Raw genomic sequence first — 57,671 nt, 5'->3', positions numbered from 1 at the left:
TGCCGAAGGCCCCCTCGGTGACGGTACCTTCACGACGACGCCGGGCAAGGTTCTTGTCGTCGGTGGCGGTATCGGCTTGGCACCGCTCATTTTCCTGGCCAAGACACTGCCGGAAAAACCGGTCGTCCTCGTAGCCGGCCGGACGGCAGAAGAAACCTTCTGGGCAGATTTCTTTGCCCCCTATGCAGAACAGGTATACATTGCCACAGATGATGGCTCCCGGGGCATTAAAGGCTATGCCGCCGCTGCCATTCCCCAGATTGCTGCTGCACACCAGCTCGACCGCGTTTCCGTGTGCGGACCGACGATCATGATGCAGACCGTAGCACAAGCGGCCGAGACAGCCGGCATTACTTGCGAAGTATCCATGGAAAAGCGCATGGCCTGCGGTATCGGTGTCTGCCTGGGCTGTACCTTTGCCAGTAAGCTCAGCGGCAAACGCTACAAGGTCTGTGCCGACGGTCCCGTATTTCCCGCCAAGGAGGTTTTTTAAATGAATACAGAACGCATGGCCATTACCTTTGCCGGAATTCCCATGGCGACGCCTGTCATGGGGGCGTCCGGTACCTTTGGCTTTGGCCTGGAATACGAAGATTTCCTGGACCTCCGTCACGTAGGCGCCATTATTTCTAAGGGCATTACGCCCTTGCCGCGTCCGGGCAATCCGGGCGTGCGCGTTGCCGAAACACCGTCAGGCATGCTCAACTGCATTGGCTTGGAAAATCCCGGCCTGGATGTTTTTAAACGGGACATCCTGCCTAAGGCCGGTTTTTGTGGAGCGCCACTGATCGTCAATATTTCGGCCGGTACGGCAGAAGAATATGGCGCTATGGCAGCAGGTCTCGACGTAGATGGCGTGGCGGCCCTGGAAGTCAACATTTCCTGCCCGAACGTCAAAGAAGGGGGCATCGTCTTCGGTACGGATCCCAAAGCGGCCGCTGCCGTTACAGAACAGGTAAAGACGCACACGCATAAACCGGTTATCGTGAAATTATCGCCCAACGTAACGGACATTACGGTCATGGCCAAAGCCGTCGAAGCGGCCGGCGCCGATGCCGTATCCCTGATCAATACGATTACGGGCATGGCCATCGATATCCAGACGTGGCAGCCCCTTTTGGGCAATATTACAGGCGGCCTCTCCGGCCCGGCTGTAAAACCTGTAGCGCTGCGCATGGTCTGGCAGACAGCACAGGCTGTACAGATTCCTATCCTCGGTCTCGGTGGCATCGCAACGTGGCAGGATGCGATCGAATTCATGCTGGCCGGTGCCAGTGCCGTTGCCGTAGGGGCGTACAACTTCGTCAACCCTGCAGCTGTCGTCGACATTGCCCGCGGCATGGATCAGTACTGCGAAGAAAAGGGAATCAAACAGATCAGCGACCTCGTAGGCCAGCTGCGCTGCTAAGAGAAGAAAGGATGAGCTACTTATGAGTATGGAATCAGCAAACCAGGAAGTATGGATTGGCGTCGACGTAGGCACAACGGGCGTACGGGCCATTGCCTATACGGCTGATGGCACGAACGTCTGCTCGGCCGAAGCCTTTTACCCCCTCCTTACGCCCCATCCGGACTGGGCCGAAGAAAACCCTTTACAAATTTATGAATCGGTAGAGCAGGTAATCCGCCAGACGGCAGACCAGCTGCGCTATAAAAATAAAGAATTGTGCGGCGTCGCCTTGAGCACGGTCATGCACAGCTTTGCCGGCCTCAACGCCGACAAGGAACCGCTCATGGACATGCAGACCTGGGCTGACAGCCGCAGCGTGGATATTGTCAAGGAAATGAAAAAGGATCCTGACCTGTGCCGTTCCTTCTACGAACGGACGGGCTGCCCGATCCACGCCAGCTATCCCTTCACGAAGATTATTTGGCTCCATCGCCACCAGCCGGACCTCTTTAAGCAGATGAAATTCGTCGGCTCTATCAAAGACTACATGTTTTACAAAATGACCGACCAGTGGGTCATCGATAAATCGACGGCCAGCACGAGCGGCATGTACAACGAACAGACCCTGGCCTGGGATGAAGATATTTTGGCCTACGCCGGTATTGATATTTCCTATATGCCGCCTGTCGTTTCTACGACGTACAGCCATCCTTTATCGGCATCTGCGGCAGCTGCCATGCACTTGCCTGCAGGCCTGCCTATCGTCATTGGCGCCACCGATGGCGTCCTCGTCAACGTCGGCATCGGTGCCGTCCAGCCGGGCCAGCTCAGCGCTACTATCGGCACGAGCGGTGCTTTTCGCATGCTCACGCGCCAGCCGAAGACCGATCCCAACATGCGTACGTGGTGCTATAACCTGACAGATGATATGTGGGTTGCCGGCGGGGCCATCAACAACGGCGGTATGATCCTGCGCTGGGTTCGTGACAAGATTTGCCATTATGGCGGCAGCAAACTGGAGGACCTGGACATCGATCCGTACGATCTTATGACCATGAAGGCCGAACACATCGATGCCGGCGCGGACGGGCTCATTTGCTTGCCTTGCTTTACAGGCGAACGGGCACCGTACTGGAATTCCGAACTGCGGGGCATGTTCTTTGGTCTCTCGCTCAACCACAGCCGTTCCCATATTATCCGCGCCGTCATGGAAGGTGTCTGCTACAGCTTAAACAGCGTTCTCCTGGCCTTACAGGAATTTGGCGACATCAAGGATATCCGCGTGAGCGGCAGCTTTACGAAATCCCATTTGTGGCTCCAGATCCTGGCAGACGTCTTCAACAAGACCCTGACCTTGCCGGATAACAGTGAAGGTGCGGCCTACGGTGCCGCTGTCCTGGGCTTTATTTCCCAGGGCAAGATGCAGAGCATTGCCGATACGGCAAGCCTGGTCAAAGCGAAGAAACTCTATGCGCCGATTGAAGAAAATGTGGCTACGTACGAACAGCTCTTTGGCATTTTTGCCCGTCTTTACAATAAACTGCAAGATGAATTTGCCGAAATTACGGCATACCAGAAGAAAATATAAGACCGGAAATGGTTGAAAGGGGAAGTATTTATTATGGCTACTCAAGATATCGGTGTCGTTGGCATGGCCGTCATGGGGAGCAATCTGGCTCTCAACATGGCGGACCACGGATTTAAGGTAAGCGTATATAACTATACGCCGGACCTGACGGAAAAATTTGTCAAAGAACGGCCCCATGAAAATATTACGGGCTACTACGATCTGAAGGAATTCGTCAGCTCCCTCAAGCGGCCGCGCAAGATCATGTTCATGATCATGGCCGGCAAGCCGGTAGACAGCATGATCGACCAGCTCATTCCCATTCTCGAAGCGGGGGATATCATCATCGACGGGGGCAACTCGTACTTTGGCGATACGCGCCGCCGCTATGACTATTGCAAAGACCATGGCCTCCATTTTTACGGCATGGGCATTTCCGGTGGCGAAACCGGTGCCCGCCGCGGTCCGTCCATTATGCCTGGCGGCAATGCAGCTACGTACGCTGAAATCCAGCCGATTTACGAAGCCATAGCCGCTAAGGCCGGCGACGGTAAACCGTGCTGCACGTACATTGGCTCCGATGGGGCAGGACATTACGTAAAAATGGTCCACAACGGCATTGAATACGCCGACATGCAGCTCATTGCCGAAACGTATTTGCTCCTCAAATATACAGGCGGCTATACGAACGCTGAAATTTCCCAAATTTTCCATGCATGGAACCAGGGCGAACTGCGCAGCTACCTCATCGGTATTGCTGCGGACATCTTTGCCGAAGACGACCCGGCTGGCGGCCAGGTACTCGACAAGATCGCCGACGCTGCCGGACAGAAGGGGACGGGCCGCTGGACGAGCATCGAAGCGATGCGCCAGGGCGTCGACATTTCCCTCATTACGGCAGCCTGCAACGCCCGCGTTTCGTCGAATGCGGCAGGGCGCAAAAAAGCACAGGCAGTCATTACGGCTCCGGCCGGCCAGGCCCTGCACAATCCTGAATTTGTCGAAGCCGTACGGCAGAGTCTCTATTTGGGCAAGATCGTTGCGTACGCCCAGGGCTTCTCCCTTTATCGCAGTGCGTCCGACACGTACGACTGGCACTTGGATTATGGCAAAATCGCTTCCATCTTCCGGGCCGGCTGCATCATTCAGGCAGAATTCCTCAACAAGATTACCGAAGCCTATGAAGCCGATCCGGCTTTGGAAAACCTCATCTTTGCGCCGTTCTTCCTGGAAAAGATCAACGCCAACCAGGCCAGCCTGCGCCGTATCATCAGCCTGGCCGTCCAGGTAGGTACGCCGATTCCGGCCTTTTCTAACGCCCTGGCATACCTTGATGCGTACCGCAGCGAATGCGTCGGAGCCAACCTCATTCAGGCCCTGCGCGACTACTTCGGTGCCCACACGTTCAAGCGCGTCGATGAAGACGGCACGTTCCATCACAACTGGCACGAACACTACGAAAAATGAGGATACATGCTCCAAAAACTGCTGCCCCTTTGGGTGGCAGTTTTGTTTTTCCTGAGAACAGGGCACTTTACCACACGGGGCCTTTCTGTTATGATAAGAATAGGCACTTTATTTACACATGCCAAAAACTCAAAGAAATTGCAGTGCCTATACATAGGAGGTATGATATGTTTGGTTTTAACCTGCTTGAAATGGTAGCCGGTATTCCCGGTCTCCTCATGGCCCTGGTCATTCACGAATATGCTCACGCCCTCATTGCCGATAAGATGGGGGATAACACGCCGCGGATGATGGGCCGGCTGACCCTGAATCCGGTAGCTCATATTGACCCGCTCGGTCTGATCATGCTCCTCATCGCCCGCTTTGGCTGGGCTAAACCGGTCATGATCAACAGCTCGAATTTCCGCAACTGGCGTACCGGTGAAATTTGCGTTTCCCTGGCTGGCCCGCTGGCCAACTTTATCCTCGCCTTTGCGGCCTTGGCGCTGGAGCTGGTCCTGTACCGCCTGAATGTAGGTACGCAGGGACTTATTCTGGTCCTCAATCTCATCGTTCTCTACAACATTAACTTTGGTATTTTCAACCTCATCCCGCTGCCACCCTTGGACGGCTCCCATTTGCTTACGGTCTTTTTGCCTTACGAATGGTCGTACAAGCTGGCCCAGCTGGAACGGTATACCTTTTTAATCCTCATCGTCCTCATGGCTACGCCTGTATTCAGTTACATCCTCGTACCGCTGGGACGCTTTATCTACGGCCTGTTTTATGTCATCCTCCAGGCCATCATTCTGTAAGGAGGTTCCTTTATATGCAATGGAAACATTATGCAGCTGCGGCTGTGCTGGCCTTGTCTTTAGTGCCGGCTGCAGCCGGAGCCTTTGATTACAATATGTCTGTTGATGAAGTCAGCGAGCATCCCTTGACAGCCTATAATACGGTCTACCTGGCCATGCCGAAAGCCGATTTTGCCCGCAACTTTGCTGTCTTGCCGGACTGGACATTCTACGCCAGCGATGGCACGTCGGAAAAGGCCGAACGGACGACGACGGACGGGAAGGCGACGATCATCGAAGGCCTGTCCATCACGACGGCCAACGGTACGCCTCAGGGAAAGACCATTGCCTTTGAAAACTATTTCAAGAGCAACGACCGCAAAATAGCCCGCAAAATGTACGACCGCCTGGCTGCGACGATTTACTCCAATATGGAAGATTTCCCCTATAGCCAGAGTGATGACGAAATCACATGGGTCCAGAACGACGTGACTATCGTTACCAGCTTTAATGGCCGGAAAGATGCAGATGGATACTACACCGTTACCTTGCGGCGCTATAATAATCATGTCTTAAAAGCATAGGTTGTCGTCCTATCAGTTGACATTATGCCAGGTTTTGCTATAATGTAGATAGTCAATATTTTACCTTTTGACTTTTGATTATGTTTTTGGAATAGAGGAGAGGTTGTATGAATCGTTTAAAAACCGTTTTCTTGATGACCTTGTTGGCAGTCTTGATGATGCTTATCGGCCGGGCCTTTGGCGGTACGCGTGGCATGACCATGATGCTTATTTTAGCAATTGGCATGAACTTCTTCTCGTACTGGTTCAGTGACTCCATGGTCTTGCGGGCCTACCATTGCCAGCCTGTAGGACCTGAACACAGGCTCTATCATATCGTAGCCGATTTGGCCAAACGGGCTGACCTGCCTATGCCGCGGGTCTATATCATGCCGACGGAAGTGCCTAACGCCTTTGCTACAGGCCGCAGTCCGTCCCATGCAGCCGTTTGTGCGACAGAAGGGATCCTGGATATGCTCGACGAAGATGAAATCCGCGGTGTCTTAGCACATGAAATGTCCCATGTGTTGCACCGGGATATTCTCATCAGCACCATCGTAGCGACCTTTGCCAGCGTCATTGCCTGGATTGCCAATATTGCCCAGTGGTCGGCTATCTTTGGCCGCGGCGATGATGACGACAACGGCGGTATCGTCGGCCTGTTGGTGACGATCATCGTAGCTCCTTTGGCGGCGACGATTATCCAGATGGGTGTCAGCCGTACGCGGGAATACATGGCCGATGAAGAAGGGGGCCGCATGATCGATGATCCCCTGGCACTGGCCCGGGCTCTTGCCAAAATTGACAACTACGCCCATTACCGCGTCTTACCGGGCGCGACGAAAACCAACGCGCACATGTGCATCATCAATCCCTTTGCAGGAATCAGCTCCGGCCTCATGAACCTCTTCAGCACTCACCCGCCTACAGAAAAGCGGATCGAACGGTTACAGGAACTGGATCGTGAACTGCACGGGTAACAGGAAACACAAAAGCACGCTCATCGTGGAAGTATTTTCCGGGATGAACGTGCTTTTCTTTGTCCTTAGTCTTTTTTGACGGCCATGCCTTTTTCTTTTAGGATTGCTGTTATTTCCTGGCTCGACGGCAGGTCGTCTGTACCGCCGTGAATTTCCGTGTAGAGAATCGGCGAGTCGAAGGTGTTACCTGCTAGCAGTTCTGCTTTGGCTACAGGACCGGTCGGATTGATGACGACCTTGTATTCGTAGTTATCGCTGAGAAAATCGCGTACGCCTTCTTGGACCGTGCGGATATCGTCTGCCGTAGCTGCCGGGAAGGTGATGCGGAAGTTCAGAGTTTCCAGATCACTCAGGGACGTGAGCCGTTCTGTCACGGCAGCTGCCGTCGGGGCCGTAGCGAAATGAATAGCAATGAGGGGAATGAGGCCGGTGTCGTTGCACTGTTCGGCCAGGTCGGCGAGGGTGTCCGGATCGGTGTGTTCATCCATTTCGATGATGTCTGCCAGGCCGCTGCGGATACAGAAGGTGAGAATGTCGCGGTAGTCCCGTTCGGTCTGGTAATATTCGGGCAAATCCTTTATATGGCACGTGAAGATAAAGGGTTCTTCCTTCGTGACCTGAGCGATCATGAGCAGGGCATTCCAGAGCTGGGATAAATTGGGCATGCCGTTGAATTTGCCGGCGTTAAATTCGATCAGGTCGTGTGGTTCTTCCATGATCTGCTGGCAGCGGTAACAAATATCGCCTACGGTTTCACCTTCGCAGGGGACGCAGACGAGGGGCTTTTTTCTATTGAGACGGATATTGGCTAAATTAGACATAAAAACTGTACCTCCAATCAGATGCTTGCGTAGGAGGCAGGTCGTAACGATGCGGCCTGCCTTGCGTATCAGTTATAGTCTATCACAATATGGACGACTGTGCATTCTTTTTTGCCGCCTCGGGCAAAGACAGAAAAACAAAAAATTCTCTTTTCTTATAATACTATTATATATACTGTCTTAGTAGTGCCGGGAAGTATAAAAAAATACGCAGCATCACCTGTGGTGACACTGCGTATATGTGGTGCGCCTAGAAGGATTCGAACCTTCGCACCCGGTTCCGGAGACCGGTGCTCTATCCCCTGAGCTATAGGCGCATATCAATAACGTACTCAAATATATTAGCACATATGAAAAATAAATTCAAGGTGTTTTATAGATCTCTTGTGAAATAATTCTTAAAATCAGGCACTTCCTATAGTAGATACAGTGGCAATGCAGTCCCATATATGCTATTATATAAAATAGACTCAATATGTTTAGATTGAAAGTTGGAGTTGAATATATATGGAACGCATTTATTTGGATCATGCTGCAGCGACGCCTATTGACCGGCGCGTCTTAGATGCCATGATGCCTTATTTGACAACGGCCTTTGGAAACCCGTCGAGCCTGCACTATTTTGGGCAAGAGGCCCGGGCGGCAGTCCAGCGCGCACGCCAGCAGGTAGCTCATTGCCTGGGCGTGGCAGCAGCCGATATAGTCTTTACCAGTGGCGGTACAGAAGGGGATAACCTGGCCATTCGCGGCTATTTGCGGGCTAATTTCCCTCAAGGGGGCCATCTCATTACGACCGCTGTGGAGCACCAGGCCGTCTTACATACCTTTGAAGCTATGGCCCGGCAGGGCTACAGCCTGACTGTGCTGCCAGTCGATGCAGCGGGCCGCGTCCGGATTGACGATGTAGCCGCTGCGATTCGCGACGACACGGTGCTCATTTCCTGCATGTATGCCAATAACGAAACGGGTACGATCCAGCCCATCCGGGCCATTGGCGAACTGGCAGCGGCCAAGGGCATTGCCTTTCACGTCGATGCCGTCCAGGCCTTTGGCTATGTACCCATTCAGCCCTTGGCTGAACACATTGATCTGCTTACCTTATGTAGCCACAAGATTTACGGTCCGAAAGGGATCGGTGCCTTATATATCCGCCATGGCCTGCAGCTTACGTCAGAGGCTTACGGCGGGCCGCAGGAGCATCGGCTGCGGGCGGGCACGGAAAATGTCGCCGCTATTGTCGGCTTCGGTGAAGCCGTAGCTCTTTTGGAAGCAGAACGGCCGCAGCGCATAGCCGCAGCAGCACAGCTGAAGCAACGCTTTTACGACGGCCTCATCAAAGGTGATGCCCGCTTTCGCCTGAACGGGACCTTAGAGGGTTCCTTGCCTAATATTATCGACTTTAGCGTCGACGGCATGGAAAGCCCCATCGTCCTCATTGCCCTCGATATGCAGGGCATTGCCGTTTCTGCCGGCTCGGCCTGCGAAGCCGGCGCCGTCGAACCGTCGCACGTCCTGCGGGCCATGGGCGTCGACGAAAAGTGGCTGCGCAGCAGCATCCGCGTGTCCTTTGGCACAGAAAATACGCCGGACCAGATCGATACGGTCGTCCAGGCGCTGCAACAGATTCTTGACCCCGTTACAAAAAGGAGATAAACCATGACTAAACGCATTGCCGTTGCCATGAGTGGCGGTGTAGACAGCTCCGTCACGGCAGCGCTGCTTAAAGAACAGGGCTACGACGTGATCGGCATTACCCTGCGCCTGTGGGAAGAAGATCCTTCCTGCCCGGCCGTCGAAAACGTCCATTCGTGCTGTTCCCTTTCGGCCGTCGACGATGCCAAAGCCGTCGCTTCGGTCATCGGCATACCCCATTATACACTGGATTTCCGTCAGCCCTTCCGCAAGGATGTCATCGACTACTTCGTTCAGTCCTATACGCTGGGCCGGACGCCGAATCCCTGCATTGCCTGCAATAAGCACATCAAATTCGGCCTCCTTTGGCAGCAGGCCCAGCAGTTTGGCGCTGACAGCCTGGCTACAGGCCATTACGCACGCATTGTTTTCAACGAAGAAAAAGGACTCTACGAGCTCCTGCGCGGCACAGACCGGCGCAAGGACCAGTCGTACGTGCTCTATGAATTGACGCAGGACCTCTTGCCTCACATCATGCTGCCCATGGCGGCTCTGGAAAAATCAGAAACGCGGGAATTGGCCAAGAAATTCGGCCTGCCCGTTTTCAATAAGCCGGAAAGCCAGGATATTTGCTTCATCCCCGATAACGACTACAAGGGCTTCCTGAAAAAACGGGTGCCCCAGACCTTTAAGCCTGGCGATTTCGTCGATCTGCAAGGTCACGTCGTAGGCCGTCATGAAGGCATTCCCTGCTATACCATCGGCCAGCGCCGCGGCCTCCACTTGGGCGGTCCCGGCGGCCCCTATTATGTCGTCGCCCTCGACGTGCCGCACAACCGGGTCATCGTCGGCGGGGAACAGGACCTCTTCCGTACGGAAGTGAAAGCCGACGACGTATCGTGGGTCGAAGGGGCTCCGCAAGGACCCTTTGAAGCACTGGGCAAGATTCGCTATGCCGCGCCGGAAGCGCCGTGCACGGTTTACCCGGAAAAAGGCGGCCTGCGCGTAGAATTTGCAAAGCCCCAGCGGGCTGTAACGGCCGGACAGGCCCTCGTATTGTATGACCGCGAAACAGGCGAACGCGTCCTGGGTGGCGGTGTTATCATCTGATTGTTGTAGAGGAGTAAGGTAAACGTGGCAACTAAATATATTCGTAATTTTTCCATTATCGCTCATATTGACCATGGTAAATCGACATTGGCCGACCGCCTGCTGGAAAAGACCGGCACCGTTTCGAAACGGGAAATGGAAGACCAGCTGCTCGACACGATGGATCTCGAACGGGAACGGGGTATTACCATTAAGGCTCAGTCGGCGCGTCTGGTTTATGACGCCAAAGACGGCCATCAGTATATCCTCAACCTTATCGACACACCGGGGCACGTCGATTTTAACTATGAAGTATCGCGCAGCCTCGCCGCCTGTGACGGCGCACTGCTTATCGTCGATGCCACGCAGGGCGTAGAAGCCCAGACGCTGGCCAACGTTTATTTGGCCCTCGAGCACGACCTGGAAATCATTCCCATCATCAACAAAATCGACCTGCCCAGCGCCGACCCCGAACGGGTACGCAAGGAAATCGAAGACGTCATAGGTCTCGACGCCAGTGACGCCATCGAAGTCAGCGCCAAGACGGGCTACGGCATTGAAGAAGTTCTCGAAGCCATCGTGCAGCGCATTCCGGCACCGGAAGACGCAGCCGACAAGCCCTTGCGGGCCCTCATTTTTGATTCCCATTTCGATTCCTACAAAGGGGCCATTGCCAACATCCGCATCATGGAAGGGAGCCTCAAAACAGGTGACCGCATCCGCATGATGGCGACGGGCATGGAATTTGAAGTGACGGAAACAGGCGTCTTTATTCCGCAGATGCGGCCTACAGGCAGCCTCGAATGCGGCAGTGTCGGTTACTTCGCGGCGAGCATGAAAAACGTGCGCGACTGCCGTGTCGGTGATACAGTGACCTTGGCCGAAAATCCTGCGTCTGCTCCCTTGCCGGGCTACCGCAAGGCTACGCCTATGGTCTACTGCGGCCTTTATCCGGTGGAAACAAACGAATATGATAACCTCCGCGATGCCCTGGAAAAGCTGCACCTCAATGATGCGGCGCTCCTCTTTGAACCGGAAACGTCGACGGCCCTGGGCTTTGGCTTCCGCTGTGGCTTCTTAGGCCTCCTGCACATGGACGTCGTCAAGGAACGCCTGGAACGGGAATACAACCTGAGCCTCATTACGACGGCGCCGTCCGTTATTTACCACGTCTACTGCACAGACGGTACGATGGTGGAAGTAGACAACCCGTCTCTCATGCCGGATATGACCAAGGTCGATCACATTGAAGAACCCTTCGTCAAGACGACTATCATCATCCCTAAGGACATGGTCGGCACGGTTATGGAAATTTCCCAGAACCGCCGCGGCCAGTATCTGACCATGGACTATCTCGATGAAACGCGTGTGTCCCTGATCTACGACCTGCCCTTGTGCGAAATCCTCTACGATTACTTCGATGTCCTCAAATCGTCGACCCGCGGTTATGCATCCCTGGACTACGAGCTCAACGGTTATCAGACGTCGCCTATGGTGAAGATGGATATCCTCATTAACGGCGAAGTCGTCGATGCCCTGAGCGTCATCGTTCATAAAGAATTTGCTGCCCGCCGTGGCCGGGCCCTCGTCGAAAAGCTGCGCAGCCTTATTCCGCGCCAGCTTTTCCAAATCCCAATCCAGGCGGCTATTGGCAATAAGATCATTGCCCGTGAAAACGTAGCAGCCCTGCGCAAGGACGTCCTGGCCAAGTGCTACGGTGGCGATATTTCCCGTAAACGTAAACTTCTGGAAAAACAGAAGGAAGGAAAGAAGCGCATGAAGCAGGTAGGCAGTGTAGAAATCCCGCAGGAAGCATTCATGGCTGTTCTTCAGGTAGATGATAAATAATGACAGGATTATACATCCACATTCCTTTCTGCCGGCAGAAATGCCGCTACTGTGATTTTCCTTCGTACGGCGGTGTAGATAATTACATCGCGCCGTACGTCAAAGCCTTGTGCCGGGAAATTGCTGACAGCGACCGGGATCATCCCGGCAGTGCCGGCACGGCGCTCGATACGGTCTACTTCGGTGGCGGAACGCCGTCGCTCCTCAGCCTCTCTCAGGTAGAAGAGATCCTGACGGCCGTGCGGCACTATTTTGCCGTCACCGGCGGGGCAGAAATCACGTTCGAAGCCAATCCGGACAGCCTGACGGCAGCCTATGCCAAAGGCTTGGCCGGGCTCGGTATCAACCGTCTGAGTATCGGCATCCAGTCCTTTCAGCCGGGCCTCCTGAGGACCCTGGGCCGTATCCACACGGCAGATGAAGGGAAGGCAGCTATTTGGGCAGCAAAAAACGCAGGTATTGATAACCTTTCGGCGGACCTCATGTACGGCCTGCCGGGACAGAACCTGCGCGACGTCGACGCTGACCTAAAAGAGCTTCTGGCCCTGCCCCTTACGCACGCTTCCATTTACAGTCTCATCCTGGAAGAAGGCACGCCTTTTTATCATGATGTGACGACGGGGACGCTGGAGCTGCCGCCTGATGACTGCGTCGAAACTATGGGCCAGGCCGTACACGCGGCCATGGAAGTTGCCGGTTTCGAACACTATGAAATTTCCAGCTATGCCCGGCCGGGGAACCGGTCGCGGCATAATACGAAATACTGGCAGTACGTGCCCTATGTGAGTGCCGGTGTGACGGCTCACTCCTTTTGGCACAACTGCCGCCAGGCCCATATTGCCAACATTCCCCAATATATCCGCCTGGCCGGTCAGGCGTCACTTATAGGGGAACGTGTTGAAATCGATGCCAAGCGCGGCCCGGAGGATTATTGCTTCCTCGCCTTGCGGATGCGTGACGGCATCGATGCTAAGGCCTTTAAAGACCAGTTTGGTACGACTGTAGAGGCCGAATTCGGCACGGTGCTTGCCCCCTTGGTAACACAAGGGCTCTTACAGCAGACGCGCCGCGGCTATGCTTTGACAGAAAAAGGCCTGGCCTATGGTAATTATGTATTCAGCCGCTTTATCCGGTAAAGACAGGGCGGCTTTTTTGTTGCCGCAGTGACGGCAGGAGGCAGACATGCTCGCTGAAATCAGTATCAATATTACAGCTAAAGCGCTGCAACAGACCTTTTCCTACAGCATTCCTGCAGGTATGAAGGTCCGCGCCGGCTCCCGCGTTCTCGTTCCCTTCGGCAGCCGCAAGGAAGAAGGCATCGTCCTTTCCATTCATGAGGATACGGAAGCGGCAACGCGCACGTTCACACTCAAACCCATTTTGGCAGTCCTGTCCGATCAGGTAGGCTTTCGCGAAGAAATGATCCAAACGGCACTCTGGATCAGCCAGTATTATCTATGCAGCCTGGCCGATGCCTTGCGCCTTTTCATGATCGAAAAGAAGGGTATCAGCCAGCGGACTTGTGTCGAAGCCGTGCCGGATGCCGTTGCCCTGGATGGGGCCGAAGCCCTGGTGCTCGACTATGTGAGCCGTCACAGCCACGTCGAGAAAAAAACACTGGAAAAACACTTTGCCCCGGATGTCTTGGCCGGCCTGTACAGCCGCCAGGTCCTGCGGGATTACCTGTACCAGCAAAACAACGTGGCCGATAAGCTGGAAACGTGGCTTTCCTTTGACCATGCCGATACGGAGGGGACGTTAAAACGTAGTCCCCGGCAGGCCGAACTCTTACAGGCTTTGGCCCAGAGTGAACCCCAGCCTGTAAGCACGTGGGTACAAAAAGGCTACAGTCACGATCTGATCCGCCACCTTTGCGCCCACGGCTTTGCCCGCCTGACAGAAAAACCGAGCCGTACCGTTAATTTTACGCATGCCTTGGCAGCAGATACACCGTGGCAGCTGACGGAAGAACAGCAGGCCGCCGTAGAGACGATCCAGCGCGATCAGGGCGGCAAGACCTATCTGTTGCACGGCGTCACAGGCAGCGGCAAGACGGAAATCTATATGAAGCTTACAGCCGACGTGCTGGCCCGGGGCGGCCAGGTGCTGGTATTGGTGCCGGAAATTGCCCTTACCGGCCAGATTGTGCGCTGCTTCGTGCGCCGTTTTGGTAACGACGCCGTCGTCATGCACAGTCAGCTTTCTAAGGGCGAACGGCGCAACAACTGGCTGCGCATGGCCAACGGTGAAAGCCACATCTGCATCGGTGCCCGCTCGGCTGTCTTTACGGCCTTCCACAATCTGGGTTTGATCATCGTCGACGAAGAGCACGACAGCTCGTATAAGCAGGACGATGTACCACGTTACCACACGGTGGAAGTGGCCCGCCGCCGGGCGGCCTATTACGGCTGTCCCGTCATTCTCGGCAGTGCCACGCCGTCTGTCGGTGATTACTACAAGGCCCTGCAGGGCGAATATGTCCTCATTACGCTGCGCGAGCGCGTCCTGCACCGGCCTTTGCCGGACGTAGCCGTCGTCGATATGCGGGAAGAACTGGCCAGGGGCAACCGTAACGTTTTGTCCGACGCCATGGTAGCTCTCCTGACGGAGACGCTGCAAAAAAAACAGCAGGCTATCATCCTCTTGAACCGGCGCGGTTTTTCTACCTTTGTTATGTGCCGCAAATGCGGCTACGTCGTCAAGTGTAATACCTGTGACGTAGCCATGGTGTATCATAAAAACCAGCACCGCCTGCGTTGTCACTATTGTGACGCCGAAAAGGACGTGCCCCTCGTCTGCCCGTCGTGTGGCAGCAAGTACATCAAATTTTTTGGCACCGGCACGGAAAAAGTAGAAGAGCAGCTCCAGCTTCAATTTCCACAGGCCCGCATTGCCCGTCTCGACCAGGATACGAAGGCCCGCAAGAACAGCGGTGACCGCATTATCGAGGCTTTCCGGCGTGAAGAATACGATATTCTCCTGGGTACGCAGATGGTAGCCAAGGGTCACGATTTTGCCAACGTCAGTGCTGTCGGCATCCTTTCGGCAGACAGCCTCCTCAACTTGCCCGTCTACTGGGCCGGCGAACGGACCTTCCAGCTGCTTACGCAGGCTGCCGGCCGGGCCGGCCGCGGCGACATACCGGGCAAGGTCGTCATGCAGACGTACGCACCGGAACACTATGTCATCCAGTGCGCCCAAAAGCAGGACTACCAAGCCTTTTATGAACAGGAAATCGCGTATCGCCAGGAATTATTGTATCCGCCCTTCCACCAGCTTTTGAAAATTGTCATTGTCGACGAAAATGAAAAGACACTGTGGGAGACAGGCAATACACTGGCACTCCTGCTGCAGACGTGGAAAAAAGAGTCTGCCAGCGATACGGCCATTATCGGCCCCTTTGTGGACATTATCAAAAAGGTGCGCAATAAGTACCGCATCGTCCTGCTCGTCAAGGGAAAGGATTTGACAGAGGCTAAGGCTTTCATCCGTGAACATGCCGAATTCCGCCGTCCCGGCGTCCTCCTCGACGTGGACAGCGCCGGGTAAAGGACTATGACTTTACGGGAAAAGCTGGTATAATAAAAATTAGTGTAATACGCTATATACACTGCTATACGAAGAAAGAACTAGATTGACTGAGGTGAATGAAAATGGCAATATTGAAAATCGTCAAGGCTGGCGCGCCTATTTTGAAGGAAACGGCAGCTCCTGTAAAAACGATCACAAAAAATATAAAACGGCTCCTCGATGACATGGCGCAGACCATGTACGAAGCGGAAGGCGTCGGTCTGGCAGCACCGCAGATCGGTAAATCCCAACAGATTATCGTCCTCGACGACGGCAACGGCCTGATCGAGCTGATCAATCCGGAACTCCTGGAAACATCGGAAGAGATGCAATTCGGTCCTGAAGGCTGCCTGAGTGTTCCCGGCTATTACGGTGATGTCAACCGTTACCAGCGCATTAAAGTTCGGGCTCTCAATCGTCACGGCAAAATCGTCATTTACGAACCGGAAGGATTCCTGGCCCGTATTTTCCAGCACGAAATGGATCATCTCGTAGGCACGCTCTTTATCGAAAAAGCGACAAACCTGCGGAAAGTAGAGGAGTAAATGGATAATTTACGTATCGTCTTTATGGGTACGCCTGATTTTTCCGTACCCAGCCTGAAAATGCTGCACGCCGTCGGCTATCACGTCGTCGGTGTATATACGCAGCCAGATAAGCAGCGGGGCCGGGGCAAGAAAGTATCGGCGTCGCCTGTAAAAGAACTGGCTGAACGGCTGGAAATTCCTGTCTACCAGCCCCAGACCTTCCGCGATCCGGCAGCCGTTGCCGAGCTGCGGGCCTTAAAGCCTGACGTTATCATCGTCATCGCCTATGGCAAGATACTGCCGCAGGAAGTCCTCGATATTCCGGCCTATGGCTGCCTGAACGTACACGGCTCGCTCTTGCCGAAATACCGCGGTGCCGCACCAATCCAGTTTGCCATTAAGGACGGCGTGCCTGTGAGCGGCGTGACGATCATGCTCCTCGATGCCGGCATGGATACGGGCAAGATGCTGAAGAAGACAGAAGTCGTTCTCGATGCCAAGGAAACGACAGGCTCTCTCTTTGATAAGCTCTCCGTTATCGGCGCAGAAACGCTCATTCCCGTCTTAAACGACCTGGAAACCTATGAAGCTAACGCCGAAGCCCAGAATGAAGCAGAAGCGACGTACACCGAAAAGATTACGAAGGAAATGACGGAAATCGACGTGAAGCAGGATGCTGTCGTCATCGAACGGCTCATCCGTACACTCGATCCCCAGCCGGGTGCCTTTGTCATGCACGACGGCAAGCGCCTCAAAATCTGGTCGGCCGACGTCGTGTCCGGTACGGACGCAGCTCCCGGTACGATCATCGCTGTGACGAAGAAGACCTTTACGGTCCAGACCGGTAAGGACGCCTTGTGCATCCGGGAAGTACAGCCGGAAAGCCGCAAACGCATGGCGACGGCACAATTCCTGCAAGGCTGCCATATGACGCCGGGCGACAGCCTCTAAGCGCCTATGAACGCCCGCAGCAGTACGTCTATCTTTTTGGCCGGTGCTGCCTTGGCAGCCCTCTTGCTGGCCCTTTTGGCAGGCCTGTGCCATTTGTTGCTCCAGCCTGGCCTGGCTTTGTATGCCCCCGTTCTGGTACGGCCGGCCGACTGGTTTTTTGCCTTGCTCATCGCTACAGACGTCGGGGCCTATGTCCTGCTGTGCCTCTTTTTTCTGGCCCCTGTGCCAGCTCGGGCAGGGCAGAGAATACAGCCTTTTTTGCGGACCTATGCGCGCCTCCTCTTTTTCCTCCTGCGCCACGTCGTGCCGGGGAAAAAACGGCAAAAGCGCCTGGCCCACGCCTATATTGACTACCTCAATCAGCTCGTTCTGCGGCGCCATTTGCGCGTTCGTCCGGAAAAGATCCTGATTTTGACACCTCACTGCCTGCAGTGGGATCAGTGTCCCCACAAGATTACGCGGGATATACACAATTGCCGTCAGTGCGGCCGTTGTCCCGTCGGTGCTATCCTGGCCCTGAGCCAGGCAGCTGGCGCCCACTTCGCCGTCGCTACAGGCGGTACCCTGGCCCGGCAAATCGTGCGCGATCTCAGACCCAAGGCGATCGTCGCCATTGCCTGTGAACGCGACCTTATCAGCGGCATGGAGGATGTTATGCCCTTGCCCGTGCTGGGCCTTTTAAACCGCCGTCCCAACGGCCCTTGCTTTAATACGGACGTGGACCTGCACGCGTTGCGCGTCCTTTTAGAAACTTTGACTGGAGAACGATATGAACGTACGTGAACTCGCATTTCATAGCTTGCTGGCTATTTGCAAGGATGAAGGCTACAGCAATATCGTGGTGTCCCACACCATACAAAAACACCCTATGGAAGACCGGGACCGCCGTTTTTATACGGAACTGGTATACGGCACCTTGCGCTCTCTCAATTATCTGGACTGGATCATCAATAATTTGAGCACGCGTAAGCTGAACAAGCTCGATCCCGTATGCTTGGCCATTGTCCGTCTGGGTCTGTATCAGATTTTTGGCATGTCCAAGGTACCCGATTCGGCAGCCTGTAACGAAGCGGTTAAGCTGGCACGGCGCTTTGGCAACGGCGGTATGGCCGGTTTTGTCAACGCCCTCTTGCGCAACAGCATCCGCCAGCGCAATTCCCTGGTTATTCCTTCTGCCGAAGCAGACCTGCCTCTGCACCTGTCCCTGACGTACCATCAGCCCAAGTGGCTCATCAAAAAATGGCTCACCGACTACGGGACAGAAGGAGCAGAAGCCATTTGTCAGTATTTTGAAACCATTCCTGTCCTCTGCTTGCGGGCCAATACGACGCGTATCAGCCGGGATGAGCTGTTACAACGCTTCCGCGACCGCGGTCTCGCTGCCCGGCCGGCAACGTATGCGCCAGAAGGTATTTACCTCGATGACAACCCGGGCATTCATACCCTGAAGGAACTGCAGCAGGGCTTGGCCATCATTCAGGATGAACCGTCCCAGCTCGTCGCCCACGCCGTCGACCCTCAGCCGCACGAAATGATCTTCGACGTCTGTGCTGCACCGGGCGGTAAGACGACGCATCTGGCAGAACTGGGCGGCCCGTCGTGCATCGTGTACGGCGGTGATATTTACGACCACAAATTAAAGCTCATTAAGGATAATGCTCAGCGCTTGGGCCTGCCCCAGGTACGGCCGCTTCTGCAAAATGCCTGCACTATTGGCCAGTCCTACGCCGGCCGGGCCGACCGCGTCCTCGTCGATGCACCCTGCTCGGGCCTGGGCGTCCTGCGCCGCAAGCTCGACTTGCGCTGGCGCAAGAAAGCAGCAGACCTGCGCACCTTGCCGGCCCTGCAGATGCAGATTCTCGAAAGCGCGTCGGCCTGCGTCCGTCCCGGCGGCATCCTGGTATACAGTACGTGTACGATGAACGACGATGAAAACGAAAAAGTCGTCAGCCATTTCCTGGAAAAACATCCGGAATTTCACGCCGAAAACATCGGCAGCCTCTGCGGCCTGGCTAAGCCGGGTCCGTACATCCAGCTTCTGCCGCAGGAAGACCAGCTGGATGGCTTCTTTATCGCCCGCCTTAGGAGGGACAACGAATGATCGACATGTTGAGCATGACCCAGAAGGAACTACGCACGTGGCTTACGGAAAAGGGCATGAAACCCTTCCGGGCCAGCCAGATTTTTCACTACATTTATCAGGAAAACATTTGGGACTGGCAGGACATGCGTCTCTTGCCACAGAAAGACAGGGATATCCTGGCAGCTGAAGCCTCCCTGTATATTCCGGAAGTCGTATCGCGCCTGGACGCACCTGATGGCGAAACAGTCAAATTGCTCTTGCGCCTGTCTGACAATAACACCGTTGAAACGGTGCTCATGCGCCACGATTACGGCAATTCCATCTGTCTTTCTACGCAAGTCGGCTGTGCCGTCAACTGCGCCTTCTGTGCCTCTGCCAAAAATGGCTTTATCCGCAACCTGAGTGTCGGCGAAATGGTAGCGCAGCTTCTGGCTTTTCGTAAATACGTCGATCCGGAACTGCACTCTATCGTTCTCATGGGTACTGGCGAACCGCTGCTCAACTACGACAACGTCATCGCCTTCATGCAGCTCATCCATAGGGAAGACACGTTCTTCCTGGGCTACCGCAATATGTCCCTGTCTACGTCGGGTATCGTCCCGCGTATGTATGACCTGGCTGCAGCGGGCATGCCCATTACACTGGCCGTTTCTCTCCATGCGCCAAACGATACGATCCGCCGGCAGATCATGCCGATTGCCGAACGCTATGCCTTGCCGGATATTCTCAAAGCAGCACAGCACTACTTTGACGTAACAGGCCGGCGCGTTACCTTTGAATATATTCTCATCAAGAATATCAATTGCAGCCGTGCCTGCGCCGAAGAATTGAGCCGTCTCATGGCGGGCAAAAACATTCTGATCAACGTCATCCCCATTAACGATACGCTGACACCAGGCCTGGTACGGCCGGGAAAGAAGGAAATACAGACCTTCGTAGATACCCTCCAGGCTCACAAGATCCCTGTAACGCTGCGCCGGGAAATGGGCAGCAAAATTCAGGCGGCCTGTGGCCAGCTGCGCATCAAACACCTGAATTCCGATACATCTGATTGACAGGTACCATCAGATATGTTATGAATTAGGTGAGTATCAGAGTAGAGCACCGTCGAGAGGACGTGAGGTTTTGGGAACATACGGTGAATCGAGAATAGGACTGGTACGCAAGGTCAACGAAGACTCCTTCTATATCAGCCCTAACAGGGATGTCCTGGCCGTCGCTGACGGCATGGGCGGCTACGTCGGTGGCGAAATTGCCAGCAAGACAGCCGTCAAGGCCATTGCCTATTATTTTGAGAATTATACGTATGCGGCACCTGTACAATTGGAAAAGGCCATACAATACGCCAATTCCTGTATACTCAGCAAGACGATGATCGACCCGTCCCTCCAGGGGATGGGTACGACTGTATCCCTGGTCACACTGGCCCGGGGCATGGCCTTTTGGGGTCACGTCGGGGACAGCCGCATTTACCTATACCGTGACCACGAATTAAAACAAATTTCTACGGACCATACGATTGTTCAGGTCCTGTTGGAGAAGGGAAAAATTACAGAAGAAGAAGCACTGGAACATCCGAAACGCCATGTTTTGACACGGGCCGTCGGTGTAGACCGCGACGTCGTCGTCGACAGCGGCATGTTCCAGGTACAGCCCAAGGATCGAATCCTTCTTTGTTCGGACGGTCTTACGTCCTTTGTAAGCAAAGAAGACCTGCACCGCGTGCTGGATGATTACACCCTCAGCGAACGGGAAATCATCAATGATTTATTTACCCAAGTATATGAAAACGGGGCTAAAGATAACGTGACAGCCGTGCTGAAAACTATTGAATAATGGATAACTGCTATGAAAGTGGTGGAAATCAACGATGATTGGTCATATCTTAGATAACAGATATAAGATATTGGAAAAAGTGGGCAGCGGCGGCATGGCTAGCGTATACAAAGCGCAGGATATCCTCTTGGACCGCATAGTAGCGGTCAAGATCCTGCACAGCAAATACGCCAGCGATCATGACTTCGTCGTGCGCTTCCGTCAGGAAGCACAGGCGGCTGCCAAGCTCTCACATCCCAATATTGTCAATATATATGACGTCGGTTACGACGAAAACGCGCACTATATCGTCATGGAATACGTGCGCGGTGAAACATTGAAAGAGTACATTGAAAAACACGGCCATTTGCCGATCAATACGTCCATCCAGATTACCTTCGATATTGGTGAAGCATTGGAGCATGCCCATGCCAACGGCATCGTACACTGCGACATCAAACCGCACAATATCCTGGTCACTGAAACGGGACGTATTAAGGTGGCCGATTTTGGTATTGCCCGGGCCATTAACTCCAAGGCCTCCAATATGGGGGATAACTCGGTCCTCGGCTCGGTCCATTACTTTTCACCGGAACAAGCCAGCGGCAGCAAAATTGACGAACGGACGGATATTTATTCCCTCGGCGTCGTCATGTACGAAATGATGACCGGCGTTCTGCCCTTTGAAGGTGACACGGCCATTAGTGTAGCCTTGCAGCACGTGCAGGATGACATTCCCCTGCCGAGCAAGTACAACCGGCGCATTCCCCAGCTCGTCGAACGGGTTATTTTGAAAGCCATGGAAAAGAATCCGGACGACCGCTTCCAATCGGTAGGCGAAATGATGGCTGAACTGCGCCTGGCCCAAGGTTTCGTCAACACCAATAAGGGCGCCATGCCCATTATCAAGAATAATTTTAATACCCAGAAGATACAGCCCCTGAAAGAACGGGAGGTAGAGAAGAAAAAAGGCATCTTTACGCGTTTTGTCGATTCTGTGAGCAACCACTCGAAGAAATCGATCATCATCGTCATGGCCGCCGTTTTCGTGGCTACCTTTGCGTGGGCCTTTTTCTCCTTTGGCAACTTCTGGAGCAACGAAGAAATCACTGTGCCTGACGTAACGGGCAAGCAGGTGGAAATAGCCAAGCACATCTTGAAGGACAAGAACCTCGACGTGTCTGTACGAGAGACGGAAAGCTCAGAGGTCCCCATAGGGGAAGTCATAAGCCAGACGCCGTCCGGCGGTTCTGTCGTCAAAGCCCAGCGCACGATCTACCTGACCGTCAGCAAGGGCAACAAGGGTGAAGAAGTCCTCGTACCGGACCTCAAAGGTCTCAGCCGTGACGAGGCAGAAAAGATCCTGAAGGAAATCGGCCTGGTCATCGGCAAGGTCACCTATGAGGAAAGCAGTACCTACGAAAACGGCCAAATCATCAGGCAGACGCCGAAATCACCGGATAAGGTAACGAAGGGGACGAAAGTCGACCTCGTCATTTGCCGTAAGAGTGAAGAAACAAAGACGACGAAGCCTCTGCCGGATACATCGGGTATGACTCTCGATGCAGCCGTCAAGGTCCTGCAGGATGCAGGTTACCAGGTTGGCAACATTAACAACCTCGACAGCAGCAAGGATAAGAGCCAGGCTAAGGTCACCAGCCAGAGCCAGTCCGGCGATACGGTCGACTTGAACGTCGAATACCCGGCCAGTGCTGCAGCCGATGCCAACGCCAATAATCAGGAACCGGCCGGAACGACCCATTCCGGTACAGTCAATATCAGCGTACCGTCCGGCGCGTCGAGCCAGCACGTCCAGATCGTCGTTACTGACGATAACGGCTCGCGTGTCGTCTACGACCGTAACCAGTCCGGCGGCGACAGTATCAGCAAGTCTGTCAGCGGCGTCGGCAAGACACGGGTCAAAGTATACATCAACAATTCCCTGGTCCAGGACCAGTACATTTAACGCCCTAGAGAGGCGCACAGGAGGAACATGACAAAAGGCAGGGTAATCAAGAACTACAACGGATTTTATTACGTAGATACAGGCGCGGCAGACTTGACGGAATGCCGCCGCCGGGGCAAACTGAAGACGAAGATTCTCGTCGGCGACGAGCTGGAAATTACGGAGCTGGGTGACAACAAGGGCGTTATTGAAGGCCTCTTGCCACGGCGCAATGCTTTGCGACGGCCGGCCATAGCCAATATCGACCAGATGTTTATCATCATGGCCGCCCAGTCACCGGATCCGAACTATTTCCTCCTCGACCAGATGCTCATGACCTGCGAATACGCCGGTATCCATCCTAAAGTCTGCTTCAACAAGTGCGACCTCAACCGTGACCGTGCCGAAGAGTACCGCGATTTCTATGCCAAATGCGGCTACGATGTGTATCTCGTTTCGGCTGCCACGGGCGACGGCATTGACGTCATCAAGGACCTCCTGCCTGGGCAGATGACCGCCTTCGGCGGCCCGTCCGGTGTCGGCAAATCGAGCCTCTTGGCCCGGATTCTCGGCCGTCCCCTGACGGTCGGCCGGGTGAGTGAAAAGATCGGCCGCGGCCGTCATACGACGCGCCATTCGGAAATCATGCTCCTCGATGAAGGTACGTACGTCGTCGATACGCCGGGCTTCAGTGCCCTCGAATTCGAACAGCTCGAGCCGCGTGAGCTCCTGCGCCTTTTCCCGGATATGCTGGCCTACAGCGGCGGCTGCCGCTTTTCCTCGTGCCTGCATCGCAGTGAACCGGACTGCAGTGTCAAAGCAGCCCTGGCAGAGGGGAAAATCCAGCAGGAACGGTACGACTCGTACTGCAAAGTACTCGACTCCATTTTAGAAAGGAAACGAAACTCATGGTAACTATTTGTCCCTCCCTCTTATCGGCTGATTTTTCCCGCCTGGCCGATGAAGTACAGGATATAGAAAAAGGCGGCGCCGACTGCCTGCACCTCGATCTCATGGACGGCCACTTCGTGCCCAACCTGACCTTTGGCGTGCCTCTCGTCGCCAGCCTGCGATCCCATACGAAGCTGCCCTTTGACGCCCACCTCATGGTGGAACATCCGGAAACGTACATTGAAGACCTGGCCAAAGCCGGCGTCACGTACATCACGGTCCATCAGGAAGCGTGCGTTCACTTGGACCGCGTCATCCAGCAGATTCATGAAGCCGGTATGAAGGCCGGTGTAGCCCTTAATCCGGCTACGCCTGTGAGCACCTTGTCGTGCGTAGCCAGCCAGCTGGACATGATCCTCGTCATGAGCGTCAACCCTGGCTTTGGCGGCCAGAAATTCATTCCCTATGCCCTCGATAAGATCCGTGCTGCCCGGACACTCCTCGACCAGGCCGGCAATTGCCAGGCCGTTGTCGAAGTCGATGGCGGTGTCAACGCCAAGACGGTAGGTGCCGTCAAAGAAGCAGGTGCTGATTTCCTCGTCGCCGGCAGTGCCGTTTTCGGTGCGCCAGACCGGGCTGCCGCTATTGCCGCATTGCGCTGACCTTCTGATGACTTGTCATCATTCCGTCCTTGTGATACAATTAACAATGTAAAAAATGAATACATACATAAAGATAGTCTTTGGGGCAAGGTGAGAAGGTGTAGGCTTTCAATTCCTGACCGGCGGTAAAGTCCGCTAACCCTCGCGGGGGTTGAACCGATGCGATTTCGGTACCGACAGTAAAGTCTGGATGGGAAAAGACAAGTACCTTTGTTTACTGTGCTCAAAAAGGCTATTGGCATGTACTGTTGCCCATAGCCTTTTTCTTATTCAATAAGAAAAAAAACGGAAAGGAAGGAAGAACGTGAAACCCATTGATTATATGCGGGAAGCCCTTTCACTGGCCCGGCTGGCCTTAGGCTACACCGCGCCCAATCCGGCCGTCGGCTGTGTCATCGTCAAGGACGGTGAAATCGTCGGCCGTGGTTATCACCGTAAGGCCGGTACGCCCCATGCCGAAGTATGGGCCTTGCGCGAAGCAGGGGACAAGGCTGAAGGCGCTACGGTCTATGTAACGCTCGAACCGTGTGCCCATTATGGCCGTACACCACCGTGTGCGCGGACACTTGTCGAACGCAAGGTCGGCAAGGTCGTCATGGCCATGCTTGACCCGAACCCGCTCGTAGCCGGCAAGGGGGCAGCCATTCTGCGCCAGGCCGGTATTCCCGTGGAAGTAGGGCTCCTCTCGAAGGAAGCGGCCCGCCTGAACGAAGTATTTATCAAAAATATGATGGTCGAAAAGCCCTTCATTACGGCCAAACTGGCCCAAAGCCTGGACGGCCGTATTGCCTCGCGGACGGGCAAGTCCCAGTGGATTACGAACGACTGGGCCCGCAGCAAGGGCCATTATCTGCGCTCCATTTACGACGGCATCCTCGTCGGCATCAACACGATCATCACGGATAACCCGCTCCTTACGTGCCGTATCGAACGGGAAGCCTACGACGCGCCGCACCAGCCTGTACGCATTGTCCTCGATACGTACGGCCGCATTCCCGAAACGGCATTGGTCCTGACGGATAAGACGTCACCTACCATCATCGTCACGACGACTCTTTGTGATACAGACAAGATGCGCCGTCTCAAGGATATGGGAGCCCGCGTCATCCTGGCGCCCTTGGGCAGTGACGGCCACATCGATTTGCCGCAAATGCTCGAGCTCCTTTGGCAGGAAAACATTCGCAGCATTCTCGTCGAGGGCGGTAGTACCGTTCAGGGCAGCTTCTTCGACCACAAGCTCGTCGATAAGATCTATGCTTTCCTGGGCAATAAGGTTATCGGCGGCACCGGTGCCTTGCCCTCTGTAGGCGGCGTCGGCGTAGATGAGCTGGGCGAATGCATGCCACTGGCGTATGACTCGGTCGAGCTCCACGATGGCAACATCCTGATTACAGCTTATAATACACAAAGGGAGGGTGCATATGTTCACTGGCATCATTGAGGAACTGGGCACCATCGGCGCTATGGATCGCCGGCCCGATTCCATCCGCCTGACGATTCAGGCAGAAAAAGTACTGGAAGGCACGCAGATCGGCGACAGTATTGCCGTTAACGGCGTCTGCCTTACTGTTACATCCCTGACAGACAAGGCCTTTACGGCTGATGTCATGCACGAAACGATGAACCGCTCATCCTTGAGCGAAGTCTCGACAGGCTCCCAGGTCAACCTGGAACGGGCCGTAGCCGTAGGCTCCCGCCTGGGCGGCCACATCGTCAGCGGCCATATTGACGGCACAGGCCATATTACGCGCATTGCCAACGACGGCATTGCCCGCCTCATTACCGTCGGTATTCCCAGCGCTATGGCGCCGTTCATCGTCGAAAAAGGCTCCATTGCTATTGACGGCATCAGCCTGACCGTCGCTTCTGTCGGCCCGTCGCAGTTCACGGTGTCCATCATTCCGCACACTATGTCGAATACGACACTGCTGACTAAACACCCCGGTTCCATTGTCAATCTGGAAACAGATGTGATAGGAAAATATATACACAATTTTACAGTAGGCTATAGTCATCAGGGGAGCACCCTGACGCTGGAAAAACTGCTGGAAAACGGATTTTAAATCCCTAATACGATAAGGAGAGTGTCATTATGGTACAAATTAAAGAAGGCAATTTAATAGGTTCTGGTATAAAGGTCGGCATCGTTGTCGCCCGTTTCAACGAATTCATCTGCAGCCGTCTCTTAGGCGGTGCATACGACGCCTTGAAACGTCATGGCGTAGCCGAAGAAGACATTACGACGGCATGGGTTCCGGGCTCCTTCGAAATCCCCTTGATCGCCCAGAAAATGGCTGAATCAAAAAAATACGACGCTGTAATCTGCCTCGGTGCAGTCATCCGCGGTGCTACGAGCCACTACGATCTCGTTTGCAACGAAGCTGCTAAGGGCGTAGCCCAGGTCAGCTTAAAATCCGGTATTCCTGTTCTCTTCGGTATCATTACGACGGAAAACATCGAACAGGCCATCGAACGGGCAGGCACAAAAGCCGGCAACAAAGGCTTTGACGTGGCTACGAGCGCTATCGAAATGGTCAACCTTATTCGCGAACTCTAAGAATTTCATAAAACGCGGCCATTGTGCCGCGTTTTTTTTAAATTATTACGAACACGGGAGAATATACCTATGCTACAGATCAACGGACAACGGCTCTTGAGCCATATACAAAAGCTGGGAACCATCGGCCACGATGGCCCGGCGAGCCGCACGCGTCTGGCTCTTTCTGATGCCGATAAGGAAGGACGCGACCTGGTCCTGGCGTGGATGCGCGAGCTCCAGCTTCGCATCGTCATCGACCAAGTAGGCAACATAACCGGCCTTTGGGAAACGGAGGAGAATAAGGACCAGGCACCGGTTCTTACGGGCTCCCACATTGACACGGTCATCCACGCCGGCCCTTACGACGGCTGCCTGGGCGTCCTGGCTGGTCTCGAAGTGATTCAGACCTTACAGGAACAGGGCTCCCGGCCACGCCGTCCCCTGGGCGTCACAGTCTTCATGAATGAAGAAGGCGTCCGCTTCCAGCCGGACCTGGCCGGGTCTCTCGCCTTTGCCGGTGGCATTACGCCGGCCCAGGTCTATGCCTGCATCGATAAAGATGGCCTGCGATTAGGTGACGAACTGGCCCGCATTGGCTATTTGGGAACGGCAGAGGCGACGGCCATCAGGCCCTATGCCTTTTTGGAGCTCCACATCGAACAGGGCCCGGTCCTCGACGCTGCCGGCATCCAAATCGGTATTGTCGAAGGCATTCAAGGCCTCCACTGGCAGCGTGTCACCATAGAAGGTAAGGCTAATCATGCCGGTACGACGCCGATCAGCCTGCGTCATGATGCAGGCCTGGCAGCTGCTAAGGTCAACGTTTACGCCCGCACGCTGGCCGAAACCTACGGCGGCGTCGCTACCATCGGTACGCTGGCACTTAAACCGAATGCCGTCAACGTCATTCCCAGAGAGGCTGTCTTTACGATCGACCTGCGTCATCCTGACGCAGACAAGCTCGCTGCTGTCGAACAGGCTCTCGATGAGTTCTATACAGGCCTGCACCAAACGGACCACGTGCAGATCAGCGTGGAGCACATGACCGCTTTTGATCCGGTCCATTTCGACGACCGCCTGATCCAGCTCGTCGAAGATGCAGCGCAAAAACGGGGCTATTCGTCGCGGCGCCTCGTCTCCGGTGCCGGCCAGGACGCGCAAATGATGGCCCGCATTTGCCCGACGGCCATGATTTTTGTCCCCAGCATTGGCGGTATCAGCCATAGCCCGGATGAATACACGCCAGACGAAGACGTGTGCCGTGGCGCCAACGTCCTTTTGGAATCCCTGTCTGTCCTGGCCACGCGGGCATGATACGTCTCTATTCTCTAGGTGAATAGCAGGGCTGTATTGACAAGAATAATGAAAACAAGTATGATAAAATAGTAATTATTAATAAATATAGCTCGTAGCAAAGGGGGATATATCAGATGACAACAGAAACCAAAAAAGGCCCGTTCCGTTATGACGTGGTCGGCAGCTTTTTACGGACAGACCGCATCAAAGAAGCACGCCAGGCAGCAACGGCAGGCACACTGGACCCAGCCGGTCTGCGTCAGATTGAAGACGAAGAAATTACGAAGCTGATCGATAAAGAAATAGAAATTGGCCTCAAAGCCGTGACGGACGGGGAATTCCGCCGCAGCTACTGGCACCTCGATTTTTTGGAACAGCTCGAAGGGGTAGAGCACATCAAAGCCGAACACTGGTCTGTCGCCTTTAAAGGCCATCAGCCTAAGGCAGCAACGCTGCAAATTACAGATAAAGTAGATTTTGGTGACCACCCGTTCCTCAAGGACTTTGCCTTTGTCAAAGCCGCAGCCGGAGACCGGGCCGTAGCCAAATTTACTATCCCATCGCCGTCTATGCTGCATCTCATTTGCTGTGTCCGCGCTGAGGAATACCAGCCCATTCCGCGCTATGAAGACGAAGCCGTCCTCTTTGAAGACATTGCCAAAGCCTATCGCAAGGCCGTCCATGCCTTCTATGATTCAGGCTGCCGCTATCTCCAGCTCGACGACACGTCGTGGGGGGAATTTTGTGACGAAGAAAAACGCCAGGCCTATGCAGCCCGTGGCTTCGACCTGGACCGCATTGCCCGGGAATACGTCAAAGTCATTAACTACGCCATCGCTGATAAACCGGCTGATATGACCGTGACTATGCACATTTGCCGCGGCAACTTCCGCTCTACGTGGTTCTCGTCCGGTGGCTATGAACCGGTAGCAGAAATCCTCTTTGGTGGCTGCCACGTCGACGGCTTCTTCCTTGAATACGACTCGGACCGCGCCGGTGGCTTTGCACCGCTGCGCTTCATCCAGAACCAGAAGGTCGTCCTCGGCCTGGTCACGAGCAAGTTCCCGCAGCTTGAAAAGGAAAGCGACCTCATCGCCCGTATTGAAGAAGCCTCGCAGTATGTACCAAAGGACCAGCTTTGCCTGAGCCCGCAGTGCGGTTTTGCTTCGACAGAAGAAGGCAACGAAATGACGGCAGAACAGCAGTGGGACAAACTGCGTCTCATTAAGAGAACAGCCGAAAAGGTTTGGCCTGACGCCTAATAGGCAGATTCATCCAATTGCATACAAAAGACGCTAGCGCGCCTGACGCACGCTGGCGTCTTTTTATTTTCTTCTTGCTAAAAATCCGAAATCGTACTATACTAGGGATGTATTAATGTACGATTTCGGATTTTTAAGGAGTGATACGATGGAAGATATACGCGCCATTATGCGCAAGCTGAGCATGGCTCTTAACAATATCGATGAAATCTACTACACAGACGTAGCCAAAATGGGGCTGGGCAAGTCCCTCTTGTGGCTTCTCTATGCCCTCGACAACGGCGAAGCCCATTCGCAGCGGGAAATCTGCGCGCAGTGGGGCTTTCCCAAATCGACCCTCAATTCGACGATCAAGCAGGCCGAAGCCAAGGGCTATTTGACGCTGACGCCTATTCCGGGCAAGCGGCGGGAAATGAGCATCCACCTTACGGCAGCCGGCGAGGCCTACGCCCATGCTGTGCTGGCTCCCATTTATGAAGCAGAGAACAAGGCCCTGGCCGAAACGGTAGCCGTCTATTCACCGGAATTTATCGAAGCCCTGGTATACTTCAATGGCCGCCTGAAGGCCGCCTTTGCAGAGCAGATTGCCGCCTCTCAGAAGGTTCTCGATAAGTCCTAAGAAAGGAACCAGTATGCGTACACTCATTCCATTTCTCAAACCCTATAAAGGCCTTATCCTTCTCATCCTGGTCATTACCATCGTCGACGTAGGCGGTACTCTCTATATTCCGACTCTCGTGGCAGACATGATTAACATTGGCGTCTACAGTGGCAACCTGGCCCTGGTCCTTCAGAAAGGGGCGCTCATGTTTGCCGTCGCCCTCGTCGCTGCGGCAGCGGCCCTCTTAGCCTGCTATTTTTGCGTCCGCCTGTCAGCCCTCCTGGGCCGGGACCTGCGCAACGCCTTATACGACCACTCCCTGACCTTTTCGACGAGTGATTTTGAACGCATTGGCACAGGCTCCATGATCACGCGTACGCTTAGTGACGTCAGCGTCGTCCAGCAGGCCTTCATCTGGTCCCTCCAGATGATCCTGCCCGTACCGGCCATGTGCGCCTTAGGTGTCATCATGTCCTTTGCCATCAACCGGACCATGGGTCTGGTCATGATCGGCGTCACGGTCATCGTCTTAGGCGGGGCCATCATCATTACGCACAAGGCCTCCTTCATTTATGAAAAAATGCAAGGCTTCCTGGACCGCATCAACCTGGTCCTCAGGGAAAACGTCACGGGCATCCGCGTCATCCGGGCCTTCAATAAGGAGCAGTACGAAGAAAAACGGCTGCGCAAGACCTTTGAAGATTACGCATTGTCTGCTATTAAGGCGAACAGCCTCTTTTTCGGCTTGGAAAGCTTGGCCATTTTTGTCATGAATGCCTGCATCGTTTCCATCCTTTGGCTGGGCAGCAACCAAGTCGGCCTGGGGCGCATGGCCATCGGCGATATTACAGCCGTGACGGAGTATGCCCTGCTCATCCTCTTTTATATCATCATGGCCCAAATGGTAGTTATCGTCCTGCCACGCTCCCGTGTCTGCTTGCGACGCATTCATGAAGTCCTGCAGCAGGCGCCGGAAATCAGCGATGCTGTGACGACCGTACCGGTGCTGGCCGGAACAGAAACAGTGTGCCGCTTTGACAACGTATCCTTCTGCTTTCCCGACGCTGAAGCGGCAACCTTGTCGGACCTGACCTTTGCCTTGCGCCGCGGCACGACGACCGCCATCATTGGCAGTACCGGCAGCGGCAAGTCGACTATTGCCAAGCTGATCCTGCGCTTCCACGACGTGACAGGCGGTGCCATTGCTGTAGACGGTGTCGATGTACGCCGTTTGAGCCAGGAAAAGCTGCGTCAGCACATTGCTTACGTGCCGCAAAAGGCCTGGCTTTTTTCCGGTACGATTGCAGCCAACCTGCGCTATGGGAACGAAGACGCGACGCCGGCTGACCTGTGGCATGCCCTGGATGTCGCCCAGGCCGGATTCGTCCGCGACTTGCCCGGCGGTCTCGACGCGCCTGTGGCCCAAGGGGGAACTAACTTCTCAGGCGGCCAGAAACAGCGTCTGGCCATTGCCCGGGCCCTGCTTAAAAAGGCAGATCTCTATATCTTTGACGATAGCTTTTCGGCCCTCGATTTCAAGACCGATGCCGCCTTGCGTCACGCCTTGGCAAAGGAAGTGGCCGGGAGTGCCGTCCTGATCATTGCCCAGCGCGTCAGTACCATCGCCCAGGCAGAGCAGATTCTCGTCCTGGACGATGGCAAGATGGCCGGCCTGGGGCGGCATGAAGACCTGGTGGCCTCGTGCCCGGTATACAGCCATATCGTAAGCTCACAGACGAAAGGAGGCGGCCTCCATGGCTGATGAAAAACAGGTTCTCCAGCGCAGCGACGCAGAACCACAGCTCGATTATGAATACAGTATCGAACGGCCCCAGGCAGCCGGCAAGACCTTGAAGCGTCTTTGGCAGACGACGGCTTATGCCCATGGACGCCTGGTCCTCATCCTGTGCTCGGTTCTTATCTATACAGCTCTCATGATTGCTGCTCCTTGGTACAGTGCCGGCATTGTCAACCTCCTTTGGGATACTATCAAAGCCAGTCAAAGCGTAGGCGCAGCCTTCCAGGTGACGTGGCGCCAAGGGGGAGAGGAGATTGCCTTTTTGGCGCTCCTGTATTTTGGCGCCTGGCTTTTCTATACCTTTCAGTCGTACATGATGCTCACCTTTGCCGAAGGCCTGAACCTGCGTTTGCGCACGGCCCTCAGTGAAAAGCTCAACCGCCTGCCCCTGTGCTATTTCGACGGCCAGCGGACCGGCGCCGTCCTGAGCCGCTTTACGAACGACCTGGATAAAGTGTCCGAAGCCCTGCAAAATGGTATCCTGCGGCTCTTTACGTCGACAGGTCTCCTCATCGGCTCTGTGGTCATGATGTTTCAGTTTCACGCCGGCCTGGCGCTCGTATTCATTGCCTTTGCCCTGCTAGCCGTCGTCGTCACGCGCCTCTTTTCCCGTGTGACCCTGGAACGGGCCAGCACACGCCAGCAAAAACTCAGCCTCGTCACGGGCCTCATAGAAGAAGCCTACAGCGGACAGGTTTTGATCAAGGCCTTTACACAGGAAACGCGCAGTGCTGCCAAGGTCCATGCAGCTACAGAAGAACTGGCCTGGGCAACGGAAAAGGCGGATTTTGCCATCAACGCTATCGACCCGGCCATCCGCCTTATCAACCGGTTAGGGCAGGTGGTCATCGCCCTCTTTGCCAGCTATCTCCTCATTGGCGGCAGTCTTACTGTCGGCGCCTTCCAGGCCTTTTTCCAATACGTCAATCAGGCCTCTGAGCCTTTAACAGAGGCGTCGTACGTCATTAACTCCATGCAGTCTGCCCTGGCCTCGGCCGAACGGGTCTACGCGTTGTTGGATGAACCGGAAATGAGTGCCGATCCGGCCGTACCGGTAGCACTCACGCAGGCTAAAGGAAAAGTCGTTTTCGACCACGTACGCTTTGGCTATGCCGATGCGGCCGGGCCGGACCTTATGGCAGACATTGACTTTGCCGTCGCCCCGGGCCAGAAAATCGCCATCGTCGGCGCTACAGGAGCCGGCAAGACGACACTCATCAACCTCCTCATGCGCTTTTACGATGTCAAGAGCGGCCACATTTACTTGGACGACGTCGATACGGCCAGCCTTACGCGCCACGACCTGCGGGAAAACTTCGGCATGGTCCTGCAGGATACGTGGCTTTTCGAAGGTACTATTGCCGAAAACATTGCCTACGGCAAACCGGCTGCTACGCGGGCTGAAATCATCGCTGCCGCCAAGGCCGCCCGTGTAGATTTCTTCGTCCGTACCATGCCCAAGGGCTACGATACGATCGTTGAAAACGATAATGAAAATATTTCCACGGGCCAGCGCCAGCTCCTGACCATTGCCCGCGTCGTCCTGCGCAACCCGCCGGTTCTCATTCTCGACGAAGCGACATCCAGTGTCGATACGCGGACGGAAATGGAAATCAACCACGCCATGCGCGACCTCATGGCAGGCCGTACGGCCTTCATCATAGCCCATCGTCTGTCGACCATCGTCGATGCTGACAAGATCCTGGTCATGGACCACGGTGCCATTATCGAACAGGGTACCCATAGGGAACTCCTGCAAAAAGGTGGCGCCTATGCGGCCCTCTATAATAGCCAGTTTGCTCCGGTGTAGACAGGTGCCGGCATACAAAAAAAACAGCCCGTGCGGGCTGTTTTTTTGTAGCACTTATTCGTTCCAATCGATACCATTACCATAAAAGCTGCTCGGCGTACTGGCCTGCTGGACCGTAAGGATGACCGGCAGGGAGGTTTGCGTCGAAATCCAGCGCTGCAGGCGGCTGGCGTCAGCCGGACTCATTGGCGAGTGTACCGTGACATAGGCCTGGAAGGCCGTCGCCGTCATTACCTTTTTCTCTACATCTACGTGCAGAAGCGTACTGCCTGTAATTTCCTGTACGTCCGGGAAGAGCACCGGCGCTTCCTTATTGAGGTTTTGGAGAACGCTCTGATCGGCAACTTCCCGCTTGTAGGAATCGTAGTATTGTGTGGCCAGGTCTTTATAGGAATGGCCGTCGCTGTCCTTTACGGCATTGGCCAGACGGGCATTGACGATTTCCTGTACCTGGTCCTGGTTGATGGAATTGACGTTACCCTGAACGATGCGCAGCTTTACGTCTTTCAGGTATGTGTAGTGATTTAGCTTTTTTTGCAGATCCTCCATGTCAGCTTTTGACAACGCCATGCCAACGACGTCTACGTTGAGCGTACCGTCTTCGAGATTGTAGGCGACGACGTTGGCCGAATCGAGATCCATATCCTGGGAGACGAAGGTCTGTACCTGGGAATCGCGGATATTGTCGTTTACTGTAAGGTAGGCCATGTAAATACTGGGAATGGTGATGATAAAGCCAACGGCAATGAGGACGTGCTGCTGGAAATGGTAATGGGCTTCAGAAATATCATGGGCCATGGGCACCTTGAGAGCCTTAAAAATGAGGAAACTCGAAAAGGCGATAAAGAAGCCGTTAATGAAAAAGAGATAAATGGCACCTGTAAAAAACTTAAACGACCCCATAGCCAGGCCGTAGCCGGCCGTACAGAGGGGCGGCATGAGGGCCGTCGCAATGGCCACACCGGGGATGACGTTGCTTTTTTCCTTGCGCGTATTGCCAATGGCACCGGCAATGCCGCCACAGAGGGCAATGAGGACATCCCACGCCGTCGGTGCCGTGCGGGCCAGCATTTCCGGTGACGGTGTCGTAAGTGGCGTCAGGGAAAAATAAAGGCCTGACGTAATGAGAGCAAAGACAATCTGGAAAGACATTTTGACGACAGACCGTTTGAGGAAGTGGAGGTCATACGTAGCCATGCCGTAGCCGGTTGCGACAATGCCGCCCATGAGGGGCGAAATGAGCATGGCGCCGATGATGACGGCTACGCTGTTCATGTTGAGGCCAATGGAAGCAATGAGTATGGCCATAATCAAGATAATCAGGTTGGCCCCGGTGACAGACGAATCCGCTTCAATACGGTCGGCAATTTCACTGATAGGCGCGCTGTCCTTGCGTATATCGAGCACTTCTTTCCAATTTGACATAGACACAGAAGATCACATCCTTAAAAAACATATATACTCATTATAATATGTATTCTCTACAGATAGCAATACGAAAAGAGAATTAATTGACAAAATGGCTTGTCATAGCCTATCATAAAAGAAAAGCCCTCCTGGCGCGCATACGAAAGAGGTGATTTCTATGTTATTTATCATTCTGATTGGTATTATCAGTTTCTTTGTCGCTGTCCTGGCTGTCCAAAACTCTATGGCCGTCCAGCTGTCCTTCTTTACGTGGACCTTTGATTCCAACCTGATCATCGTCGTTATCATTTCCGTCCTCGCCGGCCTGGTCATCGCAGCCTGCTGGGGCCTCAAGCTCAAGACCCAGTCCGCTTGGCGTACACATAAGCTTAACGATCAGATCCAAAAACTGACCAAAGAAAACAAAGCCCTGCAGGACGAAATAGCGGCGCTTAAGCAGCAATTGCCAGACGCCGTGCCGGAACTGGAAGACAAAAAAGAAATAGTCCAGCCATAGATAGAAAAACCTTTTCCCTGTTTTTTTGGGCAGAGAAAAGGTTTTTTATCATTTCGTGGCTTTTTTTAGAATCTTGTTTTCTTCTACGGAGGTCGGTTCCGTTTCAACATCCGGTTCAGGGCTTGTCGTAAAGCCAATGACACGCCGCGGTTCTTCCGGGTGCGGCCGTTTCACGGCAACGAGAAGCAAATTGAGCTGGGACAGATGCTGCAAGAGCTCTACGCGTGACCCGTCTTCCAGTTCACCGTAAAAGACGATCATATTCGGATCCCAATAGCCAACATCCTGAATGGAGAAGGTAATGTTGCCTGCCGATACGAGGCGGCCCCCGGCCTGCAAATCATCGGGCAGATCTTCTTCAAACTTATTAATCAGCGTGACTACACGGGCGTACATGTCAGATGCCAAATAAGGCGTTTCCGGATCTTCCTCGTCGTCTTCCCCAGGCGCTGGAGCAGGATTGGTCAGGACGAGCTGCTTTTTGTCGCCGTCCAAAATAATACCTGCCGGCGGTGTGACGATCGTTGCCGTATCATCGAGCACCTCTGTATTTTCCGTAGCTTCCGCCGTATCCGGGACGACAGTCGTTTCTATAGCTTTCTTCGTTTCTTCCGTCATGATACATCACCTCTTATCATAGCTATTCGACATGAGAAAGGGGAAATCCTGCTATGGACCGGGCGGGAAAAAAGATTGTCACTTTTCCCAAAAGGGTATATCATATAAAGATACAAGAAAGGAATTGATAATTATGAAAAAATGGATCATCGCTCTGGCTCTTAGCCTGTGCTGCACTATGCCGGCCCTGGCTGCAGATTGGGATTTTATGAACACCGATGCAGAAGGCTTGCAATATTACGTCGATAACCAGACTGCCGTCAAGACGCCGGAACGGGCTGTCATCTGGACGAAAATCGTCCGAAAGGACGGCTCGTACACCCTCGACCAATGGGCTATTCTGCACGAACAAAAAGAAATTGCCCTTATGAAATACGAAGTCTACAATGCTGCAGGTAAACGCATTCTTTCGCGCAATGTAGGCGCCAAGAAAATCGAATGGAAGCCGATCAAACCGGGTATAGCCGAAGAACTGTATCAATCCATTTGGGAAACGGCACAACCGGCTGCTACAAAATAAGAAAACACGCAAAAACGCAAGTACGGGCACGGCGCCTGGCCTTGCGTTTTTTTTCTTCTATAGAGGAAAGAATGTATTTCTGAATGATATAAATAAAGACGGCAGGGACAGCTCGTTTCGTAAAATTTCTGTCAATCTCCTTTGCAAATACAAAGCATGCGAAAGAGATATCATAACATAATTGAAAATTCTATTTTGTTATATTATAATAAAAACATAAAGTACACCATATAACTCATCTTTACCTACGTTGAAAGGGGGCACTTCCCATGCAGCAATCAGCACTGTCCCAACAACAGTCTCTGCCGGTTTCTCAGCTGCCATATTCTGTACATGCCCAGCGGTATGTCATCCGTATTCGTACGGCGTGTGCCATGATAGCAGAGGATTTGGTTCAATTGAAAGCTTCGCTTTTTTCCGTCTTTGATGCGGAAACGCGGGCTTCCGTATTTTTCAGTATCACGAATATAGAAGATGAGGTACAGAATATAAAAGAATCCCTGACGACCATGACGGGGCTCGATTCGATTGACCTTGTATGCAGCCGCATTCAGAGCAAACTGCAGAGCATCCGTATGGAACTTGCCAATTCCCTCGATATTAGCGAATACAAGAAAGCCCGTAAAGAGCTGACCGATATTGCTTCGCGTATTCAATACGTAGAGGTTTGCATCCTCCGTATGATCTAGACTGATTTAAAAAAGAGCTATCTTTTCCTTAAAATAAGGAGAAGATAGCTCTTTTTTGCTTTCATTTTATTTATAAGAAATAAATAATAATTAAATCTTTTTGTAAGTTAATATAAATTATTCTATAATAAATTTAATTAATCATTAAGAATATTTATCTATAAGAAAAACAGAGTAAATATCTGTAATGATTAATGCCCTGCAAAGGGAAAAGTACGTATTCGATGTAGCTGGAGCAGCGCAGCAACATTTTCGTGGAAAAACCTGCTAAGACTGGGAAAGGCGCTTGGGAGGCGCTTTTGACAGTCCTTTTCCACCGTGAAGGTGATGTATGTCAGCTCTGGGATGTTCTGTTTCTTTTTTTAGAAAGTGGGGATCAGTGATGACAAATAGAAACAAACCCGTGCAGACGCGGGCACGGCCAATGACAGCTGCTTGATGGGGCGTATACAGCAAGGGCCGGAACGCACACCTGGCCGCAGGTTGCACGCTACGCAGGAATGCCTGGCTAAGGGGCTGACGGGGTATTCAAACCCGTTGTTAGGCGTAGGAAGTGTAATCTGACGGACTTACGTACAGCACTGGGATAAGAGGAATCCCAAGTAGTATGTAAGTATGGAAATGACACGGCTGTAATAAGTTTATACGTTTTATGAAACGAAATAGTAGAGGATTATTATACTGTAATAAACATATTTTATTTTACAATGCAATATGTTTATAAGTGGGTACTATTAGCGAGCACCAGCAAGGAGGAAAAAATGAATAGAGTTTACAAGGTTATCTTTAACCGTGTGAAAGGAAGATATGAGGTTGTTTCCGAATTAGCAAAAAATGGGGGAAAAGCCTCAGGCCATTCTTTCTTCACAACGATGGTTGGTTCTGGTGGGAAACTAACCAAAAGCGTCGTATTAGCCCTGCTTTTGTTGGGGAGCAGTTACGGGGTTACTGCGGCGACGGTCCATGATGGGGACACCTTGACGGGCAGTACGAATATTACGGTTACGAAGGATAATACAACAAACGATATTGTCATCACTGCGACTGGCTTGGCAACAACGGCGGACGTGAATGCGAATAAGACGGATATTACAGCAAACACGACACAAATTGATGCCAACAAAAAACAGATCAGCACCAATACAACCAATATTGCTGCGAACAAACAGCAGATTGATGCCAATACCACACAGATTAACACGAATACGTCAGCGATCAATACGAACACAGAAGATATTGCCACATTACAGGCGGCCAATACAGCTTTAGGCGTAGATACGGATAAGCAAGGCATCAAGTATTTCCGTACTAAAGCCAGCGGCGCTGATGCGACTGCAACGGGCGATAAAACCATTGCCATTGGCGAAAGTGCCCAAGCCACAGCAGAAAATGCCGTCGCTATGGGTGAAGAAGCCAAAGCCCGGGCCGCCGCTGCGGTAGCGCTCGGTGCCAAGGCAGAAGTCGTTTCACAGGCGAAAAACGGCATCGCCCTGGGGACGGGCTCGATTACGGGCTCCCGCGCCGGTATGACGGCTGATGAAGGCTCCCAGGTCATTATCGTAGGCGGTGGCGAAAATAGCGTTTCCATCGGTAATAGCGCTAATGCCCGGGGCAACTCGGCCATTGCCTTAGGGGATAATGCCGTCGTCATGAACGATGCCTTAGGCAATAACAAAATTACCAATAATGGCATTGCCATCGGTACTAAGACCATGACCGTTTCGGAGAACGGTGTGGCCATGGGGAACGAAGCAAAGGTCAAGGGAAACAGCCCTGCTGCTATGGCCATCGGTAACAAGGCTTTGGCAGAAAAAGCCAATGCCCTGGCTTTGGGCTCTGGAGCACAGGCGACCTATGGCGATAGCTTGGCTATCGGCTCCGGCGCCAATTCAACGTATATTGAAACCATCGCTGTTGGTAAAAATACACTCGCTAAAGGGAATCAGGCCATTGCCTTGGGCAGCGGCACGACGGCTAAAGCAGATAATGTCGTATCCATCGGCCATGCCGCCGTTGCTGATGCGGAATTTTCTGTAGCCATAGGGGAAACGGCTGGCGCAGGCATGGTAGGTGACCCTAATCACGTCAATGGGTCCCATGTGGTCATCGGCAGACGGGCCGGCCAGAATATTAACGGCTCTGAAGACATTGCCTTAGGCGTCGATGCCGGTAGTAATGTAAAAGGCAATTATAATATCGCCATCGGTTCTGCAGCCGGTACCTTCTTAGGCGATAATACGGCAGGCTCAACAGATAATTCCCTGGCTGGCTATAACGTATCCTTAGGCTATCATGCGAATAACTATAGCGCCGCCACGGCAATTTCTGAAGCTACAGCCTTAGGCGCCAATACGGTAGCGAAAACACACGGTACAGCTGTAGGCGCTACTTCGAAGGCCACTGCCAATGGAGCGACGGCCATAGGCTTTACGTCCCTGGCAGAAGGGGAAAAATCCATGGCCCTTGGCGAAGAATCCATTGCCCGTGGTACAGGCAATGTAGCCATCGGCGGCGGTGCCCTGGCTACAGCCGCTATGGCATCGGGCAATGCCTTCCTGACGAATACGACGGCGACACAGGTCGTTTCTGTAGGCAACGGTGCATCCATGAGCGATTACGGGTATCGCCGCATCGTCAACGTAGCTGATGGTGCTGCCGATCAGGATGCCGTTACGGTAAAACAGCTGAAAGCCTTACAGTCCAATTTCTTTACAGAAATCCAGAAACACGATCCGGGCACGACGAGTGGCAACGCCGTGACCTATTCCGGCAGCAACAATGAATATGTCAAACTGAAGGATACGAATGGCAATGCCGTACAGATTCAAAATGTAAAAGATGGCGTCGATGCAGGCGATGCTGTAAATAAGGGCCAGCTGGACAAGGCTGTCGATAATGCCAAGGTCCATTACTATTCCGTAAAAACAGATGATACGCAGACGCCTAAAAATAACTACAACAATGATGGCGCCGTAGGGGCCGATTCTTTGACCATGGGCGTCATTGCCAAAGCAACTAATGAACGGAGCATGGCTGTAGGCAATAACGTCACAGCCGAAAGTGATGGCAGCATTGCCGTCGGTGTTGGCTATAAGAATACAGACGGTACGATGAGTGAAACGAAAGCAGAAACGGGCTATCAGTATAATACGGCCATCGGTGCCGGTGCCCAGACTGCCGGCGATAATTCCCTCTCTATCGGCACGCGTGCGGCCGTTAAGCAGAAAAACGGCTCGGCTGCCAACAGCAGTAAGGAATCCATTGCCATTGGCTACCTTTCGGAAACGTCCGATACGCGGGGGATCGCCATGGGGGCAGAAGCCAGGAGTGTAGCCAAAGGCGCCAATGCCATTGGTGACCGGGCAAACGCATCGGGCATCGATTCCATTGCCATCGGCACCAAAGCCGTCGATGCGCTCTCTACCAATTCCATCGCCATGGGCACCAGTGCCACTGTAGAAAAAGGCAGCAGCGCTGCCGTTATCGGCAATGGTTCGGCTGCTACCAATGCGGTCAATGCTAATGTCTTCGGCACAGGCAGCTCCGTTACCAATGGGAAGGACGATGACACTGTAAACAACAACAGCCTCATCGGCAACAGCAACAAGATCACCAGAAACGATGCCCAGTCGATTACCAATGTCACTGTCAGTGGTAACACCAATACGGTACAGGGGATTTCCGATGACAGCAGTGCCGCCGATGCAGCTAAGATCGATAAAATCAACATTACCGGTACGAATAACACTGTAACTCTCAGCAACAATGGCCTGCCTATCGAAGACGTGACCATTATGGGGAACGACAATACGATAGCGCCACCCTTAAAACATGATCCTAATGCTAAAGCCCTTTCCAATATTCAGATCCTCGGCTCTAACGTAACCGCCACGCTGGGCAATTCCGTATACCTGGGCACAGGCTCCACTGCCGTAGCCGGCGCAACGGCCCAAACGGCTGGCGCAGGTACCTATAATGATGTCTACGGCGTAGCCGCCAAAAAAGCCGATGGTGTCGTTACAATCGGCAGCGTCGGCCACGAACGGCGCCTGCAAAACCTGGCTTCCGGTCTCGTCAGCGAAACCAGTACGGATGCCGTCAACGGCAGCCAGCTCTACCTGCGCACGTTGCCCCTGCGCTTTGCCGGGGACAACTCGACCATCGGCGCTACAGCTGAAGCAGACCAGAATGTCATCCACCGTGCTTCCAATCAGGCTATGTCTATCGTCGGTGGTGCCAGCGTCAGCAACCTGAGCGACAACAATATTGGCGTCATTTCCAATACGACGGATAATACCCTGACGGTGAAACTGGCCAAAGACCTGACCGGCCTTACCAGCGTCACTACAGGCGATACGAAGCTGACGACGAATGGCCTGACCATTACGGGCGGCCCGTCTATTACCAAGACCGGCATCAACGCAGGTGGCAAGCAGATCACTAACGTAGCCAGTGGCGGCACGGTAGATTCAAACGGCGCCAACATCGGCGATATTAAGGCTGCTATCAATACGGCCACTACCAATATTACGAATACGCTGACGACAAAGGGCTTTGGCCTGACAGCAGAAGATGGCAATACAGTGCACAAAAACCTCGGTGAAAACGTCGCAGTCGTCGGTGACAGCAAAAACATTTCCACTAAGGTCAATAACGGCAAGGTAGAAGTTTCCCTGAATGACGACATTTCCGTTACCAGCGTGACGACTACCGACGCTGCCGGCAACAAGACGGTTACGACCGGCGCAGGCACGACCATGACCGATACAACAGGAAATCAGACCGTCATCAACGCCCAGGGTATAACAATCACGCCAAAGAATCCGGGCACAGGGAAGACGCCTGTCAGCCTGACCGGCAGTGGCCTCGATAACGGTGGCAACCAGATTCACAACGTCGCTGCCGGGACAGCCGGTACAGATGCCGTCAACGTCAGCCAGCTCAAGGACGAAATTGCTAAGAACGCTACGAAGATGGCTAATGGCAAGAATACCAACGTCACGGGTACAGGCACAGCGGCAGATCCTTTCAAGGTCAACGTCAATGACAACCTGGTCCTCGGTGAAACGGGCACGAATGGCATTGACGGCTCCGTCGACGTCCATAGCAAAGACGGCTCGTCCGTTTCCATCAAAGACGGTGCTATCGGCCTGAGCGGGGCTAACGGCGCCAATGCCTTGACACTGAAAAGCGATAAAGGCGCAGCTGGTGTGACTGGCACAGACGGCCTGACCCGCATTACCTACGTCGATAGCAGCCAAACGAACCATCAGGTAGCTACCCTCGACGACGGCCTGAAGTTTGCCGGCAACACCGGCAGTGCAGCCAAAAAGCTGAACGAAACCATGACCATCAAGGGTACGGGCACAAAAGAAGACAGCGCCTACAGCTCGGAAAATATCAAAACCATCGTCGATCAGGGCGATTTGATCATCGCCATGGATAAGAACCTCAAGGCCGACTCCCTCACCGTTGGCGGCAAAGGTGCAGACGGTAAGGACGGCGTCGACGGTTCTATTGGCGTAAAAGGCAAGGACGGCAAGGATGGCGTAACCATTTCCTCCACCGGCAAGGATGGCAAAGACGGTACAGACGGCCATATAGGCATCAACGGCAAGGACGGTGCGTCCGCAGATATTCACGTCGTCAAAGGTACCAACGGTGTCGATGGCACTGACGGCTATAACGGCAAGGACGGCATCGACCGTATCGTTTATGAAGACCACAATGGTAATACCCAGACCGTAGCCACCTTGAATGATGGCATGAAATACGGTGGCGATACAGGAAGCGTCATCAACAAGAAGCTGAACGAACAAGTAAACGTCGTAGGTGGCATTACGGACGAAGCCAAATTAACTACTGTAGATAACATCGGCGTTGTCTCCGACGGCAATAGCAACCTCAAGGTTCGTCTCTCTAAAGACCTGACAGGCCTCAATAGCGTTACTTCGACGACCATCAACGGCGACACCATTCACGCCGGTGATACGGTCACTATCAACAACCAGGGCATTGACATGGGCGACACGAAAATTACGAACCTGAAGAATGGTGATATTTCTTCTACCTCGACGGATGCCGTAAATGGCGGTCAGCTCTATAGGCTGCAATCCCGCCTGGGCACGCAGATCAATCGCGTCGGCGCCAGTGCGGCTGCCTTATCGGCCCTCCATCCCCTGGACTTTGACCCGGACGACAAGTGGGACTTCGCTGCCGGTTATGGCAACTATAAGAATGCCAATGCCGTAGCCATCGGTGCCTACTATCGCCCCAACGAAGACACCATGTTTAGCGTAGGCGGCTCCTTCGCCGGTGGTGAAAACATGGTTAATGTCGGTGTCAGCTGGAAATTTGGCCAGACGAACCGCGTCTCCCGGTCGCGTGTTTCCATGGCGAAAGATCTCCTGGCTATGAAGCAGCAGATTGAAGTATTAACGAAGAAATTAGCGGCCTATGAAGCAGGCCAGCCAGCCAAAGCTACAGCACCGGCAACCGGTTCAGTGAACTTCCCGGATGTGCCGGAAAATCATTGGGCGTACCAGTATGTGAAGTCCTTGGCAGAAAGAGGCTATCTTAAAGGCTATCCTGATGGCGAATTCAAAGGTGACCGTACGATGACACGGTACGAATACGCAGCCATCATCTATAGAGCCCTGCAGAATGGCGCACCTTCTGACGGCAATATGACACGCTCTGTAGACGAATTCGGACCGGAACTGGTTAAAGTACAGAATATCGACCGCTTCCGCGTAGACCGTATCTCTGGTCAAGATAACGACCGCAATAAGGTGGAACGTGTCCGGGTCAACGACCAGGACAACAAAGCACAAAACGAATACCGTGATGTATATGGTTCGCACATTACTAAATAGTTAGTACCAGCTATATAGAAACGATACAAAAAGGAGACCTTGACGGGTCTCTTTTTTGTATGCCTGATTTTGAGGAAGTGAAACGTAATACGTAATTGTTCTATTAGATACTATATCTGAAAACAATGAAATTACTAAAAAATAAAAAATATTACTTGAAAGAAAGAACAATTAATTATAAAATGAAATTGAATCATTGCTTTTTTCTTATGAAAGAAGCAGCTTGCATAATGCACGCCATGTGCAAACGAAAAAATGTAATGGGATCGGCGCTACGACGCCAAGCTGGCACAACGGAGAGAAGAACCTGCTAAAGAACGTACGCCGTGTGGGGAAGTCGTACCGTTTGGAATAACCGGTAGTCCCTATGCAAAGGCCTGCTGACGGCCAGCACCCATCCCAGAGGTTCTGTATTTCGAAAGTGGGGGTCTACTATGACAAAAAGAACAACAATCCTGCGCTCCTTCATCATTTCCTGTCTCCTCTGCGGCACCGCAACCGTACCAGCCTTTGCTACGGCTGTGACGCTGGAGGGTTCAGTTTCGGAGGCAACGGTTACCGGCAATAGTGACACAGGGACGCCAAGCGGGAATACGGTGACTGGCGATGGCATTTCGTCGAGCGGCCTGGAGGAATTGGATGGCGGTTTATATGTGAATGACGCGGATGACGCCAGCAATAATACCGTAACACTGAAGAACAGCAACCTTTCCATTTTAATAGTTGGCGGTAACGCGAAAAACGGTCAGGCTGAGGGAAATAAAGTATATGTATCCAACTCTGATGAAAAATCCAATTCCAGTATCAGAGGCGGTTCATCCGAAACGGGAAATGTCGTAGGAAACCTGGTCGAGTTCGACGGGGGGCCTGCTTATAATATCACTGGCGGTAGCACGGGTTCAGGCGTGGCATCCGGCAATATTGTCAATGTCAAAGCGGGAACAACCTTCAATGAAATTCATGGCGGCTACAGCGCAAATGGCGCAGGGGCAGTTTCCGGAAATACCGTTACCCTGGATGCAGTAACTGGAGCAGCTACGGTCATTACCGGCGGAACGACCTATGGCGATGCCAAAGACAATACACTTACCATTACCAAGAATTTTACGGGCAAAAGCAATGCGGCATATGGCGGTCAGGGCATGAGGGATGTCACGGGCAACAAGGTGACCATGTCCGGTGGAACCGTATACAGTCTGGCAGGCGGATACGATGAAGGCGACGGCCTCACGGAAAATAATAGTACCGAAATGGACGGCGGCAAAGCCAATATCGTGTATGGTGCATTTGCGCAGCAGGGGACAATTAATGATAATAAGCTGACAATCAATGACGGAACTATCGGAGCTGCCTATGGTGGTTATGGTGCTTTTGGTACAGTCAGCAACAATAAGGTCATCATGTCGGGCGGACAGACCGATTCCTCTATAAGTCTTTCTGGCACAATGGGTGAAGGAAATGAAGGAGGTGTTTTTGGCGGTGCTGCTTTTGTCGGGACAGTTGAAAACAACGGTGTAAAAATCTCCGGCGGCCAGGTGGGCGGCAATGTGTATGGTGGCTGGGTCAGCAAATATGCTGATGAAATGGACAGCAATTCCAACGTTTCTTCCAATACCGTGGAGATTTCCAACGTAACTCTTACCGGCGAAGTCTACGGCGGCTACACACCTAAAGGCGACGCCACAGGCAACGCCGTCACCATAGAAAGCGGCACGATCAATAATAACGTCTATGGCGGCAGCACGGCCAAAGGGGATGCCAATGGCAACTCCGTCACGATCCAAGGCGGGACGATTGAAATGTCTGGCGGGACGACGAGCGCCAAGGTCATTGGCGGGGAATCCGTGTCCGGCAGCGCCAATGACAATACCGTCACTATGACTGACGGGAGTGCTTCGGCCAATGTGATCGGCGGATATGCTGATAGTGCAAACAAGGACGGAACGGGCACTGGCACGGCCAATGGAAATATCGTGAAGATCTCCGGCGGCACGGTCGATGGGGAAGTCACGGGCGGTCTTTCCACTGGCTTAGGCTCTGCTTCTGGAAACCAGGTGACCATATCCGATGCAGGAGGCATTGCCGAAAATAGACAGATTATGGGTGGACATGCATCCGGCACAGGCACAGCGGATAACAATATACTGACCCTGGCATCCGGTTCCGTTTCCGGGAATGCTTATGGAGGCCTCTCGGATGGCAGTACGGCTACGGGCAATACTGTGAAAGTGGCTCTCACAGGTACTGCTTCCCTCACAAGCGCCGTTGGCGGCAGAGGCCAGACGGGAGCCAGTGACAATAAAGTCATCATGACCAGCGGAACGGCGCAGTCGATTACCGCAGGATATGCCGAGACAGGCGATGCTTCGCATAATACCGTCGAAATGAGCGGCGGTACGTCCACGCTCGTTGCAGCTGCCCAGAGCGGAGACGGCAACGCCACAGGCAATACAGTCTCCATGACTGGCGGAACTGCATGGGAAGTCATTGCCGGCTATGGCCGTACGGGAGCTTCTGGAAATACGGTGACCATCTCCGGCGGAACAGTCGGAGGGGGTACAGAATCCGTTTTTGGTGGAAAGTCGGAAAACGGAGATGCCGTTTCCAATACCGTTATGATCAAAGGCGGTGACGTCAGTGGTGATGTCTACGGCGGCCAGGCAGGCGACGACACAAATAGCGAAGGCAAGGCGGATAACAACACGGTTACCATAGAATCCGGGAACACTGCCGGAAGAGTATTTGGCGGTGACTCCGAAATGGGTTCAGCTTCCGGCAATACAGTCACCATTGATGCCACAGGTACGGGAACACTGTCTGAGGTAGATGGCGGCAAGGGCAGAACCACAGCGCAGGACAATAAGGTCATTTTCAATGGCGGCACAGCAGGCACACTGTATGGCGGAAACGTTGTGGGCCATACAGATGGCAAGCAGGGCGCTGTAAATAATACCGTTGAAGTCAATGGCGGCACGGTCACAATGACTATCGGCGGAGTTTCCGGGGTTGCAGCGACCGGCAATACCGTAACCGTCACAGGCGGGGACGCGGGAATGGTTATGGGCGCCATGGCCAGTGGCAAGGCTTCCGGGAATAAAGTCGTCATTTCTGGCGGTACAACTGGCAGTACGTATTTCGGCGTGGCAGGCGGCGTTACAATACTGGGGAATGATGCCATTTCCAATACAGTCACTATTTCCGGCGGTGAAATCAAGAACGATGTCATGGGCGGGTATGTTATGACCAGCGGTTCTTCCTCAGGAAATGCCAATGGAAATACGGTCAATTTCTCCGGCGGTACGCTTGACACCGGCATCTACGGCGGCAAATCTGACGCCGGTGCAGCCGATGACAACACGGTCAATATTCTTGCTGGCACGCTGAATCCGGAAATGAACCTCTATGGCGGCTATGGTGCAACCGAAAGCAAGAACAATACGTACAACATGTACACCAAGGGGCAGACGGTCAAGGACTTCGCTTATTTCCAAAACCTCAATTTCTACGTCCCGGAAAACACGACAGCCGGTGAAACCATGCTCACCGTTACAGGAAATGCAAACACCGAAGCGGTTGCTGCGACAACCCTCGTCGCCGTGAATAACCAGACCACCACAGATGGCACGACAGACCTCACCAACGACACCGTTCTTGGCGGCGTTCAGCGCACGACGAAACTGAACCCAGGCGAAGAAATCAACCTCCTCTATAACGCCAACGGCCTCACCACAGACGGCACCACCTACGGCACCATAGAAGGATTAGACACCGTCACGTCGGCAGGCTTCATCAACCATACAGCCATCGTTAAAAAGAAGGATGCCAACACGATTATCCTCACGATACCGAAAGAAGACAAAGGCAGCCTCGACCCGGACACCAAAGTCATCCCGGAAGATAGAGAACACAGCATCAACATGCTCAAAAACGCAGCGGATCTTCTGACGGATGAAGCGTACCGTTCGGCTGCTACGGCTTGGGAAGAAGGTCATTCTGTAGAAGCGAAATTCGTACCCTACGCAGTACTCGGCGGCCACAACCTGCGCTACGAAACAGGTTCCTATGTCGATAGTGACGGTATGGCTACAAATATCGGCTTCGTCCGCCGCATCCCGCACACGGGCCACACAGACACCATCATGCCCTTCTTCGAATACGGCATGAGCCATTACGACAGCCACCTCGACAACGGTGCCAGAGGCGACGGCAAGCAGCACTATACAGGCGCTGGTCTTCTGATGCGGCGCGACCAAGCTGACGGCCTCTATTATGAAGGCGCCCTCCGTGCCGGCCGTGTTTCAGGTGACTTCCGCGGCATCATTGCCGACGCCCATGCGTCGTACAACACGAACGCGCCGTACGTGGCAGCGCAGGCCGGTATCGGCAGGATTATCGGTCACGGCCGCGATACGTACGATTACTACGGCAAATTCTTCTGGTCTCACCTGGGCAGTGACAGCACTACCGTCCACAGTGTCTACGGCGATGCCAACTACGATCTTGATTCCATCAATTCGTACCGTACACGTCTGGGAATGCGCTGGACGAGAAACTTTGACGAACGAAGAGCCTTCTACGCCGGTCTCGGCTGGGATTATGAATTCGATAGCGAAGCCAACGCTACGTACCAAGGCTGGCGCACAGAAAGCCCGACTGTCAAGGGCTCGAGCGGCTTCCTGGAACTGGGCTGGCGCAGCAAGATTACCAAGGACAACCCGTGGGGCGTCGACCTCCGGCTCACCGGCTGGGCAGGCAAACAACACGGCGCCACCTATTACGCCACGATTTCCAGAGCTTTCTAATCACTTCCAACTCATATAAGCAACACAAAAAGGAGACCTTTCGGGGCCTCCTTTTTGCAGGTATAGAACTGTCAGGAAATTAAACGTTATATGAATGTCGTGCAGTAAATACTATTTCAAAAGAAGATAGAATTACTATAAAATAACAAATATCACTTGCAAAAGAAAACAATAGATTATAAAATAAAACTGAGTTATTGCTTTTTTCTTATGCAAGAAGTAGCGTGCATTATGCACCTGCACACCGTGTGCGAACGAAAAAATGTACAGGGAACCTGGCGATACCTGGACAAGCCACCCAATAGAGAAAAACCTGCTACTACCCAGACGCTACGTGGGGAAGCCGTACCGTAGGGGCTAACTATTTTTCTCCATCCACCAGCCTGTCCACAACCGGCGCCAATCCCAAAAGTCATGTATTCCGAAAGTGGGGGTCAACTATGAAAACAAAAACAACCATCCTGCGCTCCTTGATCATCTCCTGTCTCCTCTGCGGCACCGCAGCACTGCCGGCCTTTGCTGAAGTGACGGTGACAGGACCAATTACAGATACGAACATTACTGGCAACAGTGACACAGGGACATCGAGCGGGAATACGCTGAATGTGACGGATGCGTCGTCGGACTCAATTGGAATAAGAATTTTTGGTGGTGCCGTCGTTGAAGGTGAATCAGGCGATGCATCAGATAATACGGTCAATATTACAAATACTCAGGTAAGTAGTGGTGAGATTTACGGTGGCACATCAAGGCTGGGTGCGACAGATAATAATACTGTAATCTTTGACAGCAGCAGTACTGTCGGTACAGTCAGTGGAGCCTATGGCTATACGGCTTCAGGAAACCATGTGGAAAGCGCAGGAACCAGTAATTTTCTATATGGGGCTCGGTCTTATACAAGCAATTCAGGGAACTCTGTGCTTATTACAGGCGGATCAGTCCAGTATATGCTAACCGGGAGTCAGGCAGATGATGGATCTGCGACAGACAATACTGTCGAAATTAGAGGCGGTACATTTGGTATGGTATATGGGGCACAGGGAAAAGGAGTAGAAAATAACAGCGTAACCATGAGCGGCGGTACAGTCAGTCAGATGCTCTCTGGCGGTTTTAATAATCAACCAGAAGGAAGTGCTGTAAATAATAAAGTTATCATGACTGGCGGGGCTGTAACAAGTTCAATAGATACAGAAAGTGTAGTGCCTGTTGTAAGTGGCGGCTGGGTCAGCTACGGGACGGCTGACCAAAACAGTGTAGAAATAAGCGGAACGGCATCTGTAGCCGGAAGCGTAGCCGGCGGCTGGTCGTATATGGGCGATGTGACCAATAACGTTGTCAAAATTTCTTCAGGCAGCGTCGGAGGCATCGTTGCCGGCGGCTATACTACAGGCAAGGGGGCAGAAGGAAATACTGTCGAACTGAGCGGCACGGCAGATGTTTCAGGAAATATCTATGGTGGTTATGCATTACACCAGATGGATAATCCGTTCACCGGAGAGGCAGCCGCTGGCGATGCTTCTCAAAATACCGTCAAAATTTCAGATGTCACTATCAAGGGCGAAGTATACGGTGGCTATACAGGTGAGGGAACTACGAGCAATAATGCCACAGGTAACGCCGTCATCATCGAAAGCGGCACCGTAGAAAAGACGGTCTATGGCGGCTATACGGCTGATGGTACTGCTTCTGAAAATACCGTCACCGTCAATGGCGGTACAATTGGTACCTCGGCAACAGGTGACGCTGTCTTCAGCGGCTATGCAGCAAAAGGCGAAGCCGTTTCCAATACGGTCACCGTGAGCGGCGGTGAACTAATCGGCCATGTCGTCGGTGGCTACGGCCAGACGGGAGCCAGCAACAATACCCTCACTATGAGTGGCGGCTCTGCGACTAAAATGACTGCCGGGTATGCCGTTACAGGGGATGCTGTCCATAATACCCTTGTATTCAGTGGCGGTACGTCCGCCATCACCATGGCGGCGCAGAGTGGCGGTGGCAATGCTACAGGCAATACGATTACCGTCAGCGGCGGAAGTCCAGGGACGGTAACTGGCGGTTATGGGTCAACTGGCGCTTCGGAAAATACGGTCACCATCTCCGGCGGTACGGTTTCCAGTACAGATGAACTTATACCCGTTGTGACGGGCGGCTTTACTGCTGCAGGCGATGCCGATTCCAATACCATCACCATTAGCGGTGGCGAAATCATGGAAGACATTGCTGGCGGGTACTCTATCATGGGCGACGGCAGCGGCAATACCGTTACCGTCTCCGGTGGCACCCTGGGCACAGCCCTCTATGGCGGTAAATCCGATTTTGCCGCAGCCAACAACAACACGGTCAACATCCTTGGCGGCACGCTGAACCCGGAAATGAGCCTCTACGGTGGCTATGGCGCAACCGAAAGCAAAAACAACACGTACAACATGTACACCAAAGGCCAAACCGTCAAAGACTTCGCCTACTTCCAAAACCTCAACTTCTACGTGCCTGAAGGGACAATAGTCGGCGAAACCATGCTCACCGTTACAGGAAACGTAGACACTGACGAGGATACGATGACTTTGACGGCTGTCCAGAATGGGACTACCACAGATGGCACGACGGACCTTACGGATGCCACCATCCTTGGCGGCGTTCAGCGCACGACGAAACTGAACCCGGGCGAAGAAATCAACCTCCTCTATAACGCCAACGGCCTCACCACAGACGGCACCACCTACGGCACCATAGAAGGATTAGACACCGTCACGTCGGCAGGCTTCATCAACCATACAGCCATCGTTAAAAAGAAGGATGCCAACACGATTATCCTCACGATACCGAAAGAAGACAAAGGCAGCCTCGACCCGGACACCAAAGTCATCCCGGAAGATAGAGAACACAGCATCAATATGCTCAAAAACGCAGCGGACCTCCTGACGGATGAAGCGTACCGCTCGGCTGCTACGGCTTGGGAAGAAGGTCATTCCGTAGAAGCGAAATTCGTACCCTACGCAGTACTCGGCGGCCACAACCTGCGCTACGAAACAGGTTCCTATGTCGATAGTGACGGTATGGCTACAAATATCGGCTTCGTCCGCCGCATCCCGCACACGGGCCACACCGATACCATCATGCCCTTCTTTGAATACGGCATGAGCCATTACGACAGCCACCTCGACAACGGTGCCAGAGGCGACGGCAAGCAGCACTATACAGGCGCTGGTCTTCTGATGCGGCGCGACCAAGCCGACGGCCTCTATTATGAAGGCGCCCTCCGTGCCGGCCGTGTTTCAGGTGACTTCCGCGGCATCATTGCCGACGCTCATTCATCGTACAACACAAATGCCCCGTACGTGGCAGCGCAGGCCGGTATCGGCAAGATTATCGGTCATGGTCGCGATACGTACGATTACTACGGCAAATTCTTCTGGTCTCACCTGGGCAGTGATACCACCACAGTCCACAGTGTCTACGGCGATGCCAACTACGATCTCGATTCCATCAACTCGTACCGTACGCGTCTGGGAATGCGCTGGACGAGAAACTTTGACGAACGAAGAGCCTTCTACGCCGGTCTCGGCTGGGATTATGAATTCGATAGCGAAGCTAACGCCACGTACCAGGGCTGGCGCACAGAAAGCCCGACCGTCAAGGGCTCGAGCGGCTTCCTGGAACTGGGCTGGCGCAGTAAGATTACCCAGGACAACCCGTGGGGCGTCGACCTTCGGCTCACCGGCTGGGCAGGCAAACAACACGGCGCCACCTATTACGCCACGATTTCCAGAGCTTTCTAATCACTTCTAACTCATATATAAGCAACACAAAAAGGAGACCTTTCGGGGCCTCCTTTTTACAGGTATAGGACTGTCAGGAAATTAAACGTTATACGAATGTCGTGCAGTAAATACTATTTCAAAAGAAGATAGAGTTACCATAAAATAACAAATATCACTTGCAAAGGAAAACAATTAATTATAAAATAAAATTGGATTACTGGTTTTTTCTTATGAAAGAAATACCATGTACAAACGAAAAAATGTAATGGGATCCGGCACTACTAAAAGATGCTGGCACAACGCAGAGAATAACCTGCTAACGCCTGTATGCTATGTGGGGAAGACATACCATATGGACTAACTATTTTTTCTGCCTAAAGGCCTGCTGACGGCGACTGCCAATCCTGAAGGTCATGTGTTTTGAAAGTGGGGGTCTACTATGACGACAAGAAAAAATGTATTACGTTCCTTAATCATTTCCTGTTTGCTCTGTGGCACAGTAACACTGCCGGCCTTTGCTGCAGTAACGGTAACCGGCTCTATTACCCAGGCAGAAACTACTGGTAACAGTGACACTGGTTCAGCCAGCGGCAACACATTGAACGTGACCAATGCCACGCAAGGCATTGATAAAGCAACCATTTATGGCGGCAAGACCGCCGATGAACAAGCGGGCAGCTCAGCAAACAACACAGTAACAGTCTCGAACAGCAACATTCAAGGCACCGAAATTATTGGTGGATTCTCATCCGGAGTGGCTGACAGCAATACAGTCATCATAGAGAGTACAAGTAAAGTTGGCTCTGTCTTAGGTGGCGCTAACAATACGGCTACGAATAACCGGGTGGAAATGTATGGTTCTTCAGGCAATATCTCCGGCGGCTTTACGGATGCAGGCGATGCGAATGGAAACTATGTCCTTATTGACACGGCAGCCGGCACTGTCGGGATGACCCATGGTGGGAACAGCCTGGGAAGAGGGGATGCCAATGACAACACGGTGGAAATCAAAAGTGGCACCGTGAATCAAGCCATTGGCGGCAGTGGCAAGAACACAGCAAATAACCGTGTCATCATGAGTGGCGGGACTGATCAATATATGCTCGTAGGCGGCTATGCCAATGGGTATGGAGGAACGTCTTCCAATAACCATGTCAGCTTCAGCGGCGGCGAAATTACGTATAGTGATAGTCAATACCCCGCTGCCAGCGGCGGCTGGGCTCCCTTTGGCAACGCTGATCAGAATAGTGTAGAAATCAGCGGCACGGCATCGGTAACGAACGGAAACGTCTACGGTGGTGGATCCCTGCTGGGCACAGCGACCAACAATACCGTCAAAATTTCCGGCGGCACCGTGGGAGGAAGGGTAGCTGGTGGCGCTGTAATAAATTACACTTCCGTTTACGGGACTGTGAGTCCTTTGAATAGTACCGGAAACAGCGTGGAAATCAGTGGCAATGCTACTGTTTCCAGCAACGTATATGGCGGTTATGTAAGCCTTTTTGCTGACTCCTATGGACCTGCGCCTGCGGTGTCTGCATCCATAGGCAACGCGTCCCAAAACACTGTCAAGATTTCTGACGTGACCCTTTCCGGCAACGCCTACGGCGGTTACACCGAAAGCGGCACAGCCTCAGATAACACCATTTCCCCCACCCATACCACCGCCAGCACACCGATGCAAGAAATCGTCGGTGGCCGCGCCCTCATCGGCACCGCCTCGGGCAACACCGTGACCGTCGAGCAGGGATCCTATTTCAACGTCTTCGGCGGCGCCACAGGATCAGCTGAAGAATACCAATCCATCGATGCAGCCGTATCCGGCGTGACAGAGAACGGTGACGCCACAGGCAATACACTTATCGTCAAAGGCGGTACTATCTTTACCGCAGCCGCTGGCCGGGCCAATGGACTGGTATATACCGATACAGAAGGAAATGAAGTCAACCTCCCGAAAGGGGACGCCATCGGCAATCACCTCTACGTCTACGACGGGAACATTACGGCAGCCGTCGGCGGCTATGGCGGTGCAAACGTCAAGGATAATACAGCCACCATGACCGGCGGCACTGCAGCAAGACTCGTCGGCGGCGCCGCCATCGTGGGTGACGAAGGGACCATTTCAGGAAACCACGTTTCCCTTAGCGGCGGCACTGTTACCTACTATGTCATAGGCGGGGAAGGTGCTGAAGCCGATGGTGTAAGCACTGTTTCAGATAATAGTGTCGCTATTTCCGGTGGTACAGTTGCACAGAATGTAGCTGCCGGCACGACGGTTAGTGGCGATGCTATCGGCAACACCCTGACTATCTCAGGTGGTACTATTGGCACGACGGCAGGAGAGACGAACTACATTGTTGGTGGTGCTTCGGTAGAAGGCGCAGCTAACGACAACACCGTCACCATTACCGGTGGCACACTAGGCTCCATGATGAGCCTCTACGGTGGCTTTAGCGATAACGAAAGTACAGGCAATACGCTCAACCTGTACACGAAAGCCAATACGGTAAAGAATTTGGACTATTTCCAAAACCTTAATTTCTACGTCCCTGAAGCTACTACAGCAGGTGAAACGATGCTCACCGTCACCGATACAGCGGACGTTTCCAATGCCACCGTTCTCGGCGGTGTCCAACGAACGACCAAGCTGCAACCTGGCGATGTTATCAACCTCATTTACGACACTAACGCCATCAACACAGAGAATACCCAATATGGTGTCCTCAAAGGCCTGGATACGGTTACCTCGCAGGGCTACATAAATCATAAAGTCATTACTAAGAAATGGGATGCCAATACCATCGTCCTTACAATTCCTAAAGAAGACAAGGGCAGCCTCGATCCGGGCACCAAGGTGATTCCGGAAGACAGGGAACACAGCATCAACATGCTCAAAAACGCAGCGGACCTTCTGACGGATGAAGCCTATCGTTCGGCTGCTGCGGCTTGGGAAGAAGGCCACTCCGTTGAAGCGAAATTCGTACCCTACGCAGTACTAGGCGGGCACAACCTGCGCTACGAAACAGGCTCCTATGTCGATAGCGACGGCATGGCCACCAACATCGGCTTCGTCCGCCGCATTGCCCACACAGGCCATACGGATACGATTATGCCTTTCTTCGAATACGGCATGAGCCACTACGACAGCCACCTCGACACTGGTGCCAGAGGCGACGGCAAGCAGCACTATACAGGCGCTGGTCTTCTGATGCGGCGCGACCAAACTGACGGCCTCTATTATGAAGGCGCCCTCCGTGCTGGCCGTGTTTCTGGTGACTTCCGCGGCATCATTGCCGACGCTCATTCATCGTACAACACAAATGCCCCGTACGTGGCAGCGCAGGCCGGTATCGGCAAGATTATCGGTCATGGTCGCGATACGTACGATTACTACGGCAAATTCTTCTGGTCTCACCTGGGCAGTGATACCACCACCGTCCACAGTGTCTACGGCGATGCCAACTACGATCTCGATTCCATCAACTCGTACCGTACGCGTCTGGGAATGCGCTGGACGAGAAACTTTGACGAACGAAGAGCCTTCTACGCCGGTCTCGGCTGGGATTATGAATTCGATAGCGAAGCTAACGCCACGTACCAAGGCTGGCGCACAGAAAGCCCGACCGTCAAGGGATCGAGCGGCTTCCTGGAACTGGGCTGGCGCAGTAAGATTACCCAGGACAACCCGTGGGGCGTCGACCTCCGGCTCACCGGCTGGGCAGGCAAACAACACGGCGCCACCTATTATGCAACGATCAGTAGAGCGTTTTAGAAGAGAAAAATGCACCGTAACCGCCCTCCAGGCATCTTGTGGCCTGATTAGCATCCTTTCTGCTCCCAAAGGACCCTTATATGAAAAGACACAAATTACCTTGCATCGTACTCGCTATACTTTTACTTTTATTTCTTTATTCCGAGGGATGTTTTTCGGTATTAGAAGGCACGATAAATACCTATATCATCTCTCACAAAACCTATCAGCCATACATCCATGCTGACAATTATATAAACTCCGCCATACACAGCGAATCGGGATACGAAAATTTTGACTACAAGGATTATTTTACGAAGAAATCCTATAATCAATTATCCCTAAAAACCAAGAGCAACTTCTCGGAACTGAAATCTAAAGAAATTCGTTTTAGAACCATTCACCAAGAAGAAGACAAATCGGATCACTCTATCATTTATATTGACGGCTTTTTGTACCAAAAACATAACCACTACTATCTGGTTTCTGTAGAGCAGGTAACCGCAATCAGAGAAAACAATAGCTGGAAAATAATTGAAGTTACGCAACCTGTCAGTAATGATTGGTATGGTGATAACATCTCATCAACTTATTACCCTTGGTAATGCAATATTAAGCGATTTACTATTTAATTTTATCAATGTAAAAGCCCGTCTGAGCAGTTGAACCGCTCCCCGTCAAGTAGACAGAGCAAAAAATAAAACATGTACTTATTACTGCCACCGATATCCGGTGGCAGTTTTTATGCTGCCACGTAATAGTTATTGTGCTTTTCCATCGGGGTTACTACACCCAGTTTTCTCTGTAAACGCTTAGTATTGTAATAGCCAATGTAATCTTCAATCATTGCA

The 57,671-nt window shown here is 53.1% G+C and carries 41 protein-coding genes, 1 tRNA gene and 1 riboswitch (1 of these 43 running past the window's edge); of the genes, 37 read left to right on the top strand and 5 right to left on the bottom strand.

Going from position 1 to position 57,671, the window contains the following annotated elements; all coding sequences use genetic code 11:
• The 7 genes from H8J70_RS04850 to htpX form a co-directional block, all read left to right on the top strand.
• A protein-coding gene (locus tag H8J70_RS04850) for a dihydroorotate dehydrogenase electron transfer subunit (RefSeq protein ID WP_186502736.1) crosses the window boundary here: on the top strand, nt 1-493 show its 3' portion. The gene continues 269 nt to the left of window position 1, outside the view; 493 of the gene's 762 nt are visible here — the last part of the coding sequence; its start codon lies beyond the left edge, outside the window; its stop codon occupies nt 491-493.
• The gene (locus H8J70_RS04845) at nt 494-1,408 is read left to right on the top strand and encodes a dihydroorotate dehydrogenase (RefSeq protein WP_186502735.1); all 915 of its coding nucleotides are present in this window, start codon (nt 494-496) and stop codon (nt 1,406-1,408) included.
• A 28-nt stretch (nt 1,409-1,436) separates the two neighbouring features.
• The gene (locus H8J70_RS04840; RefSeq protein ID WP_425489119.1) at nt 1,437-2,978 is read left to right on the top strand and encodes a gluconokinase; all 1,542 of its coding nucleotides are present in this window, start codon (nt 1,437-1,439) and stop codon (nt 2,976-2,978) included.
• A 33-nt stretch (nt 2,979-3,011) separates the two neighbouring features.
• Entirely contained in the window at nt 3,012-4,424 is a 1,413-nt protein-coding gene (gnd, locus tag H8J70_RS04835; protein ID WP_186502733.1) for a decarboxylating NADP(+)-dependent phosphogluconate dehydrogenase, read from the top strand.
• Between the two features lie 167 nt (nt 4,425-4,591).
• On the top strand, nt 4,592-5,218 hold the full coding sequence (locus H8J70_RS04830) for a site-2 protease family protein (protein WP_186502732.1): 627 nt from the start codon (nt 4,592-4,594) through the stop codon (nt 5,216-5,218).
• A gap of 14 nt (nt 5,219-5,232) precedes the next feature.
• The gene (locus H8J70_RS04825; RefSeq protein WP_186502731.1) at nt 5,233-5,781 is read left to right on the top strand and encodes a hypothetical protein; all 549 of its coding nucleotides are present in this window, start codon (nt 5,233-5,235) and stop codon (nt 5,779-5,781) included.
• Nucleotides 5,782-5,888: 107 nt separating this feature from the next.
• Entirely contained in the window at nt 5,889-6,740 is an 852-nt protein-coding gene (gene htpX, locus H8J70_RS04820; RefSeq protein ID WP_186502730.1) for a zinc metalloprotease HtpX, read from the top strand.
• A 65-nt stretch (nt 6,741-6,805) separates the two neighbouring features.
• Here the strand turns inward: htpX and H8J70_RS04815 are convergent, their stop codons facing one another.
• A complete protein-coding gene (locus tag H8J70_RS04815) occupies nt 6,806-7,561 on the bottom strand; it encodes a type I 3-dehydroquinate dehydratase (RefSeq protein ID WP_186502729.1) in 756 nt (251 codons plus the stop codon).
• A gap of 242 nt (nt 7,562-7,803) precedes the next feature.
• Nucleotides 7,804-7,878, bottom strand: a tRNA-Arg gene (locus H8J70_RS04810).
• A gap of 190 nt (nt 7,879-8,068) precedes the next feature.
• Between H8J70_RS04810 and H8J70_RS04805 the strand changes: the two genes are divergently transcribed.
• From H8J70_RS04805 to H8J70_RS04700, 22 genes are all read left to right on the top strand, one after another.
• Nucleotides 8,069-9,214: a cysteine desulfurase family protein gene (locus H8J70_RS04805; RefSeq protein WP_186502728.1), complete on the top strand. Its 1,146-nt coding sequence runs from the start codon at nt 8,069-8,071 to the stop codon at nt 9,212-9,214.
• Between the two features lie 3 nt (nt 9,215-9,217).
• Nucleotides 9,218-10,303 (top strand): tRNA 2-thiouridine(34) synthase MnmA, encoded by a 1,086-nt coding sequence (gene mnmA / locus H8J70_RS04800; protein WP_186502727.1) that lies wholly within the window; start codon nt 9,218-9,220, stop codon nt 10,301-10,303.
• A gap of 24 nt (nt 10,304-10,327) precedes the next feature.
• Nucleotides 10,328-12,130, top strand: coding sequence for a translation elongation factor 4 (gene lepA, locus H8J70_RS04795; RefSeq protein WP_186502726.1), 1,803 nt, complete (start codon nt 10,328-10,330; stop codon nt 12,128-12,130).
• Complete coding sequence (gene hemW / locus H8J70_RS04790) at nt 12,130-13,266, top strand: radical SAM family heme chaperone HemW (RefSeq protein WP_186502725.1); 1,137 nt, start codon at nt 12,130-12,132, stop codon at nt 13,264-13,266. Before lepA ends, hemW begins: the two co-directional genes overlap by 1 nt.
• Nucleotides 13,267-13,312: 46 nt before the next feature.
• Nucleotides 13,313-15,679, top strand: coding sequence for a primosomal protein N' (gene priA, locus H8J70_RS04785; protein WP_186502724.1), 2,367 nt, complete (start codon nt 13,313-13,315; stop codon nt 15,677-15,679).
• Between the two features lie 104 nt (nt 15,680-15,783).
• On the top strand, nt 15,784-16,245 hold the full coding sequence (def, locus tag H8J70_RS04780; protein WP_186502723.1) for a peptide deformylase: 462 nt from the start codon (nt 15,784-15,786) through the stop codon (nt 16,243-16,245).
• Nucleotides 16,246-17,178, top strand: a complete 933-nt coding sequence (gene fmt, locus H8J70_RS04775; protein WP_186502722.1) for a methionyl-tRNA formyltransferase — start codon at nt 16,246-16,248, stop codon at nt 17,176-17,178.
• 6 nt (nt 17,179-17,184) lie between these two features.
• Nucleotides 17,185-17,961, top strand: coding sequence for a DUF116 domain-containing protein (locus H8J70_RS04770; RefSeq protein WP_186502721.1), 777 nt, complete (start codon nt 17,185-17,187; stop codon nt 17,959-17,961).
• A complete protein-coding gene (gene rsmB / locus H8J70_RS04765) occupies nt 17,948-19,279 on the top strand; it encodes a 16S rRNA (cytosine(967)-C(5))-methyltransferase RsmB (RefSeq protein WP_186502720.1) in 1,332 nt (443 codons plus the stop codon). The genes H8J70_RS04770 and rsmB overlap by 14 nt, the downstream gene beginning before the upstream one ends.
• Entirely contained in the window at nt 19,276-20,316 is a 1,041-nt protein-coding gene (gene rlmN, locus H8J70_RS04760) for a dual-specificity RNA methyltransferase RlmN (RefSeq protein ID WP_186502719.1), read from the top strand. The genes rsmB and rlmN overlap by 4 nt, the downstream gene beginning before the upstream one ends.
• 70 nt (nt 20,317-20,386) lie before the next feature.
• Entirely contained in the window at nt 20,387-21,097 is a 711-nt protein-coding gene (locus H8J70_RS04755) for a Stp1/IreP family PP2C-type Ser/Thr phosphatase (protein ID WP_186502718.1), read from the top strand.
• Between the two features lie 34 nt (nt 21,098-21,131).
• Nucleotides 21,132-23,042 carry a Stk1 family PASTA domain-containing Ser/Thr kinase gene (pknB, locus tag H8J70_RS04750; RefSeq protein ID WP_186502717.1) on the top strand — a complete coding sequence of 637 codons (1,911 nt, stop codon included), beginning with the start codon at nt 21,132-21,134 and terminating at the stop codon, nt 23,040-23,042.
• Nucleotides 23,043-23,069: 27 nt separating this feature from the next.
• Complete coding sequence (rsgA, locus tag H8J70_RS04745) at nt 23,070-23,936, top strand: ribosome small subunit-dependent GTPase A (RefSeq protein ID WP_186502716.1); 867 nt, start codon at nt 23,070-23,072, stop codon at nt 23,934-23,936.
• Nucleotides 23,930-24,574: a ribulose-phosphate 3-epimerase gene (gene rpe / locus H8J70_RS04740; RefSeq protein ID WP_186502715.1), complete on the top strand. Its 645-nt coding sequence runs from the start codon at nt 23,930-23,932 to the stop codon at nt 24,572-24,574. Before rsgA ends, rpe begins: the two co-directional genes overlap by 7 nt.
• Before the next feature lie 72 nt (nt 24,575-24,646).
• Nucleotides 24,647-24,780: riboswitch (FMN riboswitch) on the top strand.
• Nucleotides 24,781-24,878: 98 nt separating this feature from the next.
• Nucleotides 24,879-26,015 carry a bifunctional diaminohydroxyphosphoribosylaminopyrimidine deaminase/5-amino-6-(5-phosphoribosylamino)uracil reductase RibD gene (ribD, locus tag H8J70_RS04735; protein WP_186502714.1) on the top strand — a complete coding sequence of 379 codons (1,137 nt, stop codon included), beginning with the start codon at nt 24,879-24,881 and terminating at the stop codon, nt 26,013-26,015.
• The gene (locus tag H8J70_RS04730; RefSeq protein WP_186502713.1) at nt 25,996-26,637 is read left to right on the top strand and encodes a riboflavin synthase; all 642 of its coding nucleotides are present in this window, start codon (nt 25,996-25,998) and stop codon (nt 26,635-26,637) included. Before ribD ends, H8J70_RS04730 begins: the two co-directional genes overlap by 20 nt.
• A gap of 29 nt (nt 26,638-26,666) precedes the next feature.
• Entirely contained in the window at nt 26,667-27,131 is a 465-nt protein-coding gene (gene ribH, locus H8J70_RS04725) for a 6,7-dimethyl-8-ribityllumazine synthase (RefSeq protein ID WP_186502712.1), read from the top strand.
• A gap of 69 nt (nt 27,132-27,200) precedes the next feature.
• Nucleotides 27,201-28,427: a Zn-dependent hydrolase gene (locus H8J70_RS04720; protein ID WP_186502711.1), complete on the top strand. Its 1,227-nt coding sequence runs from the start codon at nt 27,201-27,203 to the stop codon at nt 28,425-28,427.
• Nucleotides 28,428-28,543: 116 nt separating this feature from the next.
• Entirely contained in the window at nt 28,544-29,671 is a 1,128-nt protein-coding gene (locus H8J70_RS04715; RefSeq protein WP_186502710.1) for a 5-methyltetrahydropteroyltriglutamate--homocysteine S-methyltransferase, read from the top strand.
• 148 nt (nt 29,672-29,819) lie between these two features.
• Nucleotides 29,820-30,290, top strand: a complete 471-nt coding sequence (locus H8J70_RS04710; RefSeq protein ID WP_186502709.1) for a MarR family winged helix-turn-helix transcriptional regulator — start codon at nt 29,820-29,822, stop codon at nt 30,288-30,290.
• Nucleotides 30,291-30,303: 13 nt separating this feature from the next.
• Complete coding sequence (locus H8J70_RS04705) at nt 30,304-32,034, top strand: ABC transporter ATP-binding protein (protein ID WP_186502708.1); 1,731 nt, start codon at nt 30,304-30,306, stop codon at nt 32,032-32,034.
• The gene (locus H8J70_RS04700; RefSeq protein WP_186502707.1) at nt 32,027-33,880 is read left to right on the top strand and encodes an ABC transporter ATP-binding protein; all 1,854 of its coding nucleotides are present in this window, start codon (nt 32,027-32,029) and stop codon (nt 33,878-33,880) included. The genes H8J70_RS04705 and H8J70_RS04700 overlap by 8 nt, the downstream gene beginning before the upstream one ends.
• A 54-nt stretch (nt 33,881-33,934) precedes the next feature.
• Here the strand turns inward: H8J70_RS04700 and H8J70_RS04695 are convergent, their stop codons facing one another.
• Nucleotides 33,935-35,305, bottom strand: a complete 1,371-nt coding sequence (locus H8J70_RS04695) for a DUF389 domain-containing protein (RefSeq protein WP_186502753.1) — start codon at nt 35,303-35,305, stop codon at nt 33,935-33,937.
• A gap of 160 nt (nt 35,306-35,465) precedes the next feature.
• Here H8J70_RS04695 and H8J70_RS04690 point away from each other — a divergent pair, with 160 nt between their 5' ends.
• Complete coding sequence (locus tag H8J70_RS04690) at nt 35,466-35,804, top strand: LapA family protein (protein ID WP_186502706.1); 339 nt, start codon at nt 35,466-35,468, stop codon at nt 35,802-35,804.
• Between the two features lie 48 nt (nt 35,805-35,852).
• On the opposite strand, the gene H8J70_RS04685 is transcribed toward H8J70_RS04690, so the two are convergent.
• Nucleotides 35,853-36,422: a DUF6173 family protein gene (locus H8J70_RS04685; protein WP_222433580.1), complete on the bottom strand. Its 570-nt coding sequence runs from the start codon at nt 36,420-36,422 to the stop codon at nt 35,853-35,855.
• A 133-nt stretch (nt 36,423-36,555) separates the two neighbouring features.
• On the opposite strand from H8J70_RS04685, the gene H8J70_RS04680 reads away from it, so the two are divergent.
• The 7 genes from H8J70_RS04680 to H8J70_RS04650 all read left to right on the top strand — a co-directional run bounded on the left by H8J70_RS04680 (nt 36,556) and on the right by H8J70_RS04650 (nt 57,425).
• Entirely contained in the window at nt 36,556-36,942 is a 387-nt protein-coding gene (locus H8J70_RS04680) for a hypothetical protein (protein WP_186502705.1), read from the top strand.
• A gap of 269 nt (nt 36,943-37,211) precedes the next feature.
• The gene (locus H8J70_RS04675) at nt 37,212-37,631 is read left to right on the top strand and encodes a hypothetical protein (RefSeq protein WP_186502704.1); all 420 of its coding nucleotides are present in this window, start codon (nt 37,212-37,214) and stop codon (nt 37,629-37,631) included.
• Between the two features lie 761 nt (nt 37,632-38,392).
• Nucleotides 38,393-44,506, top strand: a complete 6,114-nt coding sequence (locus H8J70_RS04670) for a YadA-like family protein (protein WP_186502703.1) — start codon at nt 38,393-38,395, stop codon at nt 44,504-44,506.
• 434 nt (nt 44,507-44,940) lie between these two features.
• Nucleotides 44,941-49,308, top strand: coding sequence for a beta strand repeat-containing protein (locus tag H8J70_RS04665; RefSeq protein ID WP_186502702.1), 4,368 nt, complete (start codon nt 44,941-44,943; stop codon nt 49,306-49,308).
• A gap of 440 nt (nt 49,309-49,748) precedes the next feature.
• A complete protein-coding gene (locus H8J70_RS04660) occupies nt 49,749-53,087 on the top strand; it encodes a hypothetical protein (RefSeq protein WP_186502701.1) in 3,339 nt (1,112 codons plus the stop codon).
• A gap of 421 nt (nt 53,088-53,508) precedes the next feature.
• Nucleotides 53,509-56,841: a hypothetical protein gene (locus H8J70_RS04655; RefSeq protein WP_186502700.1), complete on the top strand. Its 3,333-nt coding sequence runs from the start codon at nt 53,509-53,511 to the stop codon at nt 56,839-56,841.
• A gap of 80 nt (nt 56,842-56,921) precedes the next feature.
• Complete coding sequence (locus tag H8J70_RS04650) at nt 56,922-57,425, top strand: hypothetical protein (protein WP_186502699.1); 504 nt, start codon at nt 56,922-56,924, stop codon at nt 57,423-57,425.
• Nucleotides 57,426-57,562: 137 nt separating this feature from the next.
• On the opposite strand, the gene H8J70_RS12845 is transcribed toward H8J70_RS04650, so the two are convergent.
• Entirely contained in the window at nt 57,563-57,667 is a 105-nt protein-coding gene (locus H8J70_RS12845) for an IS3 family transposase (protein WP_425489114.1), read from the bottom strand.
• Between the last annotated feature and the right edge of the window lie 4 nt (nt 57,668-57,671).

The sequence above is a fragment of the Megasphaera hominis genome (genome assembly GCF_014269395.1).
In the GTDB taxonomy this organism is placed as follows: Bacteria; Bacillota; Negativicutes; order Veillonellales; family Megasphaeraceae; genus Megasphaera; species Megasphaera hominis.
This window is presented reverse-complemented; position numbering and strand designations above follow the sequence as displayed.

What these genes read in the sequence shown, in the direction of transcription:
- H8J70_RS04845 (WP_186502735.1), top strand. Translation starts at nt 494, where the DNA reads ATGAATACAGAACGCATGGCCATTACCTTTGCCGGAATTCCCATGGCG.
- H8J70_RS04840 (WP_425489119.1), top strand. Translation starts at nt 1,437, where the DNA reads ATGGAATCAGCAAACCAGGAAGTATGGATTGGCGTCGACGTAGGCACA.
- gnd (WP_186502733.1), top strand. Translation starts at nt 3,012, where the DNA reads ATGGCTACTCAAGATATCGGTGTCGTTGGCATGGCCGTCATGGGGAGC.
- H8J70_RS04830 (WP_186502732.1), top strand. Translation starts at nt 4,592, where the DNA reads ATGTTTGGTTTTAACCTGCTTGAAATGGTAGCCGGTATTCCCGGTCTC.
- H8J70_RS04825 (WP_186502731.1), top strand. Translation starts at nt 5,233, where the DNA reads ATGCAATGGAAACATTATGCAGCTGCGGCTGTGCTGGCCTTGTCTTTA.
- htpX (WP_186502730.1), top strand. Translation starts at nt 5,889, where the DNA reads ATGAATCGTTTAAAAACCGTTTTCTTGATGACCTTGTTGGCAGTCTTG.
- H8J70_RS04815 (WP_186502729.1), bottom strand. Translation starts at nt 7,561, where the DNA reads ATGTCTAATTTAGCCAATATCCGTCTCAATAGAAAAAAGCCCCTCGTC.
- H8J70_RS04805 (WP_186502728.1), top strand. Translation starts at nt 8,069, where the DNA reads ATGGAACGCATTTATTTGGATCATGCTGCAGCGACGCCTATTGACCGG.
- mnmA (WP_186502727.1), top strand. Translation starts at nt 9,218, where the DNA reads ATGACTAAACGCATTGCCGTTGCCATGAGTGGCGGTGTAGACAGCTCC.
- hemW (WP_186502725.1), top strand. Translation starts at nt 12,130, where the DNA reads ATGACAGGATTATACATCCACATTCCTTTCTGCCGGCAGAAATGCCGC.
- priA (WP_186502724.1), top strand. Translation starts at nt 13,313, where the DNA reads ATGCTCGCTGAAATCAGTATCAATATTACAGCTAAAGCGCTGCAACAG.
- def (WP_186502723.1), top strand. Translation starts at nt 15,784, where the DNA reads ATGGCAATATTGAAAATCGTCAAGGCTGGCGCGCCTATTTTGAAGGAA.
- fmt (WP_186502722.1), top strand. Translation starts at nt 16,246, where the DNA reads ATGGATAATTTACGTATCGTCTTTATGGGTACGCCTGATTTTTCCGTA.
- H8J70_RS04770 (WP_186502721.1), top strand. Translation starts at nt 17,185, where the DNA reads ATGAACGCCCGCAGCAGTACGTCTATCTTTTTGGCCGGTGCTGCCTTG.
- rsmB (WP_186502720.1), top strand. Translation starts at nt 17,948, where the DNA reads ATGAACGTACGTGAACTCGCATTTCATAGCTTGCTGGCTATTTGCAAG.
- rlmN (WP_186502719.1), top strand. Translation starts at nt 19,276, where the DNA reads ATGATCGACATGTTGAGCATGACCCAGAAGGAACTACGCACGTGGCTT.
- pknB (WP_186502717.1), top strand. Translation starts at nt 21,132, where the DNA reads ATGATTGGTCATATCTTAGATAACAGATATAAGATATTGGAAAAAGTG.
- rsgA (WP_186502716.1), top strand. Translation starts at nt 23,070, where the DNA reads ATGACAAAAGGCAGGGTAATCAAGAACTACAACGGATTTTATTACGTA.
- rpe (WP_186502715.1), top strand. Translation starts at nt 23,930, where the DNA reads ATGGTAACTATTTGTCCCTCCCTCTTATCGGCTGATTTTTCCCGCCTG.
- H8J70_RS04730 (WP_186502713.1), top strand. Translation starts at nt 25,996, where the DNA reads ATGTTCACTGGCATCATTGAGGAACTGGGCACCATCGGCGCTATGGAT.
- ribH (WP_186502712.1), top strand. Translation starts at nt 26,667, where the DNA reads ATGGTACAAATTAAAGAAGGCAATTTAATAGGTTCTGGTATAAAGGTC.
- H8J70_RS04720 (WP_186502711.1), top strand. Translation starts at nt 27,201, where the DNA reads ATGCTACAGATCAACGGACAACGGCTCTTGAGCCATATACAAAAGCTG.
- H8J70_RS04715 (WP_186502710.1), top strand. Translation starts at nt 28,544, where the DNA reads ATGACAACAGAAACCAAAAAAGGCCCGTTCCGTTATGACGTGGTCGGC.
- H8J70_RS04710 (WP_186502709.1), top strand. Translation starts at nt 29,820, where the DNA reads ATGGAAGATATACGCGCCATTATGCGCAAGCTGAGCATGGCTCTTAAC.
- H8J70_RS04705 (WP_186502708.1), top strand. Translation starts at nt 30,304, where the DNA reads ATGCGTACACTCATTCCATTTCTCAAACCCTATAAAGGCCTTATCCTT.
- H8J70_RS04700 (WP_186502707.1), top strand. Translation starts at nt 32,027, where the DNA reads ATGGCTGATGAAAAACAGGTTCTCCAGCGCAGCGACGCAGAACCACAG.
- H8J70_RS04695 (WP_186502753.1), bottom strand. Translation starts at nt 35,305, where the DNA reads ATGTCAAATTGGAAAGAAGTGCTCGATATACGCAAGGACAGCGCGCCT.
- H8J70_RS04690 (WP_186502706.1), top strand. Translation starts at nt 35,466, where the DNA reads ATGTTATTTATCATTCTGATTGGTATTATCAGTTTCTTTGTCGCTGTC.
- H8J70_RS04685 (WP_222433580.1), bottom strand. Translation starts at nt 36,422, where the DNA reads ATGACGGAAGAAACGAAGAAAGCTATAGAAACGACTGTCGTCCCGGAT.
- H8J70_RS04680 (WP_186502705.1), top strand. Translation starts at nt 36,556, where the DNA reads ATGAAAAAATGGATCATCGCTCTGGCTCTTAGCCTGTGCTGCACTATG.
- H8J70_RS04675 (WP_186502704.1), top strand. Translation starts at nt 37,212, where the DNA reads ATGCAGCAATCAGCACTGTCCCAACAACAGTCTCTGCCGGTTTCTCAG.
- H8J70_RS04670 (WP_186502703.1), top strand. Translation starts at nt 38,393, where the DNA reads ATGAATAGAGTTTACAAGGTTATCTTTAACCGTGTGAAAGGAAGATAT.
- H8J70_RS04665 (WP_186502702.1), top strand. Translation starts at nt 44,941, where the DNA reads ATGACAAAAAGAACAACAATCCTGCGCTCCTTCATCATTTCCTGTCTC.
- H8J70_RS04660 (WP_186502701.1), top strand. Translation starts at nt 49,749, where the DNA reads ATGAAAACAAAAACAACCATCCTGCGCTCCTTGATCATCTCCTGTCTC.
- H8J70_RS04655 (WP_186502700.1), top strand. Translation starts at nt 53,509, where the DNA reads ATGACGACAAGAAAAAATGTATTACGTTCCTTAATCATTTCCTGTTTG.
- H8J70_RS04650 (WP_186502699.1), top strand. Translation starts at nt 56,922, where the DNA reads ATGAAAAGACACAAATTACCTTGCATCGTACTCGCTATACTTTTACTT.
- H8J70_RS12845 (WP_425489114.1), bottom strand. Translation starts at nt 57,667, where the DNA reads ATGATTGAAGATTACATTGGCTATTACAATACTAAGCGTTTACAGAGA.